Origin of the sequence: Sporolactobacillus sp. THM19-2, assembly GCF_004153195.1 — a bacterium.
In the GTDB taxonomy this organism is placed as follows: Bacteria; Bacillota; Bacilli; order Bacillales; family Sporolactobacillaceae; genus Sporolactobacillus.
This window is the reverse complement of the sequence record NZ_SEMC01000010.1, coordinates 1-57,671: the sequence shown is the minus strand read 5'-3', so window position 1 is coordinate 57,671 and position 57,671 is coordinate 1. Positions and strand designations below refer to the sequence as shown.

Below are 57,671 nucleotides of genomic sequence, written 5' to 3'. Positions count from 1 at the left end.
CCGAATGCTGCGCCGATAATGACCGCAACGGCTAAATCAATCACATTCCCCCGTGCGATAAAACTTTTAAATTCCCTGAATATTTTCATTCGGTTCCCCCCGGTTTCTATTTCAAGTTCATCGAAAGGATAGCATCATTTTTCCCGGTTGAAAAGGGCTGTAATGAGTAAAATGACGTATTCTGAGCATGATATATCCGGGAGGTCGATCCAAATTGAACTTCGGAAGATTTTTTTATATCGTGTGTACGGTCGTGATTCTTGTCGCAGCAGCTTATGGAAACCAGTCAGGTGACCGCGTAAGTGCTAAAGAACAAAAAAATCAGAGACTGATTGTCCAGCTGACCGATTCCTCTGGAGAGCAGGTTGGGGAAGCCATCTTAACGGAAACAGCAAAAGGGGTCAGAATTGCCCTCCAGGCCGAAAAGCTGAAACCGGGGATACATGGCATCCATTTCCATGAAAACGGCATTTGCTCGCCTCCGGACTTTATGTCTGCCGGTGAACACTTTAATCCGGAACATAAAAAACATGGATTAAAAAATCCTCTTGGCCCGCATGCAGGCGATATGCCGAATATTTTTGCCGACAGTCAGGGCCGGGTAAAAACAGTTATTTTTAATCCCATGGTGACACTGGAAGAAGGAAAGGCGAACTCACTCAGGGATGCTGATGGTTCAGCCCTGATTATTCATGAATCAGGGGATGATCAGAAAACAGATCCTGCGGGAAACTCCGGAAAACGTGTTATCTGCGGCGTGATCCGTTAATGTTGGCAGATCGGGTTTGGATGATGACCGAAAAAAGGGAAGAGGACTTAAGCCTCTTCCTTTTTTCTGATGGTGTATTATTCGGCAAGGAGGGACAGACCACCATCGACTGTAAGGGTCTGCCCGCGGATCATAAACGCGGCCGGCGTGCAGAGAAAATAAACGGCTTCCGCCAGATCCTCAGGCTGCACAATACGGCCGGCAGGATTGCGTTTCGCTGCCTGTTCCAGCAGTTCCGCTCTGTTAGGGAAGTGTTTCAGTGCGTCTGTATCCACAGCACCACCGGAAACCGTGTTTACCGTGATATTCATCGGTGCCAGAGCAACGGCCAGATAGCGCGTGATCGCTTCGACAGCCGCTTTTGAAACACCGACAACGACATAATTGGGCAGGGCACGTACGGCGCCGAGACTGGAAAGGGCGACAATGTGTCCGCCCCCTGATTTTTGCATCAGCTTTGCGGCCTGCTGTGCGGCAAAAAGGTAGGCTTTGGCATTGATGTCCTGTGTCCAGTCCCAGTGTTTTTCCTGTATTTCCATAAGCGGGCGCTGGACACCTGAAGCGGCATTGTTGATAAAGACGTCCAGTCTCCCGAAAGCTTCTTCCGTCGATTTAAATAATTGCTGAATCTGACCCACTTCACCGACATTTGCTTTACATGTTTTCACTTCTGTTCCATATTTTTCTTCAATATCCTGTTTCGTTTTTTCAGCGTTAGAGGCCTTCCGTGCATAATTAAGTACAAGGGTGTACCCGTTCTGCGCAAATTTTTCAGCAATGGCTTTGCCGATACCTCTTGTCCCACCGGTGATCAAGGCTACTTTTTTCCCCAACTCAGATCCCCCTTTTTATCCCATACAGTATAGCAAAACGGATGAAAACCGGGCAAGACCGGTATGATCTTTTTTGATTTCAGACGCGAAAAGTACCGGTGGTGAGCCTTGATTCTGACTGATGATCTGTCGTGTGATAAAATAAACTGTGATGTGCGGGAAATCACGGAAACGCATACATACTTTTATTGTCAGAAAGGAAGTCTCTTTAACATGTCCTCTGTTGAATGGAAGGTCATCGAGCCTTATGATGAGATCATTTTTGAACGGTATGAAGGCATTGCCAAAATAACAATTAATCGCCCTCAGGTAAGAAACGCGTTTACACCAAAAACAGTCATGGAAATGATTGACGCCTTCTCACGCGCCAGAGATGATTCAAGTATCGGTGTAGTCATCCTGACTGGTGCGGGAACGTTAGCATTCTGTTCAGGCGGTGATCAGAAGGTCCGGGGAAATGGCGGATATGTCGGAAGTGATCATGTGCCGCGCCTGAACGTTCTTGATCTGCAGCACCTGATCCGGATTATCCCGAAGCCTGTGATTGCCATGGTTGCCGGGTATGCCATAGGTGGAGGAAATGTCCTTCAGGTGGTCTGTGATCTGACCATTGCTGCGGATAACGCCGTATTCGGCCAGACAGGACCGAAAGTCGGAAGTTTTGATGCCGGTTACGGTGCAGGGTTACTGGCGCGTATAGTCGGCCAGAAGAAGGCCCGTGAAATCTGGTTTCTGTGCCGTCAATATAATGCGCAGCAGGCGCTGGACATGGGACTCGTGAATGCAGTCGTTCCGCTCGAACATCTGGAGGATGAAACAATTAAGTGGGCAAAGGAAATGCTGTCAAAAAGTGCAACTGCGCTGCGGTTCCTCAAAGCTTCATTTAATGCCGACACAGATGGCCTGGCCGGACTGCAGCAGCTGGGCGGGGATGCCACGCTGCTTTATTACACAACCGATGAGGCAAAAGAAGGCCGTGACGCTTTTAAAGAAAAACGTGACCCGGATTTCAGCAGATTTCCAAAGTTTCCCTGATAAGGTGATGATCAGTCATGAATGAGTTGAAAATGCCGAACTGGCTGATTCAGCGCGCCCGTCTGACACCTGATCGGATTGCTTTCGAAACGGAAGACGGGGACATGACCTTTAAAACGCTGTGCAGCCAGGTTACCGGTATCGCACGGCGCCTTTTGGCTCTTGGAATCCAAAAAGGGGATCCTATTGCTCTCCTCGGTGAAAATACACTTGATCTCGTCCGTCTCTATCATGCCCTTGCGATGATCGGAGCCGTCGCTGTTCCACTTAATATCCGACTGAGTGTGGATGAACTGAGCTGGCAGGCTGAGGACAGTGAGGCAAAAAAAGTGATCAGTGATCAGGCTTGTGAAGCGGCGGGAATCGCCGTCGCCAGGAAAAATTCGATCCCATTTATAAATAAGTCAGACATCATGAACGCGCGTGAAGCAGCCGGAGAAGTGCCAGGTGAAATGGATATGAGCGCACCATGCACGATCATTTATACCTCGGGCACTACCGGTCACCCGAAAGGCGTTGTTCTGACCTGTGGTAATCACTGGTGGAGTGCAGTCGGTTCAGCACTGAATCTCGGCCTGGAACGGTCCGATAAATGGCTCTCTTGTGTGCCGCTTTTCCACGTCAGCGGCCTATCGATTCTGATGAAAAATCTGATTTACGGGATGACGGTTGTTCTGCGCAAAAAGTTTGATCCGCAGGAAGCTAACCGGCAGATCTGCTTTAACGGGGTGACGATGATGTCTGTTGTCTCGAACATGCTCAGGCGCATGCTTGATGATCTGCAGGATAAAAATTATCCCGGACCGTTTCGCTGCATGCTGCTCGGAGGCGGACCGGCGCCGCTTCCCCTTCTGCGCCGGTGTGAGACAAAACACGTCCCCGTATATCAGACATACGGACTGACAGAAACGGCTTCGCAAATGGTTACTTTGTCTCCTGAATATATGTTTTCGAAAATCGGATCAGCAGGTAAACCCCTTTTTCCCGGTGAGGTACGCATTGACCGCCCGGCCCAGTCTGATTCCGGGTCGCCCGGTGAGATCCTTGTGCGGGGTCCGAATGTGACAAAAGGTTACTGGCGGCGCCCGGCGGCAACCGAACGTGCCTTTACGAACGGATGGCTGCATACAGGTGATATCGGGTATCTGGACAGCGATGGTTTTCTGTATGTCCTGGACCGGCGCTGTGATTTGATTATATCCGGTGGAGAGAACGTTTATCCGGCGGAAATCGAATCTGTCCTTATGAGTCATCCTGCTATTAAAGAAGCCGGTGTCATCGGTGTAAAGGATGAAAAATGGGGAGAAGTCCCCTGTGCCTTTGTCACCATAGCCAAAAACGAACAGCACATTACTGAAGAAGAGATACTCCGCTTCTGCGCAGGCAGGCTCGCCCGCTACAAGATCCCTGTCCGGGTCATTCGGGTTGACGCCATGCCGCGGAATGCCTCGAGAAAATTATTGAGAAGGAAACTGGCGCAGTTTTTACCGGAAAATTTACACACAAAATATGATCTTTAACGCCGGTTAGGGTATGATAAGAGCAGAGGGTACACCATGGAGTGATCGATCCGAAAAGAGGCGTGCATGATGATTATTGTCTACTTAAGCCTGATACTGGTTGTCGCAGCGGTCATTGGCTTTTTTGTTTCAGCTTCAAGAACGGCCAGACAAATGAAGGGGTCATTGGCTAAAATTTCCAGAACGAGTGAACGCCTGCGTCGCCAGACGGAAAAAATCGTCATTGAGAAAAATGAACTGACCGAGAAAATATCAAACATGCAGCTGGATTTTTTCAAAAAGAAAGAAAAAGTCCGGAAGCTTTCACGTCAGATTCAGCAGACGAATTATCTCGTACGTGACAACCTGTATAAATTCATGATGTTCATTAAAAAAGAAAAAGCATGAACAGAAGCGTGTGCTCTTGTCCATGCTTTTTGTCTGAATTAACCTGTTACTGTTTCAAAACGCGGAGCTACGTTGATCCGCACATTTCCGTGTACGGCTTTTGCGATCATGCAGTCTTTTTCAGCCTGTCTGATGCAGAAGGACAGCCTTTCACGCAGATGATCAGTGATTTGTCCGGAAAGACAGATGATCGGCCGGTGTGTCACACTTTCAAAATGAAGTCCCCCTTTTTTGGTTACTGAACCTTCCGACTGAATAGAAATATGGTCATAAACGATGTTTTCCTTATGCAGTCTAATGCCAAGCGTGATCATATAGCAGGAAGAAAGTGCACTGAGCAGCAGTTCATCAGGATTTGTTCCTGTACCGGCTCCCCCCATCGACGGATCGACGGAAATCACATTTTCCAGATTGCCGGCTTTGATCCGGCCGCTGCCGTCCCAGGAACCACGCCAGCATCCGCCGGCATGGAAGGTAAAATCAGTCAAAATATCGCCTTCTTTAATTCGCTTTCTTTCATTATAAAGGATTGTTCGTTATCGCTGCAAAAACGGGGATTCGATGTCTGAACAGGCAAAACCTGACGTGCAGTTTTGTACAGACATCAGTGGAGGAGGTCCATGATGAATCAAAAAAATGTTGCCGTCCGCTGGCTGTGGCTGGTGCTTGTCAGTGCACTGCTGTTTCTGATCTTTGTTCTGCTTGTGCGGGTCCCGGAGGTCCGTTCTCTGGACAATCGGCTGATCCAGGCACTTGATCTGTTCAGGACGGACACCACTGTTTTTTTCTTCTCTAAAATAACGGATTTTGGGACGAGCCGGCTGTTAATCATCATCATTATTCTGGCCTCTCTTTTTCTTATTTATAAAAAGAGGCTTGTGGCGCTGGTTCTGCTGCCGCTGGCTTTCTGGGCTGAACGGGGAATGAATTCACTTCTGAAACATTGGGTGATGCGGGATCGCCCTGATTTTCCCCACCTGGTCCATGAGACAGGTTACAGTTTTCCCAGCGGCCATGCCATGAACGCTGCCACAGTCTATGGACTCCTTATAATTCTGATTGCTCCGCTGATCCGTCACAGGTCCATGCGCAGACTCTGGATCGCGCTTTGTCTGGCGATGATCGTTCTGATCGGTTTCAGCCGGCCGTTCCTTCGTGTCCATTTTTTTACAGATATTCTTGCCGGTTACTGCATGGGCGGCGTATTTGTCGGAATAACTGCACTGATTGTCATTTTTATTGATTCCAGGCGCGGATGCCGTTAAGATGAAAATAAAGTGAAACTTCAATCAGCCGGGATTTTCGGGCGCACAGATCGTGCCCGTGCAGGCATTGCAACAGGACGTCCTCGTTTTTAGCCTAGGCCCATCCCCCAATGATTGTTTGTTGAACCCATCGGGCTCCTGCGGGCAGGTATCCCCCGCCTGGGCATGTTTACGGCCCGTCCTTCACTTCTTTATCGTCCATACGCCGCAGCCGCATCTCGACGGAGTTCATCCTGTTTTCGGACAGGTCACAGAGGGACTGGATACGGTTCGAGCAATGAAAAACGGTGATATCATGATCAATTGACAGTCCGGGATCAGGAAGACTAAAAAAGAAAGGGGCATGTACCATGCCGAAAAGTAATGTTGGTTTGCAGATTCTTCCTTTTTCAAAAGAAAAAGAGACATATGGCCTGGTCGACAAAGCGATTGAGGAAATTCAGAAATCAGGGGTGAAATATGAAGTTGACGCCCTGGAGACGGTTCTGGAAGGGGAACTGGACGACCTGCTTGAAGTCGTGAAAAAAACAATTTATGCAACAGTTGAGGCAGGTGCCGATGAAGTTGCAGCTGAAGTAAAAATTCATTTCCGGCCGCAGGGTACATCGATTGAGGAAAAAGTTGGAAAGTACCGGAAATCCTGAGATAAAGAAGGCTGTCGCAGGGCTGCCGGCCACAACTGTATAGCTGTTTACAGAATGAATGAGGCAACTCAGGCGGTTCATATTGACCGCTTTTTTTTATGGTACTCAGAATGATATGAAGAAGATTTTCAGAGTAAAATGTAGAATATAGGTGGGAACAGACGTTCTCTTTATGTTATAATAGAAAAAGTTCGATTGGTTGTGATCGGATAAAAGTTTTTGAGGGGGAATGCTGATGTCGGTACGTTTTATACTGGGACGCCCGGGTACGGGGAAGACGACAGCCTGCATGCAGGAAGTCATCAGCCGGCTTCGGGAAAATCCATCCGGACCGCCGCTGATTTATCTTGTACCGGAACACATGACCTTCAGTATGGAATATCAGTTTGCCAGAGCTGTCGGCACAGGCGGTATGACGCGTCTGAATGTCTACAGCATTCCCCGGCTTGCACTGCGCGTCCTCCAGCAGTCTGGAGGGATCACACGGATCCATCTGAATGGAACAGGTGTCGCCATGCTGCTTCGCAGAATTGTTGAGCAAAGCCGGGGTGAGCTGCGTTTATTCCGCAAAGCATCGGAACAGAACGGCTTCTATGATGTACTTAAAGATACGGTGACAGAGCTCAAACGTTATTGTCTGACTCCGGAACGTCTTTCCGCTCATGCAAAGGCAGTCGATGAGGAGCATGATGGAGACCGGCTTCTCGGGGACAAACTTCACGATCTGTCACTGGTCTATCAGTCTTTTGAAGCAGAACTTGAAGGAAAGTACCTCGACAGCGATGATTATCTCCAGTTAACCGCAGGGAAAATGAAGGAAACAGATTTTCTGAAACAGGCGGAAGTATGGGTTGACGGATTCCAGACCATGACACCGGAAGAACAGCTTGTCACAGAGGAACTGATGGAGACTGCAAAACGGACAACCGTTATCATCGGGGCGGATAAAGCCTATGACAGGCCGCCCGACGAGTTCTCCCCATTCAGACATCCTGCACTGCTCTATATTCAGCTGGATGCCTGGGCAGAGGAAATGCAGCTTCCATCTGAACCGCTGATCATTAAAAGCAGGGTCGTTCGTACGCAGAAAAGAGCCCTGAAGCATCTGAATTTGTCATTTGGACGGTATCCACTTGCGACATGTGATCAGACTGATGGTATTGTTCTGACTGAGGCCGTTAATAAAAGGGAAGAAATTGAACAGGCGGCAAGGGATATTATTGCTTTGACACGCGATCACACCATCAGATATCGGGAAATAACGGTTCTTGTGCGGAATCTGGATCAATACGCCGATCTGATAGAAACGATATTCGGAGATTACGGGATTCCGATTTTTATCGATCAAAAGAAATCGATGCGCCATCATCCGCTGATCGAACTGATCCGGTCCGCCCTGGAGGTTGTGCAGCAGAACTGGCGCTATGAGCCGGTATTTCGCTGTGCCAAAACGGACCTGATTCATCCCGCGGGTATCCCCCTTTCTGAAGCACGGGAGGCCATTGATGAACTTGAAAACTATGTGCTTGCCTATGGCATATATGGCCGGAAAAAGTGGACGGAAAAGAAGCCGTGGGATTACAGAGTGAATCGCGGGCTAAAAGAAGAGCCGGGGAAAATGTCGAAAGAAGAGCGGGAGGCACAGAAGCGGATTAACCACCTTCGTGCTCTGATTGCCGGGCCTCTGCAGGGTTTTGAGCAGGAACTGAAATCAGCCAAAAATATCCGGGATAAATGTAAGGCAATCTACGATTTTCTGATCAATCTCATGATACCGGATAAACTGGAATGGCTGGCAAGAGATGCGGAAAAAAAGGGGCAGCTTGAAGAAGCAAAAGAACACGGGCAGGTCTGGAAGGCCGTCATCGACATGCTGGACCAGTGTGTGGAAGGAGCAGGCGATGAACCGCTGTCGCTCGATCTTTTTACGAAAATCATTGATACCGGTCTCGATCAGCTTGAATTCGCCCTCGTACCTCCTGCACTGGATCAGGTACTGGCAGGCAGTCTGGACCGGATGCGCTCAACTGAACTCAAAGCCGTTTTTCTGCTTGGCGTCAATGAGGGCGTCCTTCCGGCAAAACCTTCCGAACGCGGCCTGTTTTCAGACGAGGACCGGACACTCCTGGAAGAACGCGGATTGCATGTTGCTGAGGGTGATAACGGACAGATGTCCGGTGAAAATGAACTGTGTTTCCGGGCCCTGTCACTCCCGACGGAAAGGCTGTTCCTGTCTTATCCATTAGCCTCGGAAGCAGGAGAATCCATGAAGGCTTCTCCCCTGATCGGCAGGATCAAACGTCGTTTTCCCGGACTTAAAGTGAGGTTGTCGCCATCGGAGCCGCGGGCGCTCTCCGAAGAGAACCAGATGCAGTTTATCAATGCACCAGGGAAAACGATAAGTTATCTTGCCGCACAAATCAGAGAATGGCAAAAGGGATACGGCATGTCCGATATCTGGTGGGATACATATAATTGGTATACGTCACGGGTAAAATGGAAAGATACCGCACGCAGGCGTCTCTCGGGTCTGTTTTCGCGAAATGAAGCCTCTCTCAGTCCGGCATCGGCCAGGGCACTCTACGGAGAGACGATTCAGGCAAGTGTATCGAGGATGGAACGCTTCAACGCCTGCCCGTTTTCCCAGTTTGCCTCCTACGGACTGGGCCTCAGGGAGCGTGAGGTTTTTCAGCTCGACGCTCCGGATATTGGGCAGCTGTTCCATCTGGCCGTAAGAAAAATGATCGAAGAAATTATGTCTCATCACATGACCTGGAATGACCTGTCAGAAGGAGACTGCGATAAACTGGCTTCTGAAACCGTGACGCGGATCGCCCCGAATCTGCAGCACCAGATTCTGACAAGCAGCAGCCGCTACGGTTACCTGCAGCACAAACTGGAGCAGGTCGTTGCCCGGGCAGCCCGGGTCATGCGCCGTCACGCGCAGTCAAGCGGGTTTGTTCCGGTCGGCCTCGAACTCCCGTTTGGACCGGGAAAGCCTCTTCCCGCACTGACATTTGACCTGCCCGGAGGCTGCCGGATGGAGGTTGTCGGGCGGATTGATCGGATTGATAAGGCAACCATCGGAGACCGGATTCTGCTCAGAATCATTGACTACAAGTCAGGATTAAAGGATTTAAATCTGTCAGATGTTTATTACGGCCTTGCCCTGCAAATGCTTGCCTATCTTGATGTGGTGATTACGTACTCACAGAAGTGGATCGGTACCCAGGCAGAACCGGCGGGTGTCCTGTATTTTCACATACACAATCCGACACTCAGCCTCGATCACAAGCTTCCTGGGGACGCGATCGAAGAAGAACTGTATAAAAAGTTTAAAATGAAGGGACTGCTGCTGGCCGATGAACCTGCTCTGCTCCTGAATGATGCACATGCTCAGGGCGGCTGGTCACAGATCGCGCCTTTCGGGCTGAAGAAAAACGGCGGCTATTACAAAGGCTCGTCCGTTGCCGGGAAAGAGCAGTTTCATGCCTTAAGAACATACACCAGAGCGGTGATGAAAGACGTCGGTCAGAAAATAACCGGCGGGGATGTCCGCATTGCTCCTTTTAAAGATAAGAGCCGCGTCCCGTGTACCTATTGCCCGTTCAGACCGGTATGTCTGTTTGATCAGTCCCGGCCGGGCAATAATTACCGGGTTCTGAAGCAACTTTCTGCAGACCGTGTACTGGAAGAAATAAAGGGAAAGGAGACGGAGAACGATGACCCCAAAGCCTGAGGGAACAAGATGGACCGATGAGCAATGGCGCGCGATAACGGAAAAAGGGCACGATATTCTGGTTGCCGCGGCAGCCGGATCCGGAAAGACGGCGGTCCTGGTTGAACGCATTATCCGCAGGATCATGGATCCCGGGCATCCGGTCAATATTGATGAACTGCTGGTCGTCACGTTCACAAAGGCTGCAGCTTCGGAGATGAGAGAACGCATCGGACAGGCACTGGAGAAAGAACTTTCGGCGCATCCGGAAAATCTGTTTCTCCGCAGGCAGCAGGCGCTGCTCAGTAAAGCACCCATTATGACCCTTCACGCCTTCTGCATGTCCATTATTAAAAAATATTACTATTTTCTTGACCTTGATCCCGGATTTCGTCTCCTCGACGAAACAGAAGCGGAACTGCTCAAAGAAGAAGTCTTGGAACAGGTACTTGAAGAAAACTATGCCTCCGGAGATCCTGAGTTTTTCAGACTTGTCGACCGTTATTCCGGTGACAGGAGTGACGATGCACTGCTTAATCTGGTCTTTCGCCTGTATCATTTTGCCCGAAGCAATCCCTGGCCGGATGACTGGCTGAATCAGATGGTGCGCGCTTACCATCCGGATCAGGAGGCTTCGATTGATGATTTCTCATGGATTAAGGATCTGAAAGAATCCCTGTTTCGAAGAATAAAAGGATTTGTTGCGGCGCTTTCTGAAGCGCGTGAAATTTGCGGGGAACCGGGCGGACCGGCTGTCTATGAAGAGACTCTTTCTCTGGACCTGAACGGGCTTGAGCGCGTGCTGCATACTCAGGGAAAGAGCTGGGAAGAGATTCGGTCGGAAGTACTCGCTCTGTCTTTTGGGAAAATGAAAGCCTCGAGAGGACATGACGTTGCTGCAACGCTTAAAGATCAGGTGAAAAAAATACGGGATCATGTGAAAAAAGAGGTCAGTGATCTGAAAGACCAGTGGTTTTCACGTTCATCTGAAGAGGCTCTACGGGATTTGAAAGATATGGCTCCCTCCGTTGAACAGTTAGGCAAACTCGTGAAGCAGTTCGCGGCAGCATTTAAAAAGGAAAAAAGGCGGAAGGGTGTCCTTGATTTTTCCGATCTCGAACACGAAGCCCTGACGGTATTAAGAAAAGAAGGTTCAGCGCCGGGTCATGAAGCTCCTTCTGTAGTCGCCACGCAATACCGGTCTCACTTTGAAGAAGTACTGATTGATGAATACCAGGATACGAACCGGGTGCAGGAGTCGATTATCCGGCTGATCACAAGAGACGGGAAGCACGGCGGTAATTTGTTTATGGTGGGTGACGTGAAACAGAGCATTTACGGATTCCGTCTGGCGGAACCGGCTCTCTTCATTGAAAAATACAAAAACTTTGCCGGCAGTGATACAGATGGTGAAAAAATCGATCTATCCAGTAATTTCCGAAGTCGACCTGAGATCATCAACGGCACCAATTTTATTTTCAGACAGACGATGGATGAAGCAGTCGGAGACATTGCCTATGATCAGGCGGCCGAATTGAAGTACGGCGCAGATTATCCGGAAGCAGGCAGAGCGGTCGACCTGGAATTGATTGAAAGAGATGCTGAAGGAGAGCGTGCGGCAGATAACGGGGTCGAAGAATACGAAAATGAAGAACTGGAAGCGGCAGCTATTGCCGACCGGATTCTGGCTATGACAGGAAATGGAACGGGCCCTGCTTTTCGGGTCTGCGACAAAAAGACAGGTCAGATGCGTCCTGTTCGTTTCCGGGATATCGCCATCCTGATGCGGTCGGCAAGTCAAACGGCGACGGCAATGAAAGAGGTGCTTGACGCACGGGGAATTCCGGCTTATGCCGAATTGTCAACCGGCTATTTTGACGCGAATGAGGTCTCCGTGATGCTTTCCGTTCTTCAGGTCATTGATAACCCGTTTCAGGATATTCCGCTTGCTTCAGTTCTGCGGTCACCAATAGTCGGGCTGGATGGTGATGCGCTGGCACAGATCCGTATCACCGATCGGAGCGGAAACTTCTTTTCAGCGCTGAAAAAGTATGTTGCAGAAGCAAAGGGCAGTCTGAGAGATCAACTGAACGCCTTTCTGGAACAGCTGTCGGAATGGAAAAATATGTCCGTCAGTCATTCTGTTTCTGAATTAATCTGGCAGATCTACCGGGATACCGGTTTTTACGATTATGCAGGAGGATTGACCGGCGGGACGCAGAGACAGGCTAATCTTAAAGCGTTCTATGACCGGGCAAGGCAATATGAAAAGACGTCGTTTCGCGGCCTGTTCCGTTTTCTGAGATTTATCGAGCGCCTGAGAAAGAACGGCGGGGATCTCGGTGAAGCTCGTGCGCTCAGTGAACAGGAAGATGTCGTGAGGATCATGACGATTCACAAAAGTAAAGGGCTCGAGTTTCCGGTAGTTTTTGTTGCCGGCATAAATAAAAAGTTTAACAGGAGAGATACACTGGCGCCTGCGCTTCTGCACAAATCGCTTGGATTCGGTACACGCTGGATTGATCCGGATCAGCGGATTAGTGTACCCACGCTGCCCTATCTGGCCATTAAAGAACAAATGAAAAAAGAGGCCAATGCTGAAGAAATGAGAATCCTCTACGTCGCCCTGACACGGGCCCGGGAGAAACTGATCCTGACGGGTGCGGTTCGCAATCTGGAGAAAACGGTGCAACACTGGGCCGGAGCGATAAAAACCCGGGACTGGCTGCTTCCGGAATACTATCGCAGCACTGCGTCCGCTTTTCTGGACTGGCTGGGTCCATGCATCCTGCGGCACCGCTCGGCGGTCCCCTTGCATGACCTGGCTCAAGTCAGACCGGACCGGGATTTTGTTTCACGCGATCCTTCTGTATGGCATGTGCAGCTGATCCCTTCTTCAGCGGTGGTCAGGGAACAGGAGAAACCGGAAAGAGATCAGACCCGAATGGAAAAGGTCAGGCACTTCCGACCGGTCCCTTCAGCATCAGGACGGGAAGATGAAGTCAGCCGCCGGCTTGAGTGGGTGTATCCCTGGCAACAGGCGGCGACTTCTATGGCCAAACAGACGGTCACTGAAATCAAATCGCAGCAGGATTACTTCAGCGCGGGACAGGATAATCGATTGCTGTCCGGACGTTTTTCAGTAACAGCAGGAGATCGCCCTCGTTTTCTTCAGAGCGGCGGACTGTCGGCTTCTGAACGAGGTACGGCGCTTCACCTTCTGATGCAGCATCTGAATCTGGCCGGCCCACTGGATATCAGACAGCTACGCGTTCAGGGGGAGCAGCTGGTTGAAAAAGAGATATTGACCCCTGAACAGGAGAACAGTCTGGATTATCAGGCAGTCAGTGCTTTCTTCCGGACATCTGCCGGAAGAAAAATGCAGCAGGCGGAAAAAGTCTCGCGAGAATGTCCGTTCAGTCTGGTCCTTCCGGCCGGAGAGGTTTATCCGACATGGCGCGGTGATCCTGCCGATGAAGCTGTCCTGATCCAGGGAGTGATTGACTGTATTATCGAAACGGCGGAAGGTCTGATCCTGCTCGATTATAAAACGGACCGTTTAACCGGCCGTTTCCCGGACGAGAGCGAGGCCATGAAAGAATTAAAGCGCCGGTATCACGTGCAGCTCGATCTGTACCGGCTCGCCATTGAGAAAATCTGGCATCGTCCCGTTTCCAGAATCGGTTTATATGCTTTTGATATTGGAAAATTCGTGGATCTGACCGGTGAGAGGAGGATTTTTAAATGAGGTTGCTGCACACGGCGGACTGGCACCTTGGCAGAACGCTGGAAGGGCGTTCCAGGCAGGATGAACAGGAGTCGGTCATGGACGAGATTTGCCGAATTGCAGATGAAGAACAGGTGGATGCTGTACTGATGGCAGGGGATGTGTTTGATACGGTCAATCCGCCTGCCATCTCTGAATCTCTTTTTTATGAAACAGCAGAAAGAATCGCAAAAGGGGGTAAACGCCCTTTTTTAATTATTGCCGGAAATCATGACAGTCCCGACCGCCTGCAGGCTTCAAGGCCACTGGCCGGACGGCAGGGCATTACCATTATCGGACGTCCGACGCCAGATCCGGTCCGCGTTCCTGTTGAACGAACAGGGGAAACACTGATTGCAGGATGCGTCCCCTATCCCTCTGAATCACGGCTCAATGAATGTCTGAGTGCAATGAATGAAGAAAGCGCCATTCAGGAGGCGTATAATGACCGCCTGAACATGCTTTTTTCCGAACATGCCGGAAAATTTACACCGGGATCAGTTAATGTGCTGATGACCCATGTATTCACATCCGGCGGAAAAGAGTCGGAATCAGAGCGACCGGTTCAGGTCGGAGGGGCCTATACGGTGTATCCATCATCATTTCCCGAAGAAGCGCAGTATGTGGCTCTTGGTCATCTGCATCGTCCTCAGACGATTGAGCGGTCCCCGGTTCCGACCCGTTATGCCGGTTCCCCCCTTGCCTACAGTTTTTCTGAAGCAGGAAACAAAAAATCGGTGACGATCATCGATGTGCAGCCGGGAAAAAAGGCACAGGTTAAAGAAATACCCCTGGTTTCGGGGAGACCGCTTGTCCGCTGGAGAGCAGAAAACGGCCTTGACGAAGTGCACAGATGGCTTGATGAAGGGCGCGACGGTGACGCGTGGATCGACCTGGAGATTCAGCTTGATCACGCGCTTAATATGCACGAGATTCAGGAATTGCGCAAAGCAGACCCTTACATAGTCGGTATCCGGCCCATTTACCAGGCGGGAGGGCCGGATCTGCAGGATCAGGCCCGTACGCATCTCCCGATTGATCAGCTCTTTATCCGTTTTTATAAAGAGCAGACCCGTGGAGCCGAACCCGAACCGGAACTTGTGCGCCTTTTTCTGCAGCTTCTTCAGGACAATGAAGCAGAAGAGGAAGCTGCGGCAGGGAGGGACAGACATGAAACCGATTGAACTGACACTTCAGGGACTGAACAGCTTTCGTAACAGGCAGCGAATCGATTTTGAACAATTATGTGCAGATGGGATCTTTGGTATTTTTGGACCTACGGGGAGCGGCAAATCAACCATTCTTGACGCTATGACCCTGGCTTTGTATGGGACCGTCGAGCGGGCATCCAATCATACTCAGGGTATACTCAACCAGCTGGAGGATCAGCTCTCTGTCAGCTTTACTTTTGAACTTAATGGAGACACCGTCGAACGCTACCGGGCTGAGCGGGCCTATAAGCGGACAAAGGAAGGCGGTCTGAGAATGAGCAGCTGCCGCTTGTTTCAGATTGGCCCTGACGGCAGCAGGACTGTGCTGGCGGATAAGGAACGTGATGTGACAGGTAAAATTCAGGAGATTCTCGGACTGACACACGATGACTTTACGCGGGCCGTCGTCCTTCCGCAAGGGAAATTTTCTGAATTCCTGAAACTCAGGGGAATCGAACGACGCCAGATGCTCCAGCGCATTTTTCACCTCGAACAATATGGGGATGTGCTGACCTTACGCCTGAGAAATCACGCGGCTTCGGTTCAGCAGCGACTGGCAGTCATTGCTGAGAAAGAAGCGGTTCTTGGTGATGCGTCTTCGGAACATGTCCGTGCCCTGCGAGAAGAAAGCATAAAGATTCATCATAAACTGACTGAGACGGGGAAGCAGCTTGATTTAGAGGAGAAGCGGCAGGAAGAAATAAGAAATATCTTTGATCTGCAGAATGAGCTTGCGATGAAAAAAAGGCAGCTCCAGACACTTATCAGGGAAAAATCTGCAATTGAAGAAGAAAAAAAGAGACTGACAAAGAGTGATGCAGCGGAAAAGATCATCCCCTATCTTGAAACGCTTGAGGCTTCTGAACGTGAGCAGGCCGATTCTGAACAGGAAATGAAAAATGCTTCTGCCCGGCTGGAAGCGGCCAGAACAGCAGAACAGACTGAAAAAAAGGCATTCATCCAGGCCAGAAAGGCACTGGAGACCAGGGAACCTTTGCTGATCGAAAAGAAAAAGGTGCTGATACAGGGCATCAGCGTAAAGAAACAGTTTGATCAGGCGAAAAAAGACGCAGAAACGGCTTCAGAAAAGATCAGAGTATTGTCCGAAAGGGTTAGCAGACTTAACGAACTTTCTGAGGAAGAAGCGCGAAAAAGGGATCGCCTGACCAGCATGATCCGGCAACTTGAACAAAGGCTTCAGGAGCACACAGTAACCAGCGCGCTCAGGCAACAGGTCAGCCAGGCACAGAACGCAAAGAAGGATGTAGATTCACTTCGCACTCAGATTGATGAGAAACGGATCAAGTGGAAGATGAAAGAGAAAGATCATCAGTCTCTGCGCATGCAGGCAGATCAGCAGCAGACGACCCTTAAACGGCTGACAGAAAAAGGTAAAGAATGGTTTGCCCACTGCATGCATGTTTATAATCGTCTGTCAGACCTGAGCAGCAAGATCAAAATACTTAAGAATGATTTTCTGGCAAAAAAAGAAGAGGCTGTCCACGAGAAAGACGAAGCGTACAGGCAGACACTGGCACACAATCTGGCAGGCGGACTGCAGGAAGGCGCCCCCTGTCCGGTTTGCGGTGCGCTGCACCATCCTGCGCCTGCGGTGGCTGCAGACAGCAGGAAGGGTCCATCTGATCAGATGATTCAATCCTGGCAGGATGCGGCGAACACGCTGATGCAGCAGGATCAGGATATCCGGATCCTGCTTGCGAATCTGGAGCAGGCGGTCAAGACGGCCTCTGCACTTTTACCCGGAATGAGGACAGACTCTGTTCAATCAGAGAAACTCACGGGTGCTGATCAGTGGCCGGAGGAGAGAATCAGAAAAGATGCACCGGTAGAGACTCTGATGGGGGAGACAGAAGCCTCCGTCAGGGCGGGACGACAGGATGTACTGGAGATCACCGAGAGGCTGGATCATCTGAAGACCCGTGTCCAGACTCTGTTGCAAGAAGGGGCAGCGACCGCCTCTTCGCTGAATTTTGTTGAAAAAGAACAGAAGGATATCGCCCGAAGTGCAGAGAAATTAAAAGAAAAAATGAAACAGATCCAGAAAAACTGGCCCGCTGACTGGCCGTCAGGGGATCAGCTCAAGCAGATTGCTGATAAAATCCGGGAATCCGACAGTCAGTCGGAAAATATTCAAAATCAGCTGGGCAGTCTCCGTGGAAAATATAACCGGACGATTGATCAGCTTCAGGATCTGCAGCAGCAGAAGGCAAAACAGGAAGCTGAATGGAACGGACTGAAAGGGACGGCAGACGCCCGGCGCCATACAGCGGCGCAATGTAAAAACGAACTGAGGTCACTGGGGCTTGCGGAGGATGCCTCGATTGAAGAAGATCTGAAGGCGACAGAAGTTCTGATTCAAAAATTAAAAGCTGACCAGAATGCCTGCAACGAAAGCTGGCAGCGTGCCCTCGACCTGTTTCACATCGAAGACAAACGGATGAATGGCGCTTCCGATCACCTGACCCGGGTTCGTGCTTCACGGGAAAGGGCTGTGAAAGTCTGGAAGGAAAAAGTTTCTTCTTCTGAGTTTACTTCCCGTGAGGATGTCAGAACAGCATTAATGAATGAGAGAGAAAACAAAAGGATAACTGAAAAAGTAGCCCGCTACGAAAAAGAAACAGGAGCCGTTTCTTCAAGCCTTCTGACGCTGGAACAAAAACTGTCCGGAAGATCGGCAACGAAGGAACAAGTGGAAAAGGCGCAAGAGGACTGCAATCTGCTTAAGGAGAAGAGTCAGGCGCTCAGTGAACAGTACGGGGCGTGTGTCAAAGAGTTGTCCGATGTTGAAGGAAAACATGACCTTTTTATCAGCCTGGAGAAAGAGCGAAAGCAGCGGCAGAAATCAGCAGACCAGCTGGATAAACTTCAGCGCGTGTTCCGAGGCAATGCCTTTGTTTCCTTTATTGCCAAAGAACAGCTGCAGCAGGTCTGCTATGCCGCTTCGAAGAGACTGGGACAACTGACACGTAACCGTTATGCACTGGAAGTTGATGATGCCGGCAGTTTTATTGTCCGGGATGATGGGAACGGGGGATTACGGAGACCGGTTTCTTCACTTTCCGGAGGAGAAACCTTCCTGACCTCATTGTCACTCGCGCTGTCTCTGTCTGAACAGATTCAGTTACGTGGCAAGGTCCCACTGCAGTTTTTCTTTCTGGACGAAGGATTCGGTACGCTGGATCCGGATTTACTGGATACAGTTGTGACGGCGCTGGAGAGACTGCATATGCACCGGCTGTCCATCGGAGTCATCAGTCACGTGCCGGAAATGCGGGAACGGTTGCCGCGGAGGCTGATTGTCGAACCGGCTCAGCCGTCGGGAAAAGGGAGCCGCGTTCACATGGAATTATTGTAAAAAATACGGCTTGTTCATTTTCCGTTCATATTAAAACGCTACAGTATATTCAATATGGGTGCTAAGCCTGAAGTCGTATAGCCCGCTACGGCTCCGGAATGTTGCTCCTCTTGTGAAGAACGTGTAGCATACACCCATGGAAGGAGAAAGAAGCAATATAGTGTAGTCAGTGTGTAAAATAAAAAAGTGGAGTGGATGTCGTGCGTAAAATGATCTCTTTTTCAATGAAAAATAAACTGGCTGTATGGCTTCTGACGATTGTTGTCATAGTCAGTGGTGTCTACGCCGGAACAAATATGAAAATGGAAACCATGCCGGATTTCACCATTCCGGTTGTCAGTGTTTCTACTGTGTATCAGGGGGCAGCACCCAGTGATGTAGATGAAAATGTCACACAGCCGATTGAACAGCGACTGCAGACCATGCCCGGCGTGCAGAACGTCAGCTCGAAGTCATCAACGGGTATGTCTTCGGTCATCATTGAATACGGATTCGATAAAGACATGGATCAGGCAGTCAATGATGTCAAAGAAGCTGTCGATCAACTGACCTTTCCTGATCAGGTGAAACGGCCGACAATCATGCGAATCAGCATGGACGCCATGCCGGTGTACAGCGCCAGTATATCAGGTGACGGGGAATCACTAGAAAAACTCAGCAGTCAGGTGAAAAATGATCTGCTGCCGGCAGTTGAAGGAGTCGACGGTGTTTCATCTGTCACGTTATCCGGTCAGCAGTCAGAACAGGTACAAATAGCATTCAAAGAGTCACAGTTAAAGAAATACGGACTCAGCCAGGATTCTGTCATTCAACTGATTAAGGGTAACAATGTTTCAACCCCTCTGGGTCTGTACACGATTGATGACAGCCAGAAATCTGTTGTTGTCAGCGGAAATATCGGGTCTGCAAATGATCTGAAGAAAATAAGAATACCTGTTGTTCCACAGACAGGCGCTGCAGCCGGGAGTCAGCAAAGTGCGGCAGGGCAGATGGGCCGGACAGACAGCGGACAGACCCTGCCGGGTGCATCCGGACCGGCTGCGCAGCTCAAGCCGCCGACGATACAGTTGTCAGATGTTGCCGATGTCACGCTTGTTAAAAATGCAGAATCAATTTCCAGGACAAACGGCAAAGAATCTATCGGTATTTCGGTGGTTAAAGGGCAGGACGCCAATACTGTAGACGTCGTCAACGGGGTCAAAGATCAAATCAACAACTTCGAAAAAACGCATGAAGATGTCCATGCAACAGCTATGTTTGACCAGGGTGAACCGATCGTTGAATCTGTAAATACAATGATTGAAAAAGCGATTTTCGGTGCCCTGTTCGCGATGCTTGTCATCCTGCTCTTCCTGAGAAATATTCGAACGACGCTGATATCGGTTGTTTCCATTCCGTTATCTCTGTTAATCGCACTGGCCCTTCTCAATCAGATGGATATCACTCTCAATATCATGACGCTTGGTGCGCTCACCATCGCGATCGGTCGCGTCGTTGACGATTCGATTGTTGTGATTGAGAACATCTACAGACGGATGACGCTGCGGACCGAGAAACTGACAGGCAAAGAGCTGATTCGTGAGGCGACACATGAAATGTTTATCCCGATTATGTCGTCGACTATAGTCACAATCGCTGTTTTCATGCCTATGGCCCTTGTGACCGGCATTGTCGGACAGATTTTTATGCCGTTCGCACTGACCATTGTTTTCTCCCTGCTAGCCTCACTTCTTGTTGCCATTACGATTGTACCGATGCTGGCCAACAGTTTCTTTAAAAAAGGATTGAAAAAGAAAATAGACAGTGAGGAGCATCCCGGGAAACTTGCCGCCTTTTACAGAAGGGTACTCAATGGGGCATTAAATCATAAAGCCATCGTCTTCGGCTCTGCCATCCTGCTCTTCGCGGCAAGCCTGTTCCTCGTTCCTCATATCGGAGCAAGTTTTCTGCCGAGTGATCAGCAGAAGGAACTGATTCTGACCTACAATCCGAAACCGGGACAGACTCAGGACGACACGAAAGACGTTGCACTGCAGGCAGAAAAGTATTTGAATGAAAATAAAGACATGACAAAAATGCAGTATTCAATCGGGGGATCAGGATCAACACCGATGTTCCAGACCTCTGATAATCAGGCGCTCTTTTATGTCAGCTATAAAAAGGGCACACAGAATTTTGACAAACTGCAAAAGGATACGCTTAAAGGCCTGAACGGTTTATCCGATCAGGGCGAATGGAAAATACAGGATATGACTGGCGGAGGGGCAGGTTCAAACCAGCTGAGTCTGTATGTTTATGGAGATTCGATGAACGAACTGCAGCCGGTTGTTGAAGATGTCACAAATACCGTTAAAAAGGACAAGAATTTCTCGGAGGCGGACTCCAGTCTGACGCAGGCCTATGATCAATACACAATCGTTGCCGATCAGCAGAAACTGGGTCAGTACGGAATTGCCGCCGGACAGATTGCTCAGAGTCTGATGGCGTCCGGTAACATGTCGAACGCGCAACCGCTGACGACAATTAAGCGTGATGGCGACGACCTGAATGTTTATCTGAAAGTCCCTGAACAGGCAGGTGTGGACAATATCAATGATCTGACGGGTAAAACTGTCAAGTCTCAGACGGGTCAGGAAGTACCGATTGATGAACTTGCAACGGTGAAATCCGGAAAATCTCCACAAACGATTACGAAACGAGATGGTAAACTGTACGCCGAGGTAACGGCAAAAGTGAATGCCCGGGATGTCTCGGGTGCGACAGCAGATCTCAAAAAACAGATCGATAAGCTCGATCTTCCCGACGGGGCAAGTGTTTCATTCGCCGGCGTGGCGCAGCAAATGAACGAATCTTTCAGTCAGCTCGGTATGGCCATGCTGGCAGCGATTCTTATTGTCTACTTTGTTCTCGTTGTAACCTTCGGAGGCGGACTGGCACCGTTTGCTATTCTCTTCTCTCTTCCATTTGCTATTATCGGAAGTCTGGTGGCTTTGCTTCTTTCCGGGGAGACCATCAGTATATCATCCCTGATCGGTGCGCTGATGCTGATTGGCATTGTTGTCACAAATGCGGTCGTTTTGATCGATCGGGTTATTCACAAAGAAAAGGCCGGGTTCGATACGCGGGAAGCCCTGCTTGAAGCAGCCGGAACTCGAATTCGCCCTATCCTGATGACGGCTATTGCCACCATTTGTGCCCTGATTCCGCTTGCCATCGGAATGGAGAGCAGCGGAGGGATGATTTCAAAAGGCCTTGCAATCACCGTTATCGGAGGAATTACCAGTTCAACCATTCTGACGCTGATTATTGTACCTATTGTTTATGAAGCTCTGATGAAACTGAAGCATAAATTCAGCCGAAAAACGGCTAAAGTCACTGAATAACTGTTTAATCCAGGGTTCCGTGAGGGTTCGCCTGATCGGAACTTTTTTTATACCTTAAACCCTGCGCCACGCGGGGCATTTATCCCGCAGGAGCCCATGGGTTCAACGGACAATCCTTGGGAGATGAAGCTCCCCACGGATTGAAGTTTCACATGATCGGCCTGAATTCAAGAATTATCAGTGAAAGTTCAAGTTTGAAAAGCCAACTTTGGCTGGCATATTGGTACGATGGGCATGTTAAGCAATGAAAAAGGCGTTTCAGAAGACAAGTGAGCCCTCTGATGTGCAACAGTTGAAGCTTTACGCCAGAATATGGTAACGTGGAACAAAAGATGATGCAAAGAGGATGATGGACACGATGTCTGTTTATCAGGAGACCAAAGTTCTGTTTATTGTTATCATCGGAGCGATTCTCAATGCCGCTTCGCTGAACCTCTTCTTAATCCCGGCAAATGTTCTGTCCGGTGGTATGACCGGTATTGCCCAGCTGATTTCAGCACTGCTGGGACCCGCATCGATCCATATCAGTACCGGGATTCTGCTGCTCCTGCTTAATCTTCCCGTAGCTTATGCCGGCTGGATTAAAATAGGACATCGTTTCACAACATACAGCCTGATCAGTGTCGTCCTGACGACACTTTTCATGATGGTGATTCCTGTTCATCCACTGACTGAAGATATTCTGCTGAATGCGGTGTTTGGCGGAGTCGTTCAGGCAACAGGAGTCGGGCTGACCCTGAAATTCGGTGCATCCACCGGAGGCATGGATATTATTGCCATGATCCTGTCGATGAAAAAGGACCGCCCGATCGGGGGCTATATGTTTGCCTTGAATGCGGTGATCATTCTCTCTGCAGGATTCTTTTTTGGCTGGCGACGCGCTTTGTACACCCTGCTCCAGCAATACGTCAGTATCAGGGTCATTGACGCCATTCACACCAGCTATGTGAAGCTGACCGCCTGGATTGTGACCAGCAAGGCTAAGGAAGTACAGAAAGCCCTTTACGCGAGGCTCGATCGGGGGATCACAAAAATTCCTGCAAAAGGTGGATTCACGGATCAGAATAGGGATGTCCTGATGATGGTCATCACCAGATATGAATTATACGCCTTAAAACGCATCGTCACTGAGACAGATCCCAAAGCCTTTACAAATGTAGTTGAAACAGCTGCCGTATTCGGACTGTTTCATAAAAAAAGGCAGGTATAAATGGATTGCCCGAATAAAAATGATCTGGTAAAATGACAGTAAGAAGAGAGTAAAGGAGGTGGGTCTGTTGTCCTGTGCAGCAAAGCGTCGCATACAGTTAGAGTCTTTTCTCTATCTGATTCGTGCGATTTTTTCTGTATTTTCATTAAAGGGTGGAGTCTGCCCTTTTCTGGGAAAACAGTATAGCTTTGTACGGTGACGCAGCCCGCTCGACGGATTTTTAATACAGCTAGTCCATGAGTGATTGATATTCTCTGATCCACGGGTAAAGTCTTCCGTGGATTTTTTGTGTTCTGAATCTAAGGCTGCACCTTTTGATCTTTTTCAATGAGATCAACGCGAGAAGGCTTCTAAAATGAATAAATATCAGGATGTGACCACTTATGATCATCTGTCAGACAGATCATTTGAAAAAGAATATTGCTGGTAAAGAAATCCTTCATGATGTCAGTTTTACTGTTCATGAGGGTGAAAAGACGGCCATTGTCGGGGCGAACGGAAGTGGGAAAACGACTCTGTTCAATTTAATTTCCGGGCTTGATAAGCCGGACGAGGGCAATGTTGCGATTAAAAAGGAGGCTTCGGTCGGTTACTTGAGGCAATTACCGGATGGAGGAGATCAATCCGTACGTGAGGTCCTGGCAGGCACATTCTCGGCATGTACGGAAATCTCCAGAAAAATGCACGAAATGGAACTTGCTTTCTCTATTGTTTCAGCCGACAAAATGGAAAAAATGCTGAGGACTTATGCGCAACTGCAGGAGACGTTCCAGCGTCTCGGAGGTTACAACATCGATCACTCCATTGAGCATGTTGCAGGAGGTCTCGGCATCGGCCACCTGCTTGATCAACCCTATCGTTCGCTGAGCGGTGGAGAACGGACAAAAGTCGGACTTGCCTGCCAGCTGTTGAACACTCCGGATCTGCTGCTGCTTGATGAGCCGACCAATCATCTGGATATTATGGCACTCGAGTGGCTGGAAAGGTTTATTATGCAGTATAAAGGGACGATTCTCCTGGTGTCACATGATCGCTTTTTTCTTGATCGCACAGTCGGCAAAGTGCTTGATCTGGAGGATGGCACAGTCACTGTTTATCACGGAAATTATTCATCCTATATAAAAGAAAAACAGGAACGGCTTCTGCTTGCTTTTGCGGCTTTTGAGACGCAGCAGAAGAAAATAAACAAGATGAAAGAAACCATCAAACGACTGAAAGAATGGGCAAATCAGGCGAACCCGCCGAATGCCGGACTTCATCGGCGGGCAAAGAGCATGGAAAAGGCTCTTTCGAGAATGGAACGCCTGAAGAAACCGAAAATGGAGTCAGATAAAATGGCACTCAATTTTAACGCCAGTAAACGCACGGGAAACCGCGTTCTGAGCTGCCATGATCTGACCGTCCGTTTCGGTAAACATGTCCTCTTCCGCGGGGTGAATCTGGATTTACGTTACCAGGACCGGATGGCCATTATGGGACCGAACGGCTCCGGTAAAACGACGCTGCTGAAATGTCTGCTCGGGCAGACAAGCCCGGTGGAAGGAGAAATCAAACAGGGAACAAATCTGAATGTCGGTATATTATCACAGCACGTTTTTGAGAATCCCGGAGAAAAAGACAGACGTGTGATCGATGTATTCCGTGAACATGCCAGACTGACGGAAGGAGAAGCCAGAGGTGAACTGGCAAAATTCCTGTTCTATGGTGCCGATGTTTTTCGGAAAATCGGTTCATTAAGTGGTGGTGAACGCGTCCGTATCAGGCTGGCTGATCTGATGATGAAAAAAATTAATGTGTTAATTCTGGATGAACCGACGAACCATCTGGATATCGAGTCCAGAGAGGTGCTGGAAGAGGCCGTCAGTCAATTTACGGGAACCGTCATCGCAGTCAGCCATGACCGTTATTTTCTGAAGCAGTGTTTCAATAAAATTTACTGGCTGGAAAATGGAAAATTAACAAACTATCAACTGGAGAATTCATAATTTCTGAAGAAGTTGACAATCGGACCGCTGCCTGTGCATGAGCGGTCCGATTTTTTTCACCTTTAGTCCGGCCTTGTTAAATGAATCCGGTGATTTCCGCATCATATACTCATTTTTGCCGGCAGTCTTTTGTGCTTTCTCACACTTTCCGGCCGGCAAGTGTCATTCTGATTCGCCGGATTTCGCTTCCCCTGATCGTTTTATTTTTTCATTTTGATAATAGCGCAGGACATGTTCTGCGTAATTCGGATCCCCGTATTTTTTCCAGCCGAGTTCTCTTGCTTTGCTGTCTGAAAATTGCTCTGCCAGCTCCTTGGAGAAGCGGCCTCCGTGATGCCGGACGTAGTCAGTAAAACCGAGTCCGAAGTTATAGCTTTGAAGGGCCAGAGGGATGTTTCCATCCGCTTTATCCATTGACTTTTTAAAATATCTGGTTCCGACCTCTATACTCTTTTCCGGGTCTTCTATCGAGTCTTTCGGAAGACCCAGACTTTCAGACGCCTGCATAATATCAGAAGATTTTCCTTTCGACTCCTGCATGGCCACTGCCATGATCAGATCTGTGTAAGGTTCGAGATCGTTGGCTTTAGCATACTTTCTGAAAAGTGGACGCTGATTTTCAATTTCCGGGCTGATGACCCGGTGATCATTGAGAAACGGGACATGATCGGCCTGAGGACTGTAAAGACTGGAAATGATAAAAAGAGCAAGCCAGGAGAAACCGATGATGGAAAAAAGAGAGATGATTAATGTGATGATTTTTTTCATATTATTTAATCCTGCATGTATTTTTATCCCGTATGAACGGGTAGTGCTACCTGGGTCATGAGGGTAGATGAACAGACCCGGGTGGGGGATGATTGCCCGCAGAAGCACGATGGGTTCAACTGACAATCAGTGGGGGATGCGCTCAGGCTTAAAACGAAAACGAAGGATTCCTGTCGCAACGCCTGCACGAGCACATCCTGTGCGCATGACCCCCCTGCTGGCTGATTGAAATTTTACTTTATACCTCTCATTATATAAACCTTTCATTTAGAATCGTCATTTTTCGTCCGTATACAACCGAAAAATGTCGAATAAACAGGAAATTTTTCGATCGGAGGGGCCCCCTCACACGACCGGCCGCCCTGCATAGGATGAAAAGAGTCAATGCTGAGAGGAAAGGATGACCATAATGTGCGGAATTGCAGGGTGGATTGACCGGCGTCAGGATCTGCGCGGCGAAGGAAAAACGATAAAAAAAATGACGCAGACGATGAAACACCGTGGTCCGGATGATCTGAATATATGGGTATCGGAAAAAGCGGCGCTGGGTCACGCAAGGCTGGTTGTTGTTGATCCGGCGGGTGGATGCCAGCCGATGAGCAAAACGGTCAGGGATCGGGAATATATTCTTGTCTATAACGGCGAGCTTTATAATACAGAAGAAATACGGCAGGATCTCCTGAAGAAAGGCTATCAGTTTAAAGGCCACTCGGATACAGAAGTGCTGTTAACTTCCTATATGGAGTGGCAGGAAGATTGCCTGAGCCGCTTCAACGGCATATTCGCCTTTGCCATCTGGGACCGGAAGAAAGAGAAACTGTTTGCGGCGCGGGACAGACTGGGGGTTAAACCGTTTTTTTACAGTGAAAATGGAGGACGTTTTCTGTTTGGTTCCGAACCCAAAGCGATTCTGGCCCATCCTGACGTCAAGCCATCGATTGACAGAGAAGGCTTATCTGAAGTTTTCGGGCTGGGTCCGTCGAAAACACCGGGTCACGGTATCTATAAGGGGATTCATGATTTGCGTCCGGCACATGCCCTGTCCTTTACAAAAGATGGTTTAAAGATCTGGCGTTACTGGAATGTCAGGAGCGCGCTGCATACGGACAGTCTGCAGGATACGGTAGAGCATGTCCGCTATCTGTTGAAAGATGCGGTGGAACGCCAGCTTTATGCTGATGTCCCTGTAACCACTTTCCTGTCCGGAGGCCTGGATTCGAGCGGTATCTCTTCTATTGCTTCAAACTATTTTAAACGGATCCATCGACCGCCCTTGCATACGTATTCGATTGATTACCGGGAAAATGACAAGTTTTTTCACACAAGCAAGTTTCAGCCGGACAGCGATGCCCCTTATGTGAAAAAAGTTTCTGACTATCTGGGCACCGTGCATCACAGTCTGGTGATTGATAATGAACAACTGGTGGCCTGGCTGAAAAAAGCCATACACATGCGCGATATGCCCGGTTATGCGGATGTGGACTCCTCTTTACTCTGGTTCTGCGAAGGCATTAAGAAAGATTTTACTGTGGCTCTGTCCGGCGAATGTGCCGATGAAATATTCGGGGGATACCCATGGTTTCATAGTCCGGAAACTTCGGCGAAAGAAGGATTTCCGTGGATGCGCTCGACAGAGGCGCGCCAGAGTCTTCTGAATGAGAAGTGGGAAAGCCGGCTGAATCTGAAAGAATATGCCCTGATGCGGTTTCATGAGACAGTAGCTGAGACGCCGCGCCTTGAAAGTGAGTCAGCAATTGATGCAAAAAGACGTGAACTGTTTTATCTTAATATGAACTGGTTTATGACGGCTTTACTTGATCGGAAAGACAGGATGAGTATGGGAGCGAGCCTCGAAGTGCGCGTCCCTTTTGCCGATCATCGGCTCGTCCAGTATCTGTGGAATGTGCCATGGGAGATGAAAATGCACGGCGGGCGGGAAAAAGGGATTCTAAGAGAAGCACTCAGGGGCTATCTGCCGGATGAGGTTTTATATCGGAAGAAAAGCCCCTATCCGAAAACCTTCCACCCGAAGTATACTGAAGCTGTTTCAGGATGGCTCAAGAAAGTCATTGACCGGCCGGGTGCGCCGCTTCTTGAATTCGTTCAAAAAGATAAGGTACAGTCAATCATTGATACCGCGGGCGCGTCATTTAAAGTGCCCTGGTTCGGTCAGTTAATGAGCGGGCCGCAGCTGATCGCTCATCTGGCGATGATCAATGAGTGGCTGGAAACCTATCATGTGGATATTGTTGACCGTTGAAAGAAGACAAAAAGGGATCGGGGGCGACTGCCCGATCCCTTTAAAAATCAATATCGTCCATTGTGTAAGCGGTTTCTAAACCTGTGTTATAATACAATTTGGGATATTTTTGATCATGAAAGCGGGGGGATCAAATGGCTACGCTGTCTGATGTTGCTAAAAAAGCCGTCGTGTCGAAAATGACGGTTTCTCGCGTGATCAACCATCCGGACAAAGTTTCGGATGAGCTCCGCAAACTAGTCTATACGGCGATGAAAGAACTCAATTATGTCCCTAATTTCGCCGCCAGGGCTCTGGTTCAGAACCGTACAAGGATCATTAAGTTCCTGATCCTTGAAGAGATGGATGTAACAGAACCCTATTATATGAATCTTCTGGCAGGAATTGCTAAAGAGCTTGATCAGAACCATTACGCGCTGCAGCTTGCCACCCGTCTTTCACATGAAATCGGCCCCTGTGACGGGTTAATTGTCACGGGCATGAGGAAAGCAGATTATGACCGTATTATCGATAAACTGGAGCGTCCTGTTGTCTTATTCGGACAGAATAACCGAGGTTATGATTTCGTCGATGTGGACAATGAAAAGGGTATTCGTCTGGCTGTCCGGCATGTCATAGACCTTGGCTTTAAGCAAATCCTGTTTTTCGGGATCAGGCTCGATGAACCATTTATGGCTGCCAGAATCAGAGGCTATGAGAAGACAGTGAGGCGACACAAGCTGGCCGGTCGTGTATTTCTTATGAAAAACAGTTCGCACGCCGCTCAGGCACAGGCTCAGGCTCTGTTAACAGAGCTTCACGGGAAAGTTGCTTTTATATGCGCCTCCGACCGGATTGCCATTGGTGTCGTCAGAGCCATCCGGGCCGCTGGGTTAGCGATACCGACGGATGCAGCGGTCACCGGATTTGACGGCGTCTTTCTTGACCGGATATCCTGTCCAAAGCTGACGACCGTCCGCCAGCCTGTGATTGAGATGGGCCAGGAATGTGCACGCATGCTTCTGAAAAAGATTGACCTGAATGACGGCCATATCGGCAGCCGTATTTTTCAGCCTGAACTGATTATCCGCGAATCAACGCTTATCAAATAGATGCAGGAAAAGAGGAACATGCCCGGCATGTTCCTCTTTTCCTCACAATACTGTTATCGCTAACAGTGGGACTTCTTATTGTTATCTGTGAAAACGCATGCTATTTTAACAAGTGAAAGGCGTAATGTGCAGCGTCTCTGGCGGCGTCAGGCTGTTGTTAATCAGATTTATCCAAGGGACTTAAAGAGACAAACGGGGGACGGGATTGGGGGGCATCAGAGGGATTATGGAAAAACCGAGTGACATATGCGGTGCCCTGGGGTTAACGTCCTGCGTCTGAACCCGATCTTCAAGACGTCACGTGTCGCACTGAACGTGCCGGGATGCTGGCAACATTGATGTATTCGCACTATATGAATGCGGCGTTTTGTTAAAAAACAATGAACAGGAGGGATAGAAAATGGAAAAATCAGCCGTTTATCACCAGCCTTGCAGCGCTTATGCTTATCCTTATGATAACGATACGCTGCATATCAGGATCAGGACAAAAAAAGAGGATATCCAGTCCGTTTCATTGATTTACGGAGACCCGTTCCGCTCGGAAGAAAAAGAAAAGGGCGTGTGGGAATGGCTCAGCAGTCAGAAAAAAATGGAGAAAATCGCCAAAACAGATTTGCATGACTACTGGCTGGCCACGGTTCAGCCGCCCTTTCATCGCCTTCAGTATGGTTTTGTCCTCACTTCGTCTGAGGGTGAAACGGCCTTTTACGGAGACAGAGGTTTTTTGCCGGCAGAAAAGCAAACGTTTACGGCAGCGGATAACTTTTTCAAATTTCCTTTTATCCATGAAGCAGATCGATTTAAAGCCCCGGAATGGGTTAAATCGACCGTCTGGTATCAGATCTTCCCGGAACGTTTTGCAGATGGAGATCCATCGATATCCCCGGAAAATGCCTTGCCATGGGGAAGCAAGGATCCCGGTCGCAAAGATTTTTTCGGCGGCGATCTTCAGGGAATCATCGATCACCTCGATTATCTGCAGGATCTGGGCATCGGCGGTCTTTACCTGAATCCCATTTTTGAGGCGCCGACAAATCACAAATATGACACGACGGACTATTTTTCGATTGACCCGCATTTCGGAAACAGGGAGATCTTCCGCAAACTGGTACAGGAAGCCCACAAAAGGGGTATCCGGATCATGCTCGACGCGGTTTTCAACCATATCGGCAGCAGATCAAAGCAGTGGCAGGATGTCGTTAAAAATGAAGAGAAGTCGCGTTATAGGGACTGGTTCCATATCCGCTCGTTCCCGGTCAAAGAGGGACAGAACGGAAATTTCGAAGGAAAAACAACTCTGTCCTTTGATACGTTCGCCTTTACCCCGAAAATGCCGAAACTCAATACGGCAAATCCTGAGGTGCAGGACTATCTGCTCGATATCGCCACTTACTGGATTCGGGAGTTTGATATTGATGGCTGGCGTCTGGACGTGGCGGATGAGGTGGACCATGCATTCTGGAAAAAATTCCATAAGGCTGTAACAGATGCAAAAAGTGACATTTACATTGTCGGGGAGATCTGGCATGACGCCTGGAACTGGCTGCAGGGCGACGAATTTCACAGCGTGATGAACTATCCACTCACCCAGTCGATCATTGATTTCTTCGTCGAAGACAAAATCACGGCATCGCAGGCCGTCAGCACCATTAATGCGCATTTTATGAAATATATGCAGCCGGCTAATGAAGTCGCCTTTAACCTGCTCGACAGCCATGACACCGCCCGGATTCTGACAAAAGCCAGAGGGGACAGGCAGAAAGTCAAACAGGCGCTTGCTTTCCTGTTTACCCAAGCCGGCTCGCCCTGCATTTATTATGGCACCGAAATCGGCATGGACGGTGCAGCCGATCCACTCTGCCGTAAATGCATGATTTGGGATAAGGACGCGCAGGATCGGGAGATGCTGGCGTTTACGAAAAAACTGATTAAATTAAAAAAAGCGTATCATCAAATCCTGACTTACGGGAGACTGACATGGCTCACTCTTGATGATCAGAAGAAAATGCTCTCTTTTAAGAAGGAACTTGATGGGAAAGCGCTCATTTTTGTCTTTAACCACGGTAAAACGGCACAAAAAATGAATATCAGCGAGGAACCTTTACTTCTTCAGAATATCTGGACAGGAGAAACATCCACTGTCAGGTCAGTTAAGACAAAAGCACAGCACTTTCTTGTCCTTGCAACCCCTGTTTAAGAAATGGAAAACAGTTATCGGTAACATGAAAAAACAAATTGAAAGCGCTTACTATTTATTCATATAATAAAACTGTAAGAAAAAAGGGAGGGAAAAGTTGATGAAACATATAAAAAAAGTCATTTCAATGCTTGTCATTTTTGGCCTGATATTTACGCTGGCGGCATGCGGATCCGGTGGTTCAGGCGAATCCAATGGGAAAAAGACGCTGACCGTTTCGATTGATCCGACTTATGAAAAATTTGCAAAGGATATTATTCCGAAATTTGAAAAAGCGAATAACGTCAAAGTCAAACTGGTAAAAAAACCGATGTTCGATCAGCTGGAAGCATTGCCGCTGGATGGTCCCTCAGGTAATGGCCCCGATGTCATGATCGGACCGTATGATCGGATCGGCGGACTCGGTCAGCAGGGTCATTTGCTGGAACTCGACAAGGGCATCCTGGATCCCTTTGATCAGAAGAATAAAGAAATGATGAATATCGGCGGAAAAATTTACGGCGTTCCCTTTGTTAATGAAACACTGGTGATGTTTTATAACAAAGATCTCCTGTCAAAAGCCCCCAAAACCTTTGAAGAACTGGAAAGTCTGACGAAAGATCCAAAATACGCCTTTAAGTCGGAATCCGGAAAATCAACTGCATTTCTGACCAAATGGACGGATTTCTTCTTTAGCTACGGTCTTCTGTCAGGATATGGTGCTTACGTCTTTGGAGATAACGGGACTGACCGGGAAGACATCGGCCTGAATAATGACGGCGCTGTTGAAGCAGGAAAATATGCCGCTCACTGGTTCCAGGATATCTGGCCCAAAGGCATGAGAGACGTTAAAAGTTCCGGAGATTTCGTGCTGAAACAGTTCCAGGATGGAAAAACGGCTGCCATTATCGATGGACCCTGGCAGGCTGTCGCCTTAAAAAACGCTAAGGTCAATTATGGCGTTTCCCTGATCCCGACACTGCCGAATGGTAAACCGTATGCCCCGTTTGCCGGAGGAAAGGGATGGATCGCTTCTGCTTACACAAAGCAGCCTGAACTTGCTCAGAAGTGGCTCACATATGTCACAAATGAAAAAAATTCTTATAAGTTCTTTGAAGCGACCAACGAAATTCCGGCTAATGTCAAGACTCAGGAAAAGGTCAGCCAGGGTTCAAATGAATTAGCCAATGCAGTGATTAAACAATATCAGTCTTCTGTTCCAATGCCAAGTATCCCGGAAATGGCGGAAGTCTGGCCAGGTATGGAATCGACGATGTTTAATATTGCTTCAGGGAAAAAAGCACCGAAAAAGGCACTTGATGATGCGGTGAAGATGATTCAGACGAATATCAAGCAAAAATACAATCAATAAAACTCTGAAACAGTGAGAGGGTAGCATGATGACAGGAATAAATAAAAAAAATGTCCGCAGGGCCGGGATGCTATCCATAATCCCCGGTCTCGGGCAATTCTATAATAAACAGCCTTTCAAAGGAATCCTTTTTCTTTTCCTTACGCTCTTGTTTGTTATTGAAATGGCCAGTATTGGCGGTCATGCCCTGACGAATCTCATCACACTGGGAACCGTACCGATTCAGGATCATTCCCTTTTCCTGATGGTCAGAGGGACACTGCAGCTCATCATCGTATGCCTGTTTGTATTATTCTGGATATTGAATTTTCTCGATGCAAGAAAAGTAGCCAGACAATGGAATGTACTGGGGATGGCCAACACGTCTGCCCGATCCATACTCAAAAATGTCTGGGCGAACGGCTTTCCCTATTTATTAACAGTTCCAGCCTATTTTGTGATGACCTTCATTATCATCTTTCCTGTCCTGGTCACGCTTTTAATGGCCTTCACGAATTATGATTTTTATCATATTCCGCCGGCCAGATTAATTGACTGGACCGGGTTCACCAACTTTGCCAATATTATGTTTCTCAGTTCCTATCGATCGACCTTTGTTACGGTGCTAGGGTGGACGATCATCTGGGCGCTTATTGCCACAACATGCCAGATTATACTCGGCATATTGACAGCAGTTGTCGCCAATCAGAATTTTATTATCGGGAAAAAGCTTTTCCGGGTTATCTTCCTGCTTCCCTGGGCAGTGCCCGCATTCATCACGATTATGAGTTTCTCCAACATGTTTAATGACAGTATTGGAGCGATCAATGTCCAGGTGATCCACTTAATAAACATACTTCCCTTTGTGGATATCCCGGCGATTTCCTGGAAAACCGATCCGTTCTGGACAAAAACGGCGCTGATTATGATTCAGACCTGGCTCGGCTTCCCCTATATTTATGTGATGGTCACCGGTGTCCTTCAGGCGATTCCCGATGAACTCTATGAGGCAGCAAAGATTGATGGCGCCAATTTTCTGCAAAAGTTTAATCAGATTACGCTGCCGATGATTTTATTTGCGACGGCACCGGTTCTGATCACCCAGTATACGTTTAATTTTAACAATTTTGCGATCATCTACCTGTTCAATATGGGAGGACCCGGAGATGTCGGCGGCGGTGCCGGTACGACGGATATCCTGATCTCGTGGATTTACAAACTGACGACCGGGACAGCGCCGCAGTTCGCACTCGCCTCAGCCGTGACGATTGTCATTTCGATAATCGTTATCGCAATCTCACTCATCGCCTTCAAGAAGACGAATGCGTTTGGTAAAGAGGGGATGATGTAAATGAAGGAATTACTGAAAAATCAAAAGTTCACTCGATTCTGGAATCGGTTCTTCACGTATTTGTTCCTGATCCTGCTGAGCATCATCATTATCTATCCGCTGCTTATTACGGCATCGTCGGCATTCAAGTCGGGTAATCTGGTCGCATTTACGCTGGATTTCTCTTCATCCTGGTCATTTGATAACTTCCGGAGACTGTTCTCGGATACCCTTTATCTGACATGGTATAAAAACACGTTGATTATCGCGGTGTCGACCATGATCATTCAGCTGGTCATCGTGACACTTGCCGGTTATACATTCAGCCGTTACCGTTTCACAGGAAGAAAGAATGGCCTGGTGTTTTTCCTGATTATTCAAATGGTACCAACCATGGCTGCCCTGACCGCATTCTATGTCCTGGCCGTGATCCTCAATGCGTTAAATCAGTACTGGTTCCTGACTATGATTTATGTTGGGGGTGGTATTCCGATGAATACCTGGCTAATGAAAGGTTATTTTGATACCGTACCGAGGGATCTGGATGAGTCTGCGAAAATAGACGGGGCCGGGCATTTGCGGATCCTGTGGCAGATCAACCTGCCGCTTGTCAAACCGATGCTCGCTGTCCAGGCTTTATGGGCTTTTATGGCACCGTTCGGTGATTTCATGCTGGCGAAGTTTTTACTGCGTACGCCTGAAAGTCTGACGGTTGCTGTGGGGCTGCAGCAGTTCATTTCTAATCCCAGGGATCAGATGGTTGCTCTTTTCGCGGCGGGTTCCATATTGATCGCTTTACCTATCGTCCTGTTATTCTTCTACCTGCAGAGATATTTTGTTTCCGGTCTGACAGCAGGAGGCACGAAGGGGTAATGTATCATGCACAAATATCGATTTCCAGTCAATTACTTTATGACAATGAGTTTTCCAAAGCGAATTTTCCAGAATCGGAAAATGTTCGGCTGGCTGAAACTCACTCTTCTGTTTATTTTTATCAACGCCTGCCTTATGGTACCTGTCAGCCTGATGCTTTCATCTCTGAAGAGTTTTGACATTAGAAATGTCGCACCTGAACTGACCAGTCAGATCGCTGACAGGTTTGCAGCTCGTCTGCAAAATGCCCGGCTCAGCGGGGGAAATCTGAAGGGCGCGGATTCTTTCAGCTTTTCCAGCAAGGGAACGTTACTTGCTGTGGATCTGGAAAACAAGTGGTCGGCTCAGGGTGGAAGTTATCACAAACAGATCAGCGGTGTCGATAATGCCCTGATTATGCAACGAAGCCAGTTCATCATAACGGACAAAAGCGGTTATGGATTCGAGATTCACTATCCGGTCAGACAGGCAGAGTGGCAGGCCGGGAACGCGAAACAGTTAAAAGCAACGCTCGGACAGCTCTGGCTTCGGCAGTATAAGCCGCTGCTGCTGGCCATTCTGTCGCTGATGAGTTTCGCGGCCCTGATGATCTCAAATCTGATCCTGCTGGGGATCTTTTCCTTTGTTTTATGGCTGACAGGCCGATCAGGCTTTTCAGCGATCCGCTCCTTTAAAGAGGCGGTATCCATCGTCATGCTGTCAGCAGGGGCCCCATCGATTATAGCTATGATCCTCGGCGTTGCCGGGATGAATATAGCGACAGCACTTCTGTTCCAATCCATTGGGCTCATCCTCATGATCAGCCTTGTGTTCTTTCGTACACATTTTCAGGAAAGTTCGATGAAAAAGCAATCACAGATTAAAGCAGTAAGCGGGTGAATGTAACATGACGCGATCACGATTATTTGATATTAATGGATGGAAATTGACGACCCATCGCCTGCATAAGGAACAGATGCGTCTGGAGGAAAGCCTGACCTCGCTTGGGAATGGTTATATGGGGATGCGCGGCAATTTTGAAGAGACGTACTCCGGCGATCATCATCAGGGCACGTATTTCGCGGGGATCTGGTATCCGGACAAAACCCGTGTCGGCTGGTGGAAGAACGGGTATCCCGAATATTTCGGCAAAGTGATCAATAGCATGAATCTGATCGGTTTGCATCTTTTCCTCGATGAGGAAGAGGTGGATCTTTACAAGGATCCGGTTGAGCATTTTCAACTTGAACTGGATATGCGGTCGGGCACTTTGAAGCATTCCTATGTCATCGTGAAAAAAGGGAAAAAAACGCGGATTGAGGCCGAACGATTTCTCAGTATTGTCAATAAAGAGATCTGCGCGGTACGCTTTCGCGTGACAGGGTTATCCGGTCCGGTTTCCGTCCGGCTCGTCCCTTACCTTGACGGAGACGTGCGAAATGAGGATGCAAACGATGAGGAGATGTTCTGGCTTGAGACAGGCAGGTCGTCAGAGCCGGGATGCTCCAGCCTGGCTGTTCGGACCATCGATAATCCGTTTGGCACACCGGTCTTTACTGTAGCTGCTTCGATGGCCGTCCGGACTGATTTTCAGGCAGATGTTTCAGAGAATCAGAGGCCCTTATATGTCGCACAATCCTTTGCTGCCGATCTGGAAGCGGGGCGTTCGCTGACTCTTGACAAATTTGTGGCGGTCACGACAAGCAGGGATGATGATGTCCCGAAATTACTGCCAAAATCCAGGGAACTGCTCGGCCAGGCGGCAGACAGCGGATTTTCAGAACTGAAAAAAGAACACGCCGCGGCCTGGCACAGGCGGTGGGAAAAGTCGGATATTACGATTGACGGCGACGATGAAGCGCAGCAGGGCATCCGCTTCAATCTGTTTCAGCTTTTTTCCACTTACTATGGCGATGATGCGCGCCTGAATATTGGCCCGAAAGGTTTTACCGGTGAGAAATACGGCGGGGCAACGTATTGGGACACGGAGGCTTACGCGGTACCGTTTTATCTTTCCACTGCGGGTCCGGCTGTGACCCGGCAACTGCTTTTGTACCGCTATCATCAGCTTGATGGTGCATATCATAACGCGCGGCAGCAGGGACTGAAGGGCGCATTGTATCCGATGGTCACCTTCACAGGAGTTGAATGTCATAATGAGTGGGAAATCACATTTGAGGAGATCCACCGCAATGCAGCGATCGCTTATGCAATTTATAATTATGTCAATTATTCAGGTGATAAATCCTATATTGATCAGTACGGGATTGATGTCCTGACCGGTATCTGCCGGTTCTGGGCGGACCGGGTCCATTTTTCAAGACGCCGGGGCAAGTACATGATTCACGGAGTGACCGGTCCGAATGAATATGAAAACAATGTCAATAACAACTGGTATACGAACAAAATGGCCGCCTGGACTTTAGGGTACACACTCAGCGTACTGGATCTGGTCAGTACCGGAAAATATCAGGCGCTCGGACTGTCACAGAAAGAAACGGATCACTGGCAGGACATCATTGACCGGATGTATTATCCCTTCGATGAGAAATTGGGTATCTTTGTCCAGCATGATACCTTCCTGGATAAGGAAATCAGACCGGCAACAGAAATTCCCCGGGATGAGCGGCCGATCAATCAGCACTGGTCATGGGATAAAATCCTGCGTTCCTGTTTCATTAAGCAGGCGGATGTTCTGCAGGGTATTTATTTCCTCAATGATCAATTCAGTGATGAAGAGAAGAAACGGAATTTCGAATTTTATGAGCCGCTGACGGTGCACGAATCCAGCCTGTCGGCCTGTGTGCATGCCATCCTCGCATCGGAGCTGGGAAAGAAAGAAAAGGCACTGGCTTTGTATCAGCGGACGGCGCGGCTCGACCTTGACAATTATAATAACGACACAGACGACGGGCTGCATATTACCTCCATGACAGGCAGCTGGCTCGCCATCGTTCAGGGTTTTGCCGGGATGCGTACGTTTCAGGAAACACTTTCCTTTGCACCTCATTTACCGGACGAGTGGCAGGCTTACTCGTTTAAAGTAAATTACCGTGGACGGCTGATTCAAGTCAGGATCGAAAAGCAGGCCCTGCATCTGGATCTGCTTTCAGGCGAACCCCTTCAGCTGAAACTCTATGGACGGGCGATCCTGCTTAAGCACGCATACACCGGGAAACTGTGCACAAAGAGGGAGGCGGGCAAAACGTGAAGGCAGTCATCTTTGATCTGGACGGTGTGATTACCGATACGGCAAAGTATCACTTTGAAGCCTGGAAAAATCTGTCCCGATCGATTGGCATCGAAATTGACGAGACGTTTAATCAACACCTGTTGGGCATCAGCCGGATGGAATCCTTAGAGCTTATCCTGCAATTCGGCGGCCGGTCAGATGATTTTTCCGCATTAGAGAAGGACGAACTCGCCGCCAGAAAGAACGAGGCGTACCGGGGACTGATTTCCGGCATGACACCGGCTGATCTGCTTCCCGGCATCGGTCAGTTTTTAAGGGATTTGAAAGAGGCGGGGATAAAAATCGGCCTGGCCTCAGCAAGCAGAAATGGTCCGTTTATCCTCGACAGTCTGCAGATCACCTCATTTTTTGATGCAATCGTTGATCCGGCAAAATTAAAAAAAGGAAAGCCGGATCCGGAGATTTTCGCTGCAGCGGCTGCACAGTTAAAAATGCGCCCTGCCGAATGTGCCGGGATTGAGGACGCAGTTGCCGGCATTCAGGCCATCAACGCAGCGGGTATGTTTTCCGTTGGCATCGCGACACCTGCCGCTGCTGCTGCCGACTGGCGTGTGGCATCGACGGCGGAACTGACACTTGAACGTCTGAAACAGCATTTTACCCGAAAGGATAAATAACGGACATGGAAAAGCAGCCGCGTGCAGGCTGCTTTTCCAGTGGATGGACTGGTTACGGGATCAGTAAAAAGGAATCAGGTGTGCCGACTGCCCGATCTGGAAAATAAATGAAGCGGCGCTTTTTTCAGGCTATAATAAAAGAGTTAATGGAATTGTGACACGGAGGAGGTGCCCATCATGAATATCAACCGTCTCGCCCGGAATTATCCGGGAACCATAGTGGAAAAGACTCCCTTTGTCCCCAAAAAGAATATGCTCTATTTTTATGAGGATCCGTACTATATTGGCATTCCTTCCCAGACGCTCTCTGACCGTGAACGAAACCTGCTGGTTATGCTGCTGAATCAGGAAGTTCCGCCGGTATACAGCGGTAAGGGCCGGCTGTGGTACGATTTGCTGGTCCGCGGGTTGCCGGTAAAAGATCTTGATCTGTCCATAAGCGTGCGGGTGACGCGTTTTCAGATGAGTGCCAGACTGCCGCAGGATGACCTGGCGGAATGGAGGCAGGCCCTGGAAGCTTTTTTTGACAGATCAGACAGTTTCATATACCTCTCATCGACGCAGGGCCTGATCATTGAAGAGAAGCCTTCAGTCCCGGCAGAGGACCTTCGTGCCATTGCCAATACACTGGAAAATGATTTCTCGGTCAAAACCTACTTTCAGATCGGGCTCAGGTATCCGGCAACCGGATTGCTGAAAGGCGCTTTTCAGGAAGAAGGCGATTTATTTCGGAGATTCCTGTCTGCTTCATCCCCGAAAGAGGTGACGAGTGTCGCATGCAGCTTTTTCTCCCTGCTGAAGCCGCTGATCAGCGAATGGGCGATTTTAGCTGAAGTACGGACGATGATCACCGATGATCCTGTCTGCGTCAGAATGATCAGGTCGCTGTGGGAGAGCCAGGGGAATATCAGCACCGCGGCGAAGCACCTGTTCATGCATCGGAATACGCTGCAATACCGGATCGAGAAATTTTATGAAATGACCGGCATCTCCCTGAAAGAGATGAACGGGCTGACCCTTGCTTATCTCTCCATTCTTTGATGCCGTGATCAGCCCGGCATTTGCCGGTATGATTCACCCTTGTGCTATACGTTAAGGAGGGGTAAAATTTTTCAGAAAAAAACCCTGGGAACGCCGCCTGTCCGGCAGCGCCCGCGGGGCCTTTTCTGTCGTAAAATCAGCCGGCAGTCAGTGATTTTTCCGTCTCCGGATCAAAGAAATGGGTTTTACTGACATTGAGAGCCAGAGTCACATTGTCGCCTGCATGATAAGGTGTCCGGGCGTCGACACGGGCAATGAAATTGTGGGTGCCGACTTGAGCATGCAGCATAAATTCCGCCCCCGTCAGTTCGGGGATGTTGATCTTGGCCTGTATCACGCTTTTCGGGCTGGAATTGATGACGACAGGTTCATCATGAATGTCTTCCGGACGGATCCCCATGATGATCGGTTTATCCAGAAAGTTCTTGTTGCGGAGGATTTTAAGCTTGCCCTCTGGAATTTCGATGTCGATATCATCGCCTTTAAAATGGTTGCCCTCAAGTGTTCCATGGAAGAAGTTCATAGGCGGTGAACCGATGAATCCACCGACAAAGAGGTTGGCCGGCGTATCGTAGACATCTTTTGGTGACCCCACCTGCTGGATCACACCGTCTTTCATAATAACAATCCGTGTCGCCATGGTCATGGCTTCTGTCTGGTCGTGCGTGACGTAAATCATCGTGGCTTCAAGATTCTGATGCAGTTTGCTGATTTCCGAACGCATCTGCACACGCAGTTTTGCATCCAGGTTGGACAGCGGTTCGTCCATCAGGAAGACTTTGGCGTCGCGGACAATCGCCCGGCCCAGTGCCACACGCTGCCTCTGGCCGCCTGACAGTGCTTTCGGTTTTCGGTCAAGATATTCTTTAATGCCGAGGATCTCAGCAGCATGTTCCACACGCTGTTTAATCTCAGCCTTCGGTACCTTGCGCAGCTTCAGGCCAAATGCCATATTGTCGAAGACGCTCATATGCGGATACAGGGCATAGTTCTGAAAAACCATCGCAATGTCCCGATCCTTTGGAGCGACATCGTTCATTTTCTTACCATTGATGTACAGTTCACCTTTTGAAATTTCCTCAAGGCCGGCGATCATACGCAGTGTAGTAGACTTTCCGCACCCGGAAGGGCCGACGAATACAATAAATTCTTTATCGGCAATATCCAGGTTGAAGTCTGAAACAGAAGGGGTGGTGCTATTATCATAAATTTTGTACATATGTTTTAGTGAGAGTTCCGCCATGATCTTTTCACTCCTTATCTTTGATACGTCTATCATAATGCAAACGCTTTCATCATTGTATGTCAGGATGCTTAATTAATGTATCCCTCTTTTGTGCACAATGACGAATCCGCTTACATTTATGAACGGGCAGTACCCCCAACCTCCAGGTCATGAGAGTAAATGAACAGGACGGGGTGGGTGATCACTGCCCGCAGAAGCCCGCCGGGTTCAAACGAACAATCCGCAGGGGATGGGCGCAGGCTATAAACGGGGGCGCCCTGTCGCAACACTTGCACGGACACGTCCTGTGCGCCCGAAAACTACCGGGAAATAAAGTTTCACTTAATGTTCTCATTTTCAGCAGGCGGCGCCGGATCGCCGTCAGTCCCAAGCGGCATCATTCATCGCAGCATTCATTATTGATGAAAAGCGGCAGCCAATCGGGTATACTGAAAATACAGCGAGATGGTGGAAGGAGGGAATTCAAATGTCCGATAAATCATCAGAAGAACTTAAAGATCGCGTACTCGAAAAACTGGAAGATGTGATTGATCCGGAACTGGGTATCGATATTGTTAATCTCGGCCTGGTCTATGGCGTGGATATAGATGAAGAAAATAATGTGCTGGTCACGATGACACTGACTTTTATGGGGTGTCCGCTGTCTGCATCACTGACTTATGAAGTGAAACGTGCGCTGGCAGACATTGAGGAACTGGGTGAAGTGGAAGTGAACTTTGTCTGGGATCCGCCGTGGACGAAAGAAAGAATGTCCCGCTATGCCCGGATCGCGCTTGGACTTTCCGATTAATTGTGCTTCTGCCTGGCAGAGGCACTTTTTTTCTCTGCGGTTAATGATCAGGCCCGCTCCGGCATACCCTGATAGAAATGATAAATCGGGGGAAGATGTGTTGGAACAGGCACTGGTTTATGGCGGATTGTCCCGCCCGGGTATTCTATTAACAAAAGAGCTTATGGATCGCGGAATAGAAGTCACCGCCCTCAGTTCGGCCATGACTTCAGAAGAACACACTGCGGAAGAAAACCGGGCGCTGTTTCTGGGCAGAAATGCTTTATTCCGAGAATCCGTGCGGCAGAATGATCAAGCCTGCGATTATGTATTTTTTACAGACTGCTGCCGGGCCGAAACTGCGTTTATGGACCGGATAATAGAAAAAATCACAGATACGCTGGATACGCTGTCGCAGGCCGGTTCCCTGGTCCTGCTTTCTTCAGTCGATATTTTTGGCAACAGGGCAAGAGGGAACCTGGAAAATCATCCCGTTCGCCCGACAACACAGGCGGGCCGTATGGCGGATGAAATGGAACGGGTTTTTATCAAGCGTCTGCGAAAAATCAAATTTAACCACGCTGTTATTTTAAGATCAGAACCGATAAAAGACATGGATGAGCAGGTTGCAGAAAAAGCAGCCATTCTCATGACAGAGATGGCTTTAAGGGACTTTCCCGGTTCTGAGATCGTCCATTATTTCAGTCATTCCGGAACAGAACCTGCCCTGAACATGAAAATCAGGAAGCTTCTGGGGGATCGCTTTTCATGGCTGTGACAAAAAATGAATCGGAACGAATACAGTTCTGCGCCCCGATTTTCTGAATCATTTACGGTTTGAACATTTTCAGAAGAGGGGACAGCTGCTTGATGGCAGGAGCTGTCTGATTAATGACAGAAACAACCTGAGTGGCTCCATTGACCACTTTCCCGATATCAAATTGTCCGTTCTGATCCAGAAATGGTTTCAGTATTGCAGGCTGCATGGCCTGGTTCGGCACTCCGCCTGCCTGCCACCCGCTGTTCTGATAATAGTTCTGAGCCGGGTGTGCAGGCGGTAAAGGGCTGCCAAACATCAAGTGTGTGAACGGATCATAAGCACTGTCTCCGGGATTCTGTCCTTGCTGAATCATTTCTTACACCCCCTCGTTCACTGATCTGGAATAGGGTATTCCATCTCTTGTATCTTATGCCTGATCAGCTGTTTTGTGAGGTCTATTCGCCTGTGCAATCCACGTTAGCAAATGGACAAATATAGGGCATTGTATTATATTGTTACCAAGTCCTATTATATACTGTTATGATCTGAGAGGAGAATTGCGGATGTCCGCAGGAATATTGGGTGTAGGAAAATTCATCCCCGAACGCGTAGTGACAAACTTTGATTTGGAGAAAAAAATGGATACATCAGATGAATGGATCCGGACAAGAACAGGTATCCAGGAGCGACGGATAGCTGACGAAAAGACCAATACTTCAGATATGGCTTTTGCTGCAGCAGAAGATGCCATAAAAAATGCCGGTATTCGTGCCACGGATCTGGATATGATTCTCGTTGCAACCGTCACGCCGGACCAGCCTTTTCCATCAATGGCCTGCATGCTTCAGGACAGACTTGGTGCAGGACACGTTGCGGCAATGGATATCAGTGCTGCCTGTTCAGGATGTATTTACGGCATGATAACGGCGAAACAGTTTATTGATTCCGGCGTATATAAGCATGTTCTTGTTGTTGGTGTTGAAAAGCTTTCGAAAATTACCAACTGGGAAGACCGGACAACTGCCGTTCTTTTCGGTGATGCCGCCGCTGCTGTCGTCCTTGGGCCGGTTTCCGAAGGTCGGGGTATTATTTCCTGGGAACTGGGCTCGGACGGAAGCGGAGGAAAAAATCTATATCAGGACGGTCCGTTCATCAAAATGAATGGACGCGAAGTATTTAAATTCGCTGTCCGGCAAATGGGAGAATCGGCCGTTCATGTTGTTGAAAAAGCCGGATTGAAAAAAGAGGATATTGATTTTCTGATCCCGCATCAGGCAAATATTCGTATTATGGAAGCATCAAGAGAACGACTGGGTATTCCGGAAGAAAAAATGATTAAGTCGATCCATAAATACGGAAATACTTCATCATCGTCCATTCCGCTGGCGCTCGCCGATGCAGTAGAGGAAGGTCGGATAAAAGAAGATGACCTGATCGTCATGGTTGGCTTTGGCGGCGGACTGACCTGGGGAGCGCTTACGCTCCGCTGGGGAAGATAAGGCTCAAAGCCGGTTCGCAGCATAAACAAAATGATATATTATAATGAGATAATTGGATAAAGGACCTGATTACGTTTATTATATGATTTGTTGAACATTTTAAAAGGGAGAGAATGGGATGAAAAGAAGAGTCGTTGTTACCGGATTAGGTGCAGTGACACCTCTTGGCAATGATGTACGGACAACATGGGAAAATGCGATTTCCGGTAAATCCGGTATCGATTTAGTGACTCGAGTGAATCCGGACGATTTCCGGGCGAAAGTGGCAGGGGAAGTGAAAAATTTCGACCCTGAAAAATATATGACACATAAAGAAGCCCTGCGTATGGATCGTTTCACTCAGTACGCAGTTGCTGCAGCAAAAATGGCAGTTCAGGATGCTGGCTATCAGGTTGACGAATCCAATGCAGAACGGACCGGTGTCTGGATCGGCTCGGGTATAGGCGGTATGGAGACTTACGAAAAAGAGCTGCGCACTGCGCTTGAAAAAGGATGGCGTCGGGTCAGTCCGTTTTTTGTGCCGATGATGATCCCGGATATGGCTTCAGGACAGGTGTCGATTCAATTGGGAACCAAAGGGATCAACGAATGTACCGTTACGGCCTGTGCAACCGGAACCAACTCGATTGGCGATGCCTATAGAGTGATCCAGCGGGGAGAAAATGATGCGGTGTTCAGCGGCGGGGCAGAAGCGCCGCTCACGAATATGGCTTTTGCCGGATTCTGCTCTTCGCGTGCCTTGTCAACAAACCCTGATCCGAAGACAGCCTGTCGTCCGTTTGATAAGAACCGTGATGGTTTCGTTATGGGTGAAGGTGCCGGTGTGGTTCTTCTTGAGTCTCTGGAATCTGCGCTTAAGCGCGGTGCGCATATTTATGCAGAAATCGTTGGTTACGGTGTGACAAGCGACGCTTTCCATGTGACTCGTCCGGATCCGGAAGGACGGGGTGCCACTCGCTCGATGCAGATCGCGCTTCATGATGCGGGACTGACACCGGAACAGGTGGATTATATTAATGCTCATGGGACGAGTACCGCTGCGAATGACTCTACCGAAACAATGGCCATTAAAGACGTTTTTGGCGAGTCTGCGCGCAAGGTCGCCATCAGTTCGACAAAATCGATGACCGGACACCTCCTCGGTGCTTCAGGCGGTGTTGAGGCCATCTTCTCCATTAAAGCCATGGAAGACGGAATCATTCCTCCGACCATCAATTATGAAACGCCTGATGAGGCATGCGACCTGAATTACACACCCAATGAATCTGTCAGGAGAGACGTTAACGTATCCATGTCCAATTCATTTGGATTCGGTGGCCACAATGCAACTCTGGTCTTTAAAAAATACGAAGGTTAATCAGTCGAACACGTCTCTTTGCACCCGGAATCCCGGGTGCTTTTTTGTTTCCTCTTATCTGCCACATAGTTCACTAGATTCAGGCATATAGTTAGCCATATCACGAGAATCGATAAACAGAAATTATGGCTTTTGAGAATAAATTTTCCAATCCTTGACCATAATGTTTGCAAATCAATAAAGAGGGGACGAAGCGTTCATGGAGATCATAAGCGATATCTGGGTGAACTGGTTTGAAGGGGAAGAGAACAGTTATAATGTCTGTGAATTTTATGAATGGCGCAAGCATGACTTTATCGAACTGCTCGATCAGGTCCCGCTCGTGAAAGTTGAATCCTCGCTGTTCGACTATATTGAAAATGATCTGCAGGATCTGCCGGAAGACTTGCTGAAGCTCATCAGAAACAAAAGTGTTATCTGCAAAAATAACCAGAGAGAAGTTATTGAATATTGTTTTGTTGCAACAGATGGGCAGCGGTCTATTGCTGCCGATACTCTGGGTTACAGAATTCCGGTGCGTAAAAGCCGGCTGATTCCGAGGCAGGAGAATATTGTTCTGGAAAAGGTGGAAAAAATGAAGCCGGAAAGTTTTCCAATCCTGCTTCCCGGGCATGAAAGGGCGTATCATCTTCTTTCTCTGGATCCCAGGTTTATGATTGGACTGACACGCAGAGAACGTCATATGAAGCAGCTGCTTTTTATGGCGCTTGACCAGTTGCGTACAGCAGGAAGCCTTGAGGAGATCCGTTACTGGTACACAGAATGGTATCCCACTCATTATGCAGAAAGCCGTCATATGAGTTTTGAAGAAGCATGGGGAGCTCTGGTTTCCGCTATGAAGATCGGCTGGTCGAAAAAACACAGCGCGATCTGTGAACGGATGATTAAAGGGCAGTCCTACTTCGAGAAACTCTGGGAACTGGAACAGGGCCCAAAGGTCCAGTAACGATAAAGACGAGAAGATCAAAAGCCCGATGCATCGATCCGCATCGGGCTTTTGATCTTTTGTCTCTGTTAAACCTGTCTGTTGTTTCTCGCTCCCGGATGCCCGTTTTCCGCGGGGGACCGTGAGCTTCCCCGGATGGAACTCTTGTCGAGCGGGCTGACCCCGCCACTATCCCGCAGCGTCCGCCTTCCGCCCAGTGTTAACGTTAGCAGGGAAACGTAAACTTCGCCTGTACTAAAAAATGGTATTTTTGCAGGGAAAAAGGATCACAAACGGGGCGCTTGCTTACAGCCTGCTGCTTCGGCCGATTCCCAGGGCTTTTTCTGCATTTTTCAGCGTTTTTCTGGCTATATCGTATGCTTTTTCGGCGCCGGCATCCAGCACTTCGTCCAGTTCGGACGACTCAATTAAATTTTGATAACGTTCACGTATTGGTTTTAATAATCCGGCAACCGATTCTGCCACATCCATCTTGAATGTTCCATATCCCTTTCCGTTGTATGCTTTAACGAGCTCCTCGATGGATCGCCCGGATGACAGGGAGAAGATGTCAAGCAGATTTGAGATCCCCGGCTTATGTTCACGATCATATCTGATTTCCGCTTCATCATCGGTAATCGCGCTCTTGATTTTCTTGATGATATCTTGCTCACTGTCCAGCGTGAAAATAGTTGCTTTACGGTTTTTATCGGATTTACTCATCTTTTTCTCAGGCTCGGCAAGAGACATAATACGTGCCCCGACAGGCGGGATGTACGGTTCCGGCAGTGTAAATACTTTCCCGTACCTGTTATTAAAGCGTTCGGCAAGATCACGTGTCAACTCCAGATGCTGTTTCTGATCGGCCCCGACAGGAACGAGTTCTGTCTGGTAGAGCAGAATATCTGCGGCCATCAGCGGCGGGTAGGTGAGCAGACCGGCGGGAACGGCCTTCTTTCCCTTCGATTTGTCTTTGAACTGCGTCATCCGTTCCAGTTCTCCCATGTAGCTGGTACACTGCATGATCCAGCCCAGCTGGGCATGGCAGGGGACTTCGGACTGAATGAACAGGATCGATCGCTCCGGATCAATGCCCATAGCCAGATACAATGCTGCCAGATTGCGTATATTCCGCTGAATTTCCGCAGGGTCCTGCGGCAGCGTGATGGCATGCTCATCCACAATACAGTAAATACACTCATTTCCTTCCTGAAGGGACACAAAATTTTTCATAGCGCCCAGATAGTTGCCAAGATGAGGAATCGATGTTGGTTGTACACCGGAAAAAATTTTCGACAAAATATTCACCTTCCTGATTGGTGTATAAATACAGAGTAAATAAAAAAGGTCTGTCATCCGCAAGGGACGATAGACCGTGGTGCCACCCTAATAGTTTCCTGTTTTCAGAAAACCTCTCGTTTCGGATCCATATTGAAAAACAGATCCGACTCCGCTGTAACGTACGGGTACGTCAATACCTACTATCCATCCGGCTGAAGACTGGTGTTCGGGTTGAAGCTCAAAAGTCCATTCCACGACGCTGGTTCCGCCCGGATCTCAGCTCCCCGGACTCTCTGGTGGACGGCGCCGTGTACTCCTCTTTTTCATCGCATGTCGTCTTTTATTGAGACATAGTATAAATGATTTTTTCCTCTAAATCAAACGCTGCGTCTGAAAACAGGTGAAAAACCCATATAGCTTCTTTGATTTTTGAAAAATCGGATTATAAAAATAAGGCCACAGCCAGGCTCAGCAGGAAATAGAAGGCACTGATAATAATCAGCGGCCAGGTGATTCCGGTGCGCTTTCCGTCCCGTATTTTATATTGCGAAAGAGGGGGCTCCGTATCCTGATCTCCAAGACGGCTTTTCCGGACAGAGCGGGAGAACCTTTTAAAACTGTAGATCATCCCGTCAAAGAAGCCGCCCTGAATAATAAAAATGATTAAACCCACATTGAATGCCAGCAGACTGATCGTCCCCAGCGCATCGGTCAGGGCGTGTACGGAAAAGGGATGTTCATAAACAAACTGAATGATAACCGTCAGGACGGGCTCGATGACAGCCATCGACAGATAAAGCGCTCCCGGTTTTAGTGAGCAGGACCTCATGTAACCACCTCACATCTATCATACAAGACCACGTGCAACCGGACAACAAATACCAGACTTTCGCATTCCTGTATCATTTTTTTACCGTATCATGCACAATAGTCATAAAAATTTTAAAAAAATACATGCAAAATCGTTAAAGAAAGATTAAAATAGCATTTAAAGATGAATTTGACTTCTGAATTGTTAGAATGATAGTTCATCTTAAATAGAATACAATTTTTAGGGGAGGTCAATGCTTTGAAGAGAGCGAAAGCTAAATGGTCACTCGTGCTGTCTTTTGTGCTGGCAATCAGCCTGGTGCTTGCAGCCTGCGGCGGCTCCGGCAGCAGCAGCAGTGACAAGAGCAAAAGCAGCAACAAACTGGCCAAGGATCAGACACTGAATCTGGCCATAGGTGCGGATATTCCGACACTTGATCCGACACAGGTTACCGATACGGTATCCAACAATGTGGTAGCCATGACCATGGCAGGACTGACAAGGATGCATAACAATAAGTACGAATGGGATCTGGCCACCGGCAAACCGGAAGTCAGTGCGGACAAGAAGGTTTACACCTTTAAACTTCGTGACCAGAACTGGTCGGACGGCAAACCTGTCACAGCCCAGGATTTCGTTTACGGATGGCAGCGCCAGAATGATCCGGCAGCAAAACCTGCCTACAATTTCCTGTTTGCCTCGGTCGGCATCCTGAATGCAGCAAAAATACAGAATCCGGACGATCCGATGTATGGCAAGTTCCAGAATCTCGGTGTCAAAGCTCTGGACGACAAGACACTGCAGGTTACCTTGGAACGTCCTGCCCCGCCTTTCTTCTACAGTCTGCTTTCACAGGCACAGTTTATGCCTCAGCGTGCTGATTTTATCAAGGCGCAGGGTAAGAAATACGCACAGAGTGCTGAAAATGTGCTTTATAACGGTCCGTTTGTTCTTGACAGCTGGAAGAAGGGCAGCGGCTGGACGTACAAAAAGAACGGGGACTACTGGAATAAAGCAAAAACAAAACTGAATACCGTTAATTTCCAGGTAGTCAAGGAAACATCCACAGCAATTAACCTGTACAAAACGAACAAGATCGACGAAGTCGGCCTGACTGCTGAATATGTTGATTCCTTCAAGAAATCGAATCCGAAAGAAGTACAGAGTGCGGTTTCTTCACCGACATGGTTCCTCCGGTTCAATCAGAAAACAAACAAAAATCTGAAGAATATTAATCTGCGTAAAGCGATTGGTGCAGCTATTGACCGTGAAGGACTTGTTAAAACAATCCTGAATAACGGTTCTGTTGCATCTAATTACGTTGTTCCGGCTCATTTTGTCACCGGTCCGGATGGAAAAGACTTCCGTGCCGCTTCTCCTGATGGTTTTCCTGCCGGCGATGCAGCTGCTGCAAAAGATTACTGGAATAAAGCTAAAGAGGAACTTGGTATATCGAAGCTGCACCTGAATTTCCTCAGCCAGGATGGCAGCAATACTCAGCAGTTGAATCAGTATGTAGCCAATCAGATTAAGAAAAATCTGCCTGGTGTGACCGTAACAATCAATTCACAGCCATTTGCAAATTATCTCAAGCTTACCGATGAATTTAAGTTTGATATTCAGTTCGGCGGCTGGTTCCCGGACTATCAGGACCCGATGACGTTCCTTGATATGTGGACGACTGATCAGCCAATGAGCACGACAGGATGGTCAAATAAGAAATTTGATAATCTCGTCAAAACTGCTTCTGAAGGCACGGCTGATTACAGCAAACGCTGGAATGACATGATTCAGGCCGAAAAAACAATGATGGCAGATTACCCGATTGCCCCTCTTTATCAGGAAGGACATACATGGGCACAGAAGCCATACGTTAAAGGTCTTTCATTCCCAAGCTATGGGGCTGAAACCGACTTTTCCCAGGCTTATCTGCTTGAACACTGACCCATCTCTCAGAGCATCTGCTCCGGACAGGAGAAAGGGGAGTACCGGATCGGTACATCTCCCCTCATATCTTAGATATATGATAGAATAAGTGACACGAAATAAGAAAATGAATAGTGGAAAAAAGGCATGACAACGCCTTTTTTCGCGAGTCCAGGAAAATTGACAAATCAAATTAATAAAAAAACAGATGCAAAAGAAAGAAAGAACTTGTATAATAGCACTTGTAGGTTGAATTTGTCTTCTGAATTGAAAGAAAATTCGCCGAAAAAAAGATAATCATAATAATGGGGAGGTCATTGCTTTATGAAGGCTAAAGCAAAATGGTCACTGGTGCTGTCTTTTGTCCTGGCACTCAGCCTGGTGCTTGCAGCCTGCGGCGGCTCCGGCAGCAGCAGCAGCAATAACGGCAAAAGCAGCAATAAGCTGGCCAAAGATCAGACGCTGAATTTCGCCATCACAGCGGATATTCCGGCACTTGATCCAACACAGGTTACCGACACGACATCGAACAATGTTGTTCAGATGACGATGGCCGGTCTGACCAGAATGCACAACAACAAATTTGAGTGGGATATGGCGCAGGGTGAACCTGAAGTGAGCGCGGACAAGAAGGTGTACACCTTCAAACTTCGCGATCAGAACTGGTCGGACGGTAAACCGGTAACAGCTCAGGACTTCGTTTACGGCTGGCAGCGTCAGAATGATCCGGCTGCGAAGCCTGCTTATAATTTCCTCTTTGCCTCGGTTGGTGTTAAAAATGCAGCAAAGATTCAGAACCCGGACGACCCGATGTATGGTAAGTTCCAGAATCTCGGTGTTAAAGCTCTGGATGATAAAACGCTGCAGGTGACACTTGAACAGCCGGCACCTCCGTTCTTCTACAGTATCCTTTCACAGGCACAGTTCATGCCGCAGCGGGAAGACTTTGTCAAAGCACAGGGTAAAAAATATGCTCAGACTGCTGACAGCCTCCTGTACAACGGTCCGTTTGTTCTTGACAGCTGGAAGAAAGGCAGCGGCTGGACGTACAAAAAGAACGGTGACTACTGGAATAAAGCAAAAACGAAGCTTGATACCGTTAATTTCAAGGTAGTCAAGGAAACATCTACAGCAATTAACCTTTATAAGACAGGTAAAATCGATGAAGTCGGATTATCTTCCGAATATGTTGACTCTTTCAAGAAATCAAATCCTAAAGAAGTAAAGAGTGCGGTTGAATCGGGTACTTTCTTCCTGTACATCAACCAGAAAACCAATAAAAATTTGAAGAATCTAAATTTACGTAAAGCAATCAATGCAGCGATTGACCGTGACGGACTTGTTAAAACAATCCTGAATAACGGTTCTGTAGCATCCAACTATGTCGTACCGGCCGGATTCGTTAAGGGCCCGGATGGCAAAGATTTCCGCGCGGACACACCGGATGGCTACCCGGCCGGTGATGCGGCTGCTGCCAAGGAATACTGGAATAAAGCGAAAAAGGAACTTGGTATTTCCAAACTGGAACTGAACTTCCTCAGCCAGGACAGCAGTTCAACACAACAGCTGAATCAGTATGTAGCTAACCAGTTAAAGAAAAATCTTCCGGGCGTAACGGTTAAGATCAATGCACAGCCATGGGCTAACTATCTTGATCTGAACCAGAAATTCCAGTTCGATCTCGCATTCAGCGGCTGGTTCCCGGATTATCAGGATCCGATGACCTACCTCGATATGTGGACGACAGGTCAGCCAATGAACACAACAGGCTGGTCAAACAAGAAATTTGACAGTCAGATCAAGTCCGCTTCGACAGGTACTGCTGATTTTGCAAAACGCTGGGATACAATGAAGCAGGCGGAAAAAACCATGATGGCTGATTATCCAATTGCTCCTCTGTATCAGTCAGGACATACTTGGGCAGAAAAACCGTATCTGAAAGGTCTTAACTACCCAAGCTATGGACCGGAAATTGACTTCTCCAGAGCTTATATTCTGGAACATTAATTAATAGCAAGTCTTTTCATGCTGGTTGATTTGAAAATTGATGAGAGGGGAGTATATGTCAATCCTGGCGTATACTCTCCTTTCCATTAATCAGAGTTGACAAGTTCAATCTGCTCTATTTGAATCAGACCTTACCCACTTTATCACTTGACAATAAGGAATGAAAGAATAGATAATAGATATTTAATGTATGGGGAGGTTAAATCGTGTTTCGATATATCATGAAGCGGATTCTCTATATGTTTATCAGCTTTTATGTTGTTCTGACACTGACGTTTCTGTCGATGAAAATGATGCCCGGTACACCCTTTAAATTTGCCAACCGACTGTCGCCGGAACAGCTGGGTCAGCTGAAGCATTATTATGGGCTGGATCAGCCGGTTGCTGTTCAATACGTGCATTACTTGTGGAATTTTATCCACGGTGATCTTGGCGGATCGTTTCAATACGGGATGCAGCCGGTGACAGAATTTTTGATACAAAGATTTCCGGTTTCTTTCCAGCTTGGCCTGGAAGCTATGGTTGTTGGAACCATTCTCGGTATTCTGTTCGGCATTATCGCCGGACTTTACCGGGCGAGATTTCTTGACTGGGGAACAATGACACTATCTATGATTGGTATTTCCATTCCATCATTTATTTTCGCCGCTATCCTGCAGTATGGCCTTTCAGTGTTCGTTCAATGGTTTCCGGTAGCAGGATGGGATACACCTATGTCTCATGTGTTGCCTGTGACCTCTCTGGCCATCGGTGTGGTAGCCCTTATTGCTCAGTTCATGCGCAATGAAATGGTTGAAGTGCTGAATCAGGATTACATAGTAACAGCGGAAGCCAAGGGATTGACGACATCAGCAATCATCTTTAAGCATGCGATTCGTAACGCGCTGATTCCGGTCGTTACAGTGATAGGTCCGATGACTGCAGCAATTGTCACCGGGTCACTGGTTATCGAAAATATTTTTACGATACCCGGGATCGGTTCCCAGTTTGTTGAAGCGATAGTCACCAATGATTATCCAATGATTATGGGAACAACAGAACTCTTCGCTGCTCTGTTTATTGTTGCCATTCTTGTTGTTGATATTCTCTATGGAATTATCGATCCGAGAATTCGGATTTCGGGAGGTCAGTCATCATGAGTGCAACGAACACAGAAGTGACCAAAGAAATGTTTGTTCCGGCTGAAATTGATCATTCAGTCAGTGAACAGATTACCGGCGAAAGCATCAGTACGACAAGGGATGGGCTCCGGCGTTTCCTCCAGAATAAAGGTGCGGTCATTTCACTGATTATCCTTATTGCCCTCGTTGTGATGGCACTTATCGGACCACACTTCAATAATTACGAAATTGATGATCAGGATCTGGAGCGTGTCAACCTGCCGGCTAAGATTACTGCACTGTCATGGATTCCGCTGTTTGATGGTAAAGAACAGGGCGTAGACGTCTATCAGGAAAAAAACATAAAGACAGATTTCTGGTTTGGCACAGATTCTCTTGGCCGTGACTTATGGACAAGAACCTGGAAGGGAACGCAAATCTCTCTTTTTATCGCTCTTGTTGCGGCACTGGTTGATCTGTTCATTGGTGTCACTTATGGGGGCATCTCCGGATATTTTGGCGGAGCAACCGATACGATCATGCAGCGAATCGTCGAGATTATTTCAGGTATTCCAAATCTTGTGTGGATCATTTTACTTATTCTGATCATGCAGCCGGGATTATTTGCGATTACTGTCTCTATTCTTGCCACAAGCTGGGTTTCTATGTCCCGAATCGTCCGGGGAGAAATGCTTAAGCTGAAGAATCAGGAATTTGCACTGGCGTCCAGAACACTTGGAGCGAGTCATGGGCGAATTATTTTACGTCACCTGATACCCAATTCGATGGGTATGATTATCGTGAACACAATGTTCTCCATTCCAAGCGCTATTTTCTTTGAGGCTTTTCTCAGCTTTATCGGCCTCGGCATCCGTCAGCCGGGCGCTTCACTGGGTACTCTGATCAATACCGGGTATGAAGTGCTGCAGCTGCACCCTTATCAGACATTCTTTCCGGGTGTTATCATTTCTTTGCTGATGATCTGCTTTAACATCATGGGTAACGGGATTCGTGACGCATTCGATCCGAAGCTGAGAAACTAAAATCGGGGGGTGAAAAGATGGATCATTTACTGGAACTCAAAAATCTGACAGTTCATTTTAATCTATTTAATGCCACGGTACAGGCTGTTCGCGATGTCAGCTTTCATCTGGATAAGGGAGAGACACTCGCTATCGTCGGTGAGTCCGGATCGGGCAAATCAGTGACATCAAAAGCCATTATGGGATTAATTCCAAATCCCCCTGGTGAAATTACGTCCGGAGAAATTATATATAATGGCCATGATCTGGCAAAATACTCAAAAAAACAGATGCAACGGGTCAGAGGTAAAGAAATATCGATGATCTTTCAGGATCCGATGACTGCCCTGAACCCAACCATGAAAGTCGGAAAGCAGATCATGGAGAGTCTGATCAAACATCAGAATATGTCCAGACAGGAGGCACGCACCAGAACCGTTGAGTTACTTAAACTGGTTGGCATCCCAAAACCTGAAAGCCGTGTGGATAATTATCCACATCAGTTTTCAGGAGGGATGAGACAGCGCGTGGTCATTGCCATTGCTCTGGCGTGCAATCCGCAAATATTGATTGCAGATGAACCAACAACGGCACTGGATGTCACTATTCAGGCTCAGATTCTCGATCTGATGCGTGATCTGCAGCAGAAGACCGGCACAGCCATCATTTTGATTACACATGATCTGGGCGTTGTCGCAAATCTGGCTCAACGTGTGGCTGTCATGTATGGCGGTAAAATAGTTGAAACAGGCACACTGGATGAAATTTTTTATAAACCGAAACATCCGTATACATGGGGGCTGTTGTCGTCCATGCCAAAACTGCATGCAAAAACAGATAAACTGACAGCAATCCCCGGCTCTCCGCCTGATCTCAGTGATCCTCCAAAAGGCTGCCCTTTTGCTCCGAGATGTCCGTATGCGATGAAAGTGTGCACCGATCACATGCCGGACTATACCGAGTTGTCAGCAACACAAAAGACAGCCTGCTGGCTGCTGGATGATCGTGCACCGAAAGTCGATCCGCCTCAGTCGATCGGTGTAGGAGGGAAAGCGTAATGGTGGAAAAGAATGAAAAGCTTCTTGAAGTAAAAGATCTGAAAAAATACTTTAAAGTCGGCCATAAAGAAGTCCTGAAAGCAGTCGATGATGTCACTTTTGATATCTATAAAGGTGAAACGCTGGGACTGGTTGGCGAGTCCGGGTGTGGTAAATCCACAACAGGACGTACGATTATTCGCTTATATGAACCAACAGGCGGTAAAATCATCTTTGATGGAAAAGATATCAGTGGGAAGATTTCCCGCAATACGAGACATCAGCTGACAAGAAGAATGCAGATGATTTTCCAGGATCCGTATGCCTCGCTGAATCCAAGAATGATGGTTAAAGATCTTATTGCTGAAGGACTCGATATTCATCATATGGTGAATTCAAATCGAGAAAGGCTGGATAAGGTTTATGAAATGCTTGAAACAGTTGGCCTGAATAAGGAGCATGCCAACCGTTTCCCGAACGAATTCAGTGGAGGGCAGCGGCAGCGAATAGGCATTGCACGGGCACTCGCGGTAGATCCTGATTTTGTTATCGCAGACGAACCGATCTCAGCACTTGATGTTTCTATTCAGGCACAGGTCGTGAACCTGCTTCAGGAATTGCAGGAGAAACATGGGCTGACCTTCCTGTTTATTGCCCATGACCTTTCAATGGTAAAGCATATCAGCGATCGTGTAGGCGTCATGTATCTCGGGAATATGGCAGAGCTGGCGACCAGTGATGAAGTGTACAATCATCCGCTTCATCCTTATACACAGTCACTTCTCTCAGCTATTCCTGTAGCTGATCCTGAAGTGGAACGTTCGCGGGAACGGATTATCCTTCAGGGAGATGTGCCGAGCCCAATTGATCCGCCGAGCGGCTGCCGGTTCCGGACACGCTGCCCATTTGCCATGGACATCTGTGCGAAGGTTAAACCCAGATGGCATGAAGTTGAAAAGGGACACTGGGTTGCCTGTCATCTTCATGATGAAGAAGTGAAAGATAAGGCGGCAAATTAAGAAAACAGAGTAAGGACACAGAGAGCATTTGAAATGACTTCTCTGTGTCCTTATTTTTTCACCTTCGCTTTGACCAGCTGCAGGACGATAAATAAACCAATCGTCAGAAAAAGAACTGACCCGATAAGCCAGTCACTGATTTGTCCCGTTACCTGATTCAGGATCATTAGTACGGACATGATCATGGCGCTGGCCAGAGTGAGTATCCTGATCCATACAATTCTCATGTTTATGTTCCCCTGTTATGAATAATTTTTTGTTCTTATTCGTACATTATTATAGAGATAGACGTGGATCCGGACAAGTTTGGTCATCCGTCTGGTGATCTGGCATCATAGGTGCAGATTCATATAGACCAGGGCTGATCAGTCAGTTTTTCATAAGGGATCCTTTTTGGCTGATGTGACTGAAGAATCTGAGACAATGTAACAAAATAGACACAGGTTGAGAATATTCATTGCTTCTTGAGATTACCCCTTTCCATCGAAAAAAAGAACCGGGTTGACAAATGAAGCATAAAGAGAAACAATGTTTTTAACTATTGACTCGTTAAAGGAGGCGATATGAAGTGAAGCAGAAAAATGTCAGGCGCAGGCGCAAAAATTCAATTCGAAAGTGGTTGAAAGAAACCCTGGGACAATTGCGTCCGAAGACTCAGGACACTCCGTCAGCAAACCTGAAACTGCCGGCATGAACCACTGACTATTGATTGGGATAACAATTAAAATAAACTGGAGATTGACAATTGACACGAGAAAAGGACTTCTTTATTAGAAGTCCTTTTCTCGTGCAGTAAACAGTGAGATGTCGGATAATGTCGAATAACGGTCTGTTATGTTTGGTCATGGCGAACGATTTTTTTATTTTAGCAAAAAAAGGGTAGGAAATTTAGAAGAATTATTATATAATAAAAATACCCAGGGAAAAGGATCATCCATATTTAAAGCCTAGTGGTAATATGTCAAGTCCCTAAAAACGAGAAATTGGAAATTTTTTAGGGCCTTTATCCAAAAGCACTTAAAAAAGCGTATATGAAACAAATCCCACGCCAAATAACAAATTTTACCAGTT

44 protein-coding genes, 1 pseudogene and 1 other annotated feature (1 of these 46 running past the window's edge) are annotated in these 57,671 nt (G+C 48.0%); of the genes and pseudogenes, 36 read left to right on the top strand and 9 right to left on the bottom strand.

Annotation, left to right across the window (positions count from 1 at the left end; genetic code table 11):
• Positions 1-83, bottom strand: partial view of a large conductance mechanosensitive channel protein MscL gene (mscL, locus tag EWH91_RS09080; protein WP_206184316.1) — the 5' portion only. 376 nt of this gene lie to the left of the window's left edge; only the first 83 of its 459 coding nucleotides appear in the window; the start codon lies at positions 81-83; its stop codon lies beyond the left edge, outside the window.
• A gap of 131 nt (positions 84-214) precedes the next feature.
• On the opposite strand from mscL, the gene EWH91_RS09075 reads away from it, so the two are divergent.
• Entirely contained in the window at positions 215-769 is a 555-nt protein-coding gene (locus EWH91_RS09075; protein ID WP_240697315.1) for a superoxide dismutase family protein, read from the top strand.
• Positions 770-846: 77 nt separating this feature from the next.
• Here the strand turns inward: EWH91_RS09075 and fabL are convergent, their stop codons facing one another.
• A complete protein-coding gene (fabL, locus tag EWH91_RS09070) occupies positions 847-1,602 on the bottom strand; it encodes an enoyl-[acyl-carrier-protein] reductase FabL (RefSeq protein WP_129929730.1) in 756 nt (251 codons plus the stop codon).
• 213 nt (positions 1,603-1,815) lie between these two features.
• Between fabL and menB the strand changes: the two genes are divergently transcribed.
• The 3 genes from menB (at position 1,816) to EWH91_RS09055 (ending at position 4,544) form a co-directional block, all read left to right on the top strand.
• Positions 1,816-2,637 (top strand): 1,4-dihydroxy-2-naphthoyl-CoA synthase, encoded by an 822-nt coding sequence (menB, locus tag EWH91_RS09065; protein WP_129929729.1) that lies wholly within the window; start codon positions 1,816-1,818, stop codon positions 2,635-2,637.
• 17 nt (positions 2,638-2,654) lie between these two features.
• Positions 2,655-4,157, top strand: a complete 1,503-nt coding sequence (locus tag EWH91_RS09060; protein WP_129929728.1) for an o-succinylbenzoate--CoA ligase — start codon at positions 2,655-2,657, stop codon at positions 4,155-4,157.
• A 69-nt stretch (positions 4,158-4,226) separates the two neighbouring features.
• The gene (locus EWH91_RS09055; RefSeq protein ID WP_129929727.1) at positions 4,227-4,544 is read left to right on the top strand and encodes a hypothetical protein; all 318 of its coding nucleotides are present in this window, start codon (positions 4,227-4,229) and stop codon (positions 4,542-4,544) included.
• 38 nt (positions 4,545-4,582) lie between these two features.
• Here EWH91_RS09055 and EWH91_RS09050 read toward each other — a convergent pair whose 3' ends face one another.
• Positions 4,583-5,032 (bottom strand): OsmC family protein, encoded by a 450-nt coding sequence (locus EWH91_RS09050; protein WP_129929726.1) that lies wholly within the window; start codon positions 5,030-5,032, stop codon positions 4,583-4,585.
• A 135-nt stretch (positions 5,033-5,167) separates the two neighbouring features.
• On the opposite strand from EWH91_RS09050, the gene EWH91_RS09045 reads away from it, so the two are divergent.
• From EWH91_RS09045 to abc-f, 10 genes and pseudogenes are all read left to right on the top strand, one after another.
• Complete coding sequence (locus EWH91_RS09045) at positions 5,168-5,809, top strand: phosphatase PAP2 family protein (RefSeq protein WP_240697314.1); 642 nt, start codon at positions 5,168-5,170, stop codon at positions 5,807-5,809.
• Between the two features lie 187 nt (positions 5,810-5,996).
• Positions 5,997-6,116, top strand: a pseudogene (locus EWH91_RS09040) (peptidylprolyl isomerase); the annotation flags it as partial.
• Between the two features lie 43 nt (positions 6,117-6,159).
• Entirely contained in the window at positions 6,160-6,453 is a 294-nt protein-coding gene (locus EWH91_RS09035) for a thiamine-binding protein (RefSeq protein WP_129929724.1), read from the top strand.
• 235 nt (positions 6,454-6,688) lie between these two features.
• Positions 6,689-10,192, top strand: coding sequence for a helicase-exonuclease AddAB subunit AddB (gene addB / locus EWH91_RS09030; protein ID WP_129929723.1), 3,504 nt, complete (start codon positions 6,689-6,691; stop codon positions 10,190-10,192).
• A complete protein-coding gene (gene addA, locus EWH91_RS09025; RefSeq protein ID WP_129929722.1) occupies positions 10,176-13,919 on the top strand; it encodes a helicase-exonuclease AddAB subunit AddA in 3,744 nt (1,247 codons plus the stop codon). Before addB ends, addA begins: the two co-directional genes overlap by 17 nt.
• A complete protein-coding gene (locus EWH91_RS09020; RefSeq protein WP_129929721.1) occupies positions 13,916-15,121 on the top strand; it encodes an exonuclease SbcCD subunit D in 1,206 nt (401 codons plus the stop codon). Before addA ends, EWH91_RS09020 begins: the two co-directional genes overlap by 4 nt.
• A complete protein-coding gene (locus EWH91_RS09015) occupies positions 15,108-18,524 on the top strand; it encodes an SbcC/MukB-like Walker B domain-containing protein (RefSeq protein WP_165364288.1) in 3,417 nt (1,138 codons plus the stop codon). Before EWH91_RS09020 ends, EWH91_RS09015 begins: the two co-directional genes overlap by 14 nt.
• Positions 18,525-18,724: 200 nt before the next feature.
• Positions 18,725-21,907, top strand: coding sequence for an efflux RND transporter permease subunit (locus EWH91_RS09010; protein ID WP_129929719.1), 3,183 nt, complete (start codon positions 18,725-18,727; stop codon positions 21,905-21,907).
• A gap of 358 nt (positions 21,908-22,265) precedes the next feature.
• Positions 22,266-23,117 (top strand): YitT family protein, encoded by an 852-nt coding sequence (locus tag EWH91_RS09005; protein ID WP_129929718.1) that lies wholly within the window; start codon positions 22,266-22,268, stop codon positions 23,115-23,117.
• A gap of 383 nt (positions 23,118-23,500) precedes the next feature.
• On the top strand, positions 23,501-25,102 hold the full coding sequence (gene abc-f, locus EWH91_RS09000) for a ribosomal protection-like ABC-F family protein (RefSeq protein ID WP_129929717.1): 1,602 nt from the start codon (positions 23,501-23,503) through the stop codon (positions 25,100-25,102).
• A 162-nt stretch (positions 25,103-25,264) separates the two neighbouring features.
• On the opposite strand, the gene EWH91_RS08995 is transcribed toward abc-f, so the two are convergent.
• Positions 25,265-25,870, bottom strand: coding sequence for a lysozyme family protein (locus EWH91_RS08995; RefSeq protein WP_129929716.1), 606 nt, complete (start codon positions 25,868-25,870; stop codon positions 25,265-25,267).
• A 409-nt stretch (positions 25,871-26,279) separates the two neighbouring features.
• Here EWH91_RS08995 and asnB point away from each other — a divergent pair, with 409 nt between their 5' ends.
• The 10 genes from asnB to EWH91_RS08945 all read left to right on the top strand — a co-directional run bounded on the left by asnB (position 26,280) and on the right by EWH91_RS08945 (position 39,841).
• Entirely contained in the window at positions 26,280-28,130 is a 1,851-nt protein-coding gene (gene asnB, locus EWH91_RS08990) for an asparagine synthase (glutamine-hydrolyzing) (protein ID WP_129929715.1), read from the top strand.
• Positions 28,131-28,264: 134 nt separating this feature from the next.
• On the top strand, positions 28,265-29,221 hold the full coding sequence (locus EWH91_RS08985) for a LacI family DNA-binding transcriptional regulator (RefSeq protein ID WP_129929714.1): 957 nt from the start codon (positions 28,265-28,267) through the stop codon (positions 29,219-29,221).
• A gap of 400 nt (positions 29,222-29,621) precedes the next feature.
• On the top strand, positions 29,622-31,418 hold the full coding sequence (locus EWH91_RS08980; RefSeq protein ID WP_129929713.1) for a glycoside hydrolase family 13 protein: 1,797 nt from the start codon (positions 29,622-29,624) through the stop codon (positions 31,416-31,418).
• 100 nt (positions 31,419-31,518) lie between these two features.
• Positions 31,519-32,769: an extracellular solute-binding protein gene (locus tag EWH91_RS08975; RefSeq protein ID WP_129929712.1), complete on the top strand. Its 1,251-nt coding sequence runs from the start codon at positions 31,519-31,521 to the stop codon at positions 32,767-32,769.
• A 25-nt stretch (positions 32,770-32,794) separates the two neighbouring features.
• Complete coding sequence (locus EWH91_RS08970; RefSeq protein ID WP_129929711.1) at positions 32,795-34,099, top strand: carbohydrate ABC transporter permease; 1,305 nt, start codon at positions 32,795-32,797, stop codon at positions 34,097-34,099.
• Positions 34,100-34,951, top strand: a complete 852-nt coding sequence (locus EWH91_RS08965) for a sugar ABC transporter permease (protein WP_129929710.1) — start codon at positions 34,100-34,102, stop codon at positions 34,949-34,951.
• Positions 34,952-34,957: 6 nt separating this feature from the next.
• On the top strand, positions 34,958-35,830 hold the full coding sequence (locus tag EWH91_RS08960) for a DUF1189 family protein (RefSeq protein ID WP_129929709.1): 873 nt from the start codon (positions 34,958-34,960) through the stop codon (positions 35,828-35,830).
• A 7-nt stretch (positions 35,831-35,837) separates the two neighbouring features.
• A complete protein-coding gene (locus tag EWH91_RS08955) occupies positions 35,838-38,141 on the top strand; it encodes a glycoside hydrolase family 65 protein (protein WP_129929708.1) in 2,304 nt (767 codons plus the stop codon).
• Positions 38,138-38,800 (top strand): beta-phosphoglucomutase, encoded by a 663-nt coding sequence (pgmB, locus tag EWH91_RS08950; protein WP_129929707.1) that lies wholly within the window; start codon positions 38,138-38,140, stop codon positions 38,798-38,800. The genes EWH91_RS08955 and pgmB overlap by 4 nt, the downstream gene beginning before the upstream one ends.
• Before the next feature lie 177 nt (positions 38,801-38,977).
• Positions 38,978-39,841 carry a helix-turn-helix domain-containing protein gene (locus tag EWH91_RS08945; protein WP_129929706.1) on the top strand — a complete coding sequence of 288 codons (864 nt, stop codon included), beginning with the start codon at positions 38,978-38,980 and terminating at the stop codon, positions 39,839-39,841.
• A gap of 136 nt (positions 39,842-39,977) precedes the next feature.
• Here the strand turns inward: EWH91_RS08945 and EWH91_RS08940 are convergent, their stop codons facing one another.
• Entirely contained in the window at positions 39,978-41,084 is a 1,107-nt protein-coding gene (locus EWH91_RS08940; RefSeq protein ID WP_129929705.1) for an ABC transporter ATP-binding protein, read from the bottom strand.
• A 469-nt stretch (positions 41,085-41,553) separates the two neighbouring features.
• Here EWH91_RS08940 and EWH91_RS08935 point away from each other — a divergent pair, with 469 nt between their 5' ends.
• Together EWH91_RS08935 and EWH91_RS08930 are read left to right on the top strand one after the other, a co-directional pair.
• Complete coding sequence (locus EWH91_RS08935) at positions 41,554-41,877, top strand: metal-sulfur cluster assembly factor (protein ID WP_129929704.1); 324 nt, start codon at positions 41,554-41,556, stop codon at positions 41,875-41,877.
• 100 nt (positions 41,878-41,977) lie between these two features.
• A complete protein-coding gene (locus EWH91_RS08930; RefSeq protein ID WP_129929703.1) occupies positions 41,978-42,634 on the top strand; it encodes a Rossmann-fold NAD(P)-binding domain-containing protein in 657 nt (218 codons plus the stop codon).
• Positions 42,635-42,686: 52 nt separating this feature from the next.
• On the opposite strand, the gene EWH91_RS08925 is transcribed toward EWH91_RS08930, so the two are convergent.
• Positions 42,687-42,989 carry a YppG family protein gene (locus tag EWH91_RS08925; RefSeq protein WP_129929702.1) on the bottom strand — a complete coding sequence of 101 codons (303 nt, stop codon included), beginning with the start codon at positions 42,987-42,989 and terminating at the stop codon, positions 42,687-42,689.
• Between the two features lie 190 nt (positions 42,990-43,179).
• On the opposite strand from EWH91_RS08925, the gene EWH91_RS08920 reads away from it, so the two are divergent.
• The 3 genes from EWH91_RS08920 (at position 43,180) to EWH91_RS08910 (ending at position 46,418) form a co-directional block, all read left to right on the top strand.
• The gene (locus EWH91_RS08920) at positions 43,180-44,115 is read left to right on the top strand and encodes a beta-ketoacyl-ACP synthase III (protein ID WP_129929701.1); all 936 of its coding nucleotides are present in this window, start codon (positions 43,180-43,182) and stop codon (positions 44,113-44,115) included.
• Between the two features lie 118 nt (positions 44,116-44,233).
• Complete coding sequence (gene fabF / locus EWH91_RS08915) at positions 44,234-45,472, top strand: beta-ketoacyl-ACP synthase II (protein WP_129929700.1); 1,239 nt, start codon at positions 44,234-44,236, stop codon at positions 45,470-45,472.
• A gap of 199 nt (positions 45,473-45,671) precedes the next feature.
• Positions 45,672-46,418 (top strand): DUF3603 family protein, encoded by a 747-nt coding sequence (locus tag EWH91_RS08910; protein ID WP_129929699.1) that lies wholly within the window; start codon positions 45,672-45,674, stop codon positions 46,416-46,418.
• 285 nt (positions 46,419-46,703) lie between these two features.
• On the opposite strand, the gene trpS is transcribed toward EWH91_RS08910, so the two are convergent.
• Both trpS and EWH91_RS08900 read right to left on the bottom strand, forming a co-directional pair.
• Complete coding sequence (gene trpS, locus EWH91_RS08905) at positions 46,704-47,696, bottom strand: tryptophan--tRNA ligase (protein ID WP_129929698.1); 993 nt, start codon at positions 47,694-47,696, stop codon at positions 46,704-46,706.
• 59 nt (positions 47,697-47,755) lie between these two features.
• Positions 47,756-48,014: a binding site (T-box leader), on the bottom strand.
• A 106-nt stretch (positions 48,015-48,120) separates the two neighbouring features.
• Complete coding sequence (locus EWH91_RS08900) at positions 48,121-48,507, bottom strand: DUF3899 domain-containing protein (protein ID WP_129929697.1); 387 nt, start codon at positions 48,505-48,507, stop codon at positions 48,121-48,123.
• A gap of 240 nt (positions 48,508-48,747) precedes the next feature.
• On the opposite strand from EWH91_RS08900, the gene EWH91_RS08895 reads away from it, so the two are divergent.
• The 6 genes from EWH91_RS08895 (at position 48,748) to EWH91_RS08870 (ending at position 56,600) form a co-directional block, all read left to right on the top strand.
• Entirely contained in the window at positions 48,748-50,433 is a 1,686-nt protein-coding gene (locus tag EWH91_RS08895; protein ID WP_129929696.1) for a peptide ABC transporter substrate-binding protein, read from the top strand.
• 306 nt (positions 50,434-50,739) lie between these two features.
• Positions 50,740-52,422 (top strand): peptide ABC transporter substrate-binding protein, encoded by a 1,683-nt coding sequence (locus tag EWH91_RS08890; protein ID WP_129929695.1) that lies wholly within the window; start codon positions 50,740-50,742, stop codon positions 52,420-52,422.
• Between the two features lie 206 nt (positions 52,423-52,628).
• Positions 52,629-53,561, top strand: a complete 933-nt coding sequence (locus EWH91_RS08885; RefSeq protein WP_129929694.1) for an ABC transporter permease — start codon at positions 52,629-52,631, stop codon at positions 53,559-53,561.
• On the top strand, positions 53,558-54,565 hold the full coding sequence (gene opp3C / locus EWH91_RS08880) for an oligopeptide ABC transporter permease (protein WP_129929693.1): 1,008 nt from the start codon (positions 53,558-53,560) through the stop codon (positions 54,563-54,565). Before EWH91_RS08885 ends, opp3C begins: the two co-directional genes overlap by 4 nt.
• Before the next feature lie 17 nt (positions 54,566-54,582).
• A complete protein-coding gene (locus EWH91_RS08875) occupies positions 54,583-55,602 on the top strand; it encodes an ABC transporter ATP-binding protein (protein ID WP_129929692.1) in 1,020 nt (339 codons plus the stop codon).
• Positions 55,602-56,600 (top strand): ABC transporter ATP-binding protein, encoded by a 999-nt coding sequence (locus EWH91_RS08870; RefSeq protein WP_129929691.1) that lies wholly within the window; start codon positions 55,602-55,604, stop codon positions 56,598-56,600. Before EWH91_RS08875 ends, EWH91_RS08870 begins: the two co-directional genes overlap by 1 nt.
• Before the next feature lie 50 nt (positions 56,601-56,650).
• Here EWH91_RS08870 and EWH91_RS14475 read toward each other — a convergent pair whose 3' ends face one another.
• Positions 56,651-56,827: a hypothetical protein gene (locus EWH91_RS14475; RefSeq protein ID WP_165364287.1), complete on the bottom strand. Its 177-nt coding sequence runs from the start codon at positions 56,825-56,827 to the stop codon at positions 56,651-56,653.
• A gap of 341 nt (positions 56,828-57,168) precedes the next feature.
• Between EWH91_RS14475 and EWH91_RS14860 the strand changes: the two genes are divergently transcribed.
• Positions 57,169-57,294: a hypothetical protein gene (locus tag EWH91_RS14860; RefSeq protein ID WP_256359835.1), complete on the top strand. Its 126-nt coding sequence runs from the start codon at positions 57,169-57,171 to the stop codon at positions 57,292-57,294.
• The last annotated feature ends 377 nt before the right edge of the window (positions 57,295-57,671 follow it).

Coding starts and splice junctions, on each gene's coding strand:
- addB (WP_129929723.1), top strand. CDS start 6,689: ATGTCGGTACGTTTTATACTGGGACGCCCGGGTACGGGGAAGACGACA.
- EWH91_RS08965 (WP_129929710.1), top strand. CDS start 34,100: ATGAAGGAATTACTGAAAAATCAAAAGTTCACTCGATTCTGGAATCGG.
- EWH91_RS08920 (WP_129929701.1), top strand. CDS start 43,180: ATGTCCGCAGGAATATTGGGTGTAGGAAAATTCATCCCCGAACGCGTA.
- EWH91_RS09020 (WP_129929721.1), top strand. CDS start 13,916: ATGAGGTTGCTGCACACGGCGGACTGGCACCTTGGCAGAACGCTGGAA.
- EWH91_RS08870 (WP_129929691.1), top strand. CDS start 55,602: ATGGTGGAAAAGAATGAAAAGCTTCTTGAAGTAAAAGATCTGAAAAAA.
- EWH91_RS14475 (WP_165364287.1), bottom strand. CDS start 56,827: ATGAGAATTGTATGGATCAGGATACTCACTCTGGCCAGCGCCATGATC.
- EWH91_RS08975 (WP_129929712.1), top strand. CDS start 31,519: ATGAAACATATAAAAAAAGTCATTTCAATGCTTGTCATTTTTGGCCTG.
- EWH91_RS09035 (WP_129929724.1), top strand. CDS start 6,160: ATGCCGAAAAGTAATGTTGGTTTGCAGATTCTTCCTTTTTCAAAAGAA.
- EWH91_RS08890 (WP_129929695.1), top strand. CDS start 50,740: ATGAAGGCTAAAGCAAAATGGTCACTGGTGCTGTCTTTTGTCCTGGCA.
- menB (WP_129929729.1), top strand. CDS start 1,816: ATGTCCTCTGTTGAATGGAAGGTCATCGAGCCTTATGATGAGATCATT.
- EWH91_RS09015 (WP_165364288.1), top strand. CDS start 15,108: ATGAAACCGATTGAACTGACACTTCAGGGACTGAACAGCTTTCGTAAC.
- EWH91_RS08925 (WP_129929702.1), bottom strand. CDS start 42,989: ATGATTCAGCAAGGACAGAATCCCGGAGACAGTGCTTATGATCCGTTC.
- EWH91_RS09005 (WP_129929718.1), top strand. CDS start 22,266: ATGTCTGTTTATCAGGAGACCAAAGTTCTGTTTATTGTTATCATCGGA.
- opp3C (WP_129929693.1), top strand. CDS start 53,558: ATGAGTGCAACGAACACAGAAGTGACCAAAGAAATGTTTGTTCCGGCT.
- EWH91_RS09045 (WP_240697314.1), top strand. CDS start 5,168: ATGAATCAAAAAAATGTTGCCGTCCGCTGGCTGTGGCTGGTGCTTGTC.
- fabF (WP_129929700.1), top strand. CDS start 44,234: ATGAAAAGAAGAGTCGTTGTTACCGGATTAGGTGCAGTGACACCTCTT.
- EWH91_RS08980 (WP_129929713.1), top strand. CDS start 29,622: ATGGAAAAATCAGCCGTTTATCACCAGCCTTGCAGCGCTTATGCTTAT.
- EWH91_RS08900 (WP_129929697.1), bottom strand. CDS start 48,507: ATGAGGTCCTGCTCACTAAAACCGGGAGCGCTTTATCTGTCGATGGCT.
- EWH91_RS09055 (WP_129929727.1), top strand. CDS start 4,227: ATGATTATTGTCTACTTAAGCCTGATACTGGTTGTCGCAGCGGTCATT.
- EWH91_RS08945 (WP_129929706.1), top strand. CDS start 38,978: ATGAATATCAACCGTCTCGCCCGGAATTATCCGGGAACCATAGTGGAA.
- asnB (WP_129929715.1), top strand. CDS start 26,280: ATGTGCGGAATTGCAGGGTGGATTGACCGGCGTCAGGATCTGCGCGGC.
- abc-f (WP_129929717.1), top strand. CDS start 23,501: ATGATCATCTGTCAGACAGATCATTTGAAAAAGAATATTGCTGGTAAA.
- EWH91_RS08940 (WP_129929705.1), bottom strand. CDS start 41,084: ATGGCGGAACTCTCACTAAAACATATGTACAAAATTTATGATAATAGC.
- EWH91_RS08960 (WP_129929709.1), top strand. CDS start 34,958: ATGCACAAATATCGATTTCCAGTCAATTACTTTATGACAATGAGTTTT.
- EWH91_RS08985 (WP_129929714.1), top strand. CDS start 28,265: ATGGCTACGCTGTCTGATGTTGCTAAAAAAGCCGTCGTGTCGAAAATG.
- EWH91_RS08995 (WP_129929716.1), bottom strand. CDS start 25,870: ATGAAAAAAATCATCACATTAATCATCTCTCTTTTTTCCATCATCGGT.
- addA (WP_129929722.1), top strand. CDS start 10,176: ATGACCCCAAAGCCTGAGGGAACAAGATGGACCGATGAGCAATGGCGC.
- EWH91_RS08875 (WP_129929692.1), top strand. CDS start 54,583: ATGGATCATTTACTGGAACTCAAAAATCTGACAGTTCATTTTAATCTA.
- EWH91_RS09060 (WP_129929728.1), top strand. CDS start 2,655: ATGAATGAGTTGAAAATGCCGAACTGGCTGATTCAGCGCGCCCGTCTG.
- EWH91_RS08935 (WP_129929704.1), top strand. CDS start 41,554: ATGTCCGATAAATCATCAGAAGAACTTAAAGATCGCGTACTCGAAAAA.
- EWH91_RS08910 (WP_129929699.1), top strand. CDS start 45,672: ATGGAGATCATAAGCGATATCTGGGTGAACTGGTTTGAAGGGGAAGAG.
- EWH91_RS08970 (WP_129929711.1), top strand. CDS start 32,795: ATGATGACAGGAATAAATAAAAAAAATGTCCGCAGGGCCGGGATGCTA.
- EWH91_RS08955 (WP_129929708.1), top strand. CDS start 35,838: ATGACGCGATCACGATTATTTGATATTAATGGATGGAAATTGACGACC.